The 40472-nt window shown below is 71.4% G+C and carries 31 protein-coding genes (1 of these 31 only partly in view); 16 read left to right on the plus strand and 15 right to left on the minus strand.

Annotated features, from left to right (window positions below):
* Positions 1–224, minus strand: partial view of an SAM-dependent methyltransferase gene (locus NW895_RS39080; RefSeq protein WP_289941852.1) — the 5' portion only. 601 nt of this gene lie to the left of the window's left edge; 224 of the gene's 825 nt are visible here — the first part of the coding sequence; it begins with the start codon at positions 222–224; its stop codon lies beyond the left edge, outside the window.
* A gap of 179 nt (positions 225–403) precedes the next feature.
* Complete coding sequence (locus NW895_RS39085) at positions 404–1867, minus strand: LCP family protein (RefSeq protein ID WP_289941853.1); 1464 nt, start codon at positions 1865–1867, stop codon at positions 404–406.
* 126 nt (positions 1868–1993) lie between these two features.
* Here NW895_RS39085 and NW895_RS39090 point away from each other — a divergent pair, with 126 nt between their 5' ends.
* Positions 1994–3031, plus strand: coding sequence for a glycosyltransferase family 2 protein (locus NW895_RS39090; RefSeq protein WP_289941854.1), 1038 nt, complete (start codon positions 1994–1996; stop codon positions 3029–3031).
* Positions 3032–3034: 3 nt separating this feature from the next.
* Here NW895_RS39090 and NW895_RS39095 read toward each other — a convergent pair whose 3' ends face one another.
* The 6 genes from NW895_RS39095 to NW895_RS39120 all read right to left on the minus strand — a co-directional run bounded on the left by NW895_RS39095 (position 3035) and on the right by NW895_RS39120 (position 12652).
* On the minus strand, positions 3035–4522 hold the full coding sequence (locus NW895_RS39095) for an LCP family protein (protein WP_289941893.1): 1488 nt from the start codon (positions 4520–4522) through the stop codon (positions 3035–3037).
* 223 nt (positions 4523–4745) lie between these two features.
* Positions 4746–6464, minus strand: coding sequence for an LCP family protein (locus NW895_RS39100; RefSeq protein WP_289941855.1), 1719 nt, complete (start codon positions 6462–6464; stop codon positions 4746–4748).
* A 165-nt stretch (positions 6465–6629) separates the two neighbouring features.
* Positions 6630–8279 carry an LCP family protein gene (locus tag NW895_RS39105; protein WP_289941856.1) on the minus strand — a complete coding sequence of 550 codons (1650 nt, stop codon included), beginning with the start codon at positions 8277–8279 and terminating at the stop codon, positions 6630–6632.
* 78 nt (positions 8280–8357) lie between these two features.
* The gene (locus NW895_RS39110) at positions 8358–10106 is read right to left on the minus strand and encodes an LCP family protein (RefSeq protein ID WP_289941857.1); all 1749 of its coding nucleotides are present in this window, start codon (positions 10104–10106) and stop codon (positions 8358–8360) included.
* Between the two features lie 227 nt (positions 10107–10333).
* A complete protein-coding gene (locus NW895_RS39115) occupies positions 10334–11548 on the minus strand; it encodes an LCP family protein (RefSeq protein WP_289941894.1) in 1215 nt (404 codons plus the stop codon).
* Positions 11549–11896: 348 nt separating this feature from the next.
* On the minus strand, positions 11897–12652 hold the full coding sequence (locus tag NW895_RS39120; RefSeq protein ID WP_289941858.1) for a TIGR03089 family protein: 756 nt from the start codon (positions 12650–12652) through the stop codon (positions 11897–11899).
* A gap of 128 nt (positions 12653–12780) precedes the next feature.
* On the opposite strand from NW895_RS39120, the gene NW895_RS39125 reads away from it, so the two are divergent.
* Positions 12781–14307 carry a peptidoglycan recognition protein gene (locus NW895_RS39125; RefSeq protein WP_289941859.1) on the plus strand — a complete coding sequence of 509 codons (1527 nt, stop codon included), beginning with the start codon at positions 12781–12783 and terminating at the stop codon, positions 14305–14307.
* Between the two features lie 156 nt (positions 14308–14463).
* A complete protein-coding gene (locus NW895_RS39130; RefSeq protein ID WP_289941860.1) occupies positions 14464–15546 on the plus strand; it encodes an NDP-sugar synthase in 1083 nt (360 codons plus the stop codon).
* 287 nt (positions 15547–15833) lie between these two features.
* Here NW895_RS39130 and NW895_RS39135 read toward each other — a convergent pair whose 3' ends face one another.
* From NW895_RS39135 to NW895_RS39150, 4 genes are all read right to left on the minus strand, one after another.
* On the minus strand, positions 15834–16835 hold the full coding sequence (locus NW895_RS39135) for a DNA-3-methyladenine glycosylase 2 family protein (protein WP_289941861.1): 1002 nt from the start codon (positions 16833–16835) through the stop codon (positions 15834–15836).
* 61 nt (positions 16836–16896) lie between these two features.
* Positions 16897–18207: a coenzyme F420-0:L-glutamate ligase gene (locus NW895_RS39140; RefSeq protein WP_289941862.1), complete on the minus strand. Its 1311-nt coding sequence runs from the start codon at positions 18205–18207 to the stop codon at positions 16897–16899.
* On the minus strand, positions 18204–19163 hold the full coding sequence (gene cofD / locus NW895_RS39145) for a 2-phospho-L-lactate transferase (protein WP_289941863.1): 960 nt from the start codon (positions 19161–19163) through the stop codon (positions 18204–18206). Before cofD ends, NW895_RS39140 begins: the two co-directional genes overlap by 4 nt.
* A 33-nt stretch (positions 19164–19196) precedes the next feature.
* On the minus strand, positions 19197–19703 hold the full coding sequence (locus NW895_RS39150; RefSeq protein ID WP_289941864.1) for a cysteine dioxygenase family protein: 507 nt from the start codon (positions 19701–19703) through the stop codon (positions 19197–19199).
* A gap of 714 nt (positions 19704–20417) precedes the next feature.
* Between NW895_RS39150 and NW895_RS39155 the strand changes: the two genes are divergently transcribed.
* The 3 genes from NW895_RS39155 (at position 20418) to NW895_RS39165 (ending at position 26130) form a co-directional block, all read left to right on the plus strand.
* A complete protein-coding gene (locus tag NW895_RS39155) occupies positions 20418–20681 on the plus strand; it encodes a WhiB family transcriptional regulator (protein WP_003975777.1) in 264 nt (87 codons plus the stop codon).
* Between the two features lie 224 nt (positions 20682–20905).
* On the plus strand, positions 20906–24601 hold the full coding sequence (locus tag NW895_RS39160; protein WP_289941865.1) for a glycosyltransferase family 2 protein: 3696 nt from the start codon (positions 20906–20908) through the stop codon (positions 24599–24601).
* Positions 24598–26130: a DUF5719 family protein gene (locus NW895_RS39165; RefSeq protein ID WP_289941866.1), complete on the plus strand. Its 1533-nt coding sequence runs from the start codon at positions 24598–24600 to the stop codon at positions 26128–26130. Before NW895_RS39160 ends, NW895_RS39165 begins: the two co-directional genes overlap by 4 nt.
* A 134-nt stretch (positions 26131–26264) precedes the next feature.
* On the opposite strand, the gene NW895_RS39170 is transcribed toward NW895_RS39165, so the two are convergent.
* Positions 26265–26714: a metallopeptidase family protein gene (locus tag NW895_RS39170; protein WP_289941895.1), complete on the minus strand. Its 450-nt coding sequence runs from the start codon at positions 26712–26714 to the stop codon at positions 26265–26267.
* A 291-nt stretch (positions 26715–27005) separates the two neighbouring features.
* Between NW895_RS39170 and NW895_RS39175 the strand changes: the two genes are divergently transcribed.
* The 7 genes from NW895_RS39175 (at position 27006) to NW895_RS39205 (ending at position 34816) form a co-directional block, all read left to right on the plus strand.
* The gene (locus tag NW895_RS39175; RefSeq protein ID WP_289941896.1) at positions 27006–27431 is read left to right on the plus strand and encodes a DUF3499 domain-containing protein; all 426 of its coding nucleotides are present in this window, start codon (positions 27006–27008) and stop codon (positions 27429–27431) included.
* Between the two features lie 143 nt (positions 27432–27574).
* On the plus strand, positions 27575–29191 hold the full coding sequence (locus NW895_RS39180) for an L-lactate permease (RefSeq protein WP_289941897.1): 1617 nt from the start codon (positions 27575–27577) through the stop codon (positions 29189–29191).
* A gap of 100 nt (positions 29192–29291) precedes the next feature.
* Positions 29292–30656, plus strand: coding sequence for a phosphomannomutase/phosphoglucomutase (locus NW895_RS39185; RefSeq protein WP_289941867.1), 1365 nt, complete (start codon positions 29292–29294; stop codon positions 30654–30656).
* Between the two features lie 333 nt (positions 30657–30989).
* Positions 30990–31160 (plus strand): Trm112 family protein, encoded by a 171-nt coding sequence (locus NW895_RS39190; protein WP_007382472.1) that lies wholly within the window; start codon positions 30990–30992, stop codon positions 31158–31160.
* A 189-nt stretch (positions 31161–31349) separates the two neighbouring features.
* Positions 31350–32477, plus strand: coding sequence for an SIS domain-containing protein (locus NW895_RS39195; protein ID WP_289941870.1), 1128 nt, complete (start codon positions 31350–31352; stop codon positions 32475–32477).
* 66 nt (positions 32478–32543) lie between these two features.
* Positions 32544–33695 (plus strand): mannose-6-phosphate isomerase, class I, encoded by a 1152-nt coding sequence (gene manA / locus NW895_RS39200; protein WP_289941871.1) that lies wholly within the window; start codon positions 32544–32546, stop codon positions 33693–33695.
* A 140-nt stretch (positions 33696–33835) separates the two neighbouring features.
* Positions 33836–34816, plus strand: coding sequence for a cation diffusion facilitator family transporter (locus tag NW895_RS39205; RefSeq protein WP_289941872.1), 981 nt, complete (start codon positions 33836–33838; stop codon positions 34814–34816).
* Positions 34817–35018: 202 nt separating this feature from the next.
* Here NW895_RS39205 and NW895_RS39210 read toward each other — a convergent pair whose 3' ends face one another.
* The gene (locus NW895_RS39210; protein ID WP_289941873.1) at positions 35019–35348 is read right to left on the minus strand and encodes a S26 family signal peptidase; all 330 of its coding nucleotides are present in this window, start codon (positions 35346–35348) and stop codon (positions 35019–35021) included.
* 338 nt (positions 35349–35686) lie between these two features.
* On the opposite strand from NW895_RS39210, the gene ahcY reads away from it, so the two are divergent.
* The gene (gene ahcY / locus NW895_RS39215; RefSeq protein ID WP_289941875.1) at positions 35687–37144 is read left to right on the plus strand and encodes an adenosylhomocysteinase; all 1458 of its coding nucleotides are present in this window, start codon (positions 35687–35689) and stop codon (positions 37142–37144) included.
* A gap of 144 nt (positions 37145–37288) precedes the next feature.
* Complete coding sequence (locus NW895_RS39220; protein ID WP_289941877.1) at positions 37289–37903, plus strand: hypothetical protein; 615 nt, start codon at positions 37289–37291, stop codon at positions 37901–37903.
* Between the two features lie 64 nt (positions 37904–37967).
* Here the strand turns inward: NW895_RS39220 and NW895_RS39225 are convergent, their stop codons facing one another.
* Positions 37968–38951 carry an RDD family protein gene (locus NW895_RS39225; protein ID WP_289941878.1) on the minus strand — a complete coding sequence of 328 codons (984 nt, stop codon included), beginning with the start codon at positions 38949–38951 and terminating at the stop codon, positions 37968–37970.
* A 125-nt stretch (positions 38952–39076) separates the two neighbouring features.
* On the opposite strand from NW895_RS39225, the gene NW895_RS39230 reads away from it, so the two are divergent.
* On the plus strand, positions 39077–40084 hold the full coding sequence (locus tag NW895_RS39230) for a stage II sporulation protein M (RefSeq protein WP_289941879.1): 1008 nt from the start codon (positions 39077–39079) through the stop codon (positions 40082–40084).
* Positions 40085–40472 lie beyond the last annotated feature (388 nt).

The raw sequence follows: 40472 nt of genomic DNA on the forward strand, positions 1-40472 counted from the left end.
CCCACCAGCCGTACCGCGCGGGCCAGGAACTGGCGGTCGGCGCGGGCCGAGCGGGGCAGCGCGGGCACGAAGGAGAGGATCTGGTCGCCGACCTCCTGGTCGACCGGGTAGTTGTCCTTGCCGCCCAGCCAGTAGTTCCAGATCCGGGCCGAGTGGGACACGTCGGTGCGCAGCCGGGCCACGCGGGCGACGCCTTCATCGGGGGAGGCGGTGAGGTCGGACATGGCGTCTGGTCTCCTTCGGACAGCACCGGTCGATATGTGCCACAACCTAGACACAAGTCCTGGCCCATGTCGGCCACTTGGCCAATTTCGCACGCCGCACTGCCGCCCGCACTGCCGCCCGCACCCCCGCCCGGACTGTCGCCGGACTGTGCGGTCTGTGGCCGGGTGGTCCGGACGCCTCAGCCGCACACCGCCTCGTCGCCCCGCATGACCCCGCTCTCGCTCTGCGCCGGCTCCGCCGCCCGCACCTTCCGCACCTGCCGGAAGTCGGACCCCACGATGACCTTCAGCGTGGGCCCCAGACCCTTCACCGTCCGCAGCTCACTGCCGGGCAGGGCCGCCGCGAGGGACTTGGCCGAGCGGTCCCAGCGGGGGTCGTGGGCGACGACGGTGCGCCGTACGCCGTGCTCCTTGGCGTTCACCGCCATCCCGGTCGTGCGGAATCCGGTGGCCGCCAGCTGCCGGTCCACCCGCTTGCCCAGCCCTGCCGTGTCCGTCCCGTTCTCCACCTGGACGCGGATCTGCTGCGGGTCCACCCCGACCGGCAGGCCCTTGGGCCGCGGCTGGTGCGGAGCGAGCGGCCGGTCCTCGCGCACGGCCCGGAAAAGGCGGCCGGCTTTCTTCCTGTCCCACTTCAGCGTCGATCCGACGCCCTTCACGGCGTATCCCATCTGCCCGATGGGCACGGTCGTGAACTCCGAGGAGGAGGGCGAGAAGTTCCGCATCGCCCGCCCCAGGGCCAGCAGTTCGTCCGTGCCGAACCCCTTGTCGGCCCGCACCGAGCCCAGCGCCGCCCGCGTCACGTCCCGGAACCTCATCGGGTTCAGCAGGACCCCGGAGGAGGTCGCCCGGTCGATGAGCGACGCCATGAAGCGCTGCTGCCGCTTCATCCGGCCGAGGTCGGAGGCGCCGTCGAGGTGCCGGGCCCGGACGTACTGCAGTGCCTGCCCGCCCATCAGCCGGTGCGTGCCGGCCGGCAGGTCGAGCCCGGTGTAGGTGTCCTTCAGCGGCCGGGCGGTGCAGATCCGCACGCCGCCGAGCACGTCCACCGTCTTCATGAAGCTGGTGAAGTCGATCTCCAGATAGTGGTCGATCTTCACCCGGGTCATGTGCTCGACGGTCCGCACGGTCAGCTGGGGCCCGCCCTCCGCGTACGCCGCGTTGAGCTTGATCGGGTGCCCGCCGTGCCGCCTGCCCGTGGTGCGGTCGGTGTGCGCGGGCGTCACGGCGTACGAGTCGCGCGGCAGGCTGACCACGCTGGCCCGCTCCCGGTCCGCCGAGATGTGCACGATCATGATCGTGTCGGTGCAGTGGCAGGGCGCGCCGCCCAGCCGGTACTTCCGCCGCAGCTGTTCGCTGACCTTGTCGCGTCCGTCGGTGCCGACCAGCAGCACGTTCATGCCGTGCCCCGCCTGTGGCCGGTTCTTCATGTCCTTGAAGGGGTCGACCCGCGTGATGTCCGCGTCCAGGCTGCTCATCACCGCGTGCCCGATCCCCGCCGAGGCGAGCACCACCACGGACAGCGTGGTCACCGCCCGCATGGCCAGGCGCGGCCTCTTCCGCCGTACGGGCGGCCGCGGTGCCCGGCGGGGCGGCTGCGGGCGGCGCTGTGGCGAGCCGGGGGAGCGGGGCGGCGTGGGCAAGGAGGACACCTCCGCGAGAGCCGTACGTGGGATCGTGAGCACCGTAGGCCCATACGATCTGCGGACCGGGGCAGCGGCCCCTGCGGCGCGCACCGGTGTCCCCCGTTCGCGGTAACGTGAGGACCGATGAACGCCAACTCCGACGTGCAGCTCCCCGCCGTTTCCGTGATCATGCCTGTCCTCAACGAGGAACGGCATCTGCGGGGAGCCGTCCAAGCGATCCTCGCGCAGGAGTACGCCGGCGAGATGGAGGTCGTGATCGCCCTCGGTCCGTCCACGGACCGCACGGACGAGATCGCCGCCGAACTCGTACGCGAAGACCCGCGCGTGCACACCGTGCCGAACCCCACCGGCCGTACGCCCGCCGCCCTCAACGCCGCGATCAAGGCCTCCCGCCATCCGATCGTCGTCCGCGTCGACGGGCACGGCATGCTGTCGCCGAACTACATAGCGACGGCCGTACGGCTGCTGGAGGAGACCGGCGCGCAGAACGTCGGCGGCATCATGCACGCCGAGGGCGAGAACGACTGGGAGCACGCGGTCGCCGCCGCCATGACCTCGAAGATCGGCGTCGGCAACGCGGCCTTCCACACCGGCGGCCAGGCGGGTCCCGCGGAGACGGTGTACCTCGGTGTCTTCCGGCGCGAGGCGCTGGAGCAGCAGGGCGGCTACAACGAGGAGTTCATCCGCGCCCAGGACTGGGAGCTCAACTTCCGTATCCGTGAGGCCGGCGGACTGATCTGGTTCTCGCCGGAGCTGAGGGTGTCGTACCGGCCGCGGCCCTCGGTGAAGGCGCTGGCCAAGCAGTACAAGGACTACGGCCGCTGGCGGCATGTCGTCGCCCGCTACCACGAGGGCTCGATCAATCTGCGCTACCTCGCCCCGCCGACGGCGGTGTGCGCCATCGCGGCCGGGACCGTGGTCGGCGCGGCCCTCACCCCGTGGGGCTTCGTCGTACCCGGCGGTTATCTCGCGGCGATCGTCCTCGGGTCCGTCCCTGCGGGCAGGGGGCTGCCGCTGAGGGCGCGGCTGCGGATCCCCGTGGCACTGGCGACCATGCACCTTTGCTGGGGCTGGGGTTTTCTGACCAGCCCGCGTTCGCTGGCCCGCAAGGTCATCGCGAGCCGGCGGCCCGCGGTCCGCGCGGACGCCGCCGCGGGGTGAGCGTCAGGACCAGGTGAACGCCGGGTTCACGTGCATGCAGGCCTTGTCGTCGGCGCCGTTGAGCGCCTCGGCCGACTCGGGGGTCCTGTTGTCCTCCTTGGGCGCCTTGTAGGCCTTGCCGGTACGCCAGTCGGCGCCCACGACGAGGGTGACCCCGGAGACGTTCGTGGACCGCTCCACCGAACTCAGCGGGATCCCCAGGGCCTTGGCGACCGCCTGGGCGTCGCCTTCCAGTTCGGCGCTCGGGTAGCGGACGACCGTCCTGTCCTCGCTCAGGGACGTGCTGCGGTCGGCGACCGCCTGGGTGAAGCCCTTGTCCAGCAGGATCCCGGCCACGTCGCCCGCGCGCCCGCGGGCCGCGCCGAGGGCGTCGGTGCGGGTGCCGTTGACGACCTGGACCGCGATCTCGTCGTCGCCGGCCGCCGGGTCGTCCGAGGCCTTCTCCTCGGTCTTCTTCGCGTCCTTGCCGTCCAGCGCGATGTCCTCCCGCACCAGCCGGAACAGCTTTTCGGCGTCCTCGGTGGGTTCCACACGCGCTCCCACGTACCGGTTCGGCATCGTGGTCATGGTGATGCGCTCCGGCTGCACCTCGCGCAGCTCGGTGCTGAGGTCGTAGAGCTTCTTCACGGTGTCGAGACCGGGGTCGACCGTGAGGGCCTCGGTGGCCTTCTCGACGAGTTTGCGCAGCTTGTTCGGGCTGCTCAGGGTGGCGTTCTCGCGCAGCTGACGGACCATGGAGTTCATGTACATGTGCTGCGCCTTGGCGCGGGCGAGGTCGCTGCCGTCCTCGAAGCCGTAGCGGGTGCGCAGCCACTGCAGGGCCTGCTCGCCCTTCACGGGGTGCGTGCCCTTCTTCAGCTTCAGCCCGGAGCCGTGGCCCTGGCTGTCGCGGGAGTGGATGTTGGCGTCCACGCACACCGGGACCCCGCCGATGGCGTCCGCCATGGACACCACGCCCGCGAAGTCGACCATCATGAAGTGGTCGATGTGGATGCCGGTGAGCTTTTCCCAGGTGGCCACCGTGCAGCCGGGACCGCCGTGGCCGAGGCTCTGGTTCGTCATCGTCCGCCCGTCGCTCGCCGGGTAGACCTTCCCGTCGTCCGGGTCGGTGCACTTCGGGATCCTGACGAGGGTGTCGCGCGGCATGCTGATGACCGACATGTTGGTCCGGTCGGCGGACAGGTGCAGCAGCATCTGGACGTCCGCCAGCGGTGTGGAGCCGAAGGTCTCGCGGGCGCCGCCGAGTTTCTGGTTCTCCTTGGTGTTCCGCGCGTCCGAGCCGATGAGCAGGATGTTCAGCGGGGTCTGGCCCGCGGCGTTGGGCGTCGGTTCGGCGACCTTGCTGTCGCCCAGGTTCAGCTCTTCCTGCTTGATGTTGTCGTTCAGGTGGCGGTAGTAGAGGTATCCGGCGCCGGCCGTGCCGAGTATGAGGACGGCGAGGGTGGCCGCGGACCATCGGAGCGCACGGCGTCCCCGCCGCGGCCCGCGTATGCCGTGCCGGGCGTCGCTCTCGGCCTCCCCGTCGGGGTCGCCCGGGCCGTCGTCCTGGTCGAGGTCATGACTGTGCCGTACGCGCTGAAGCGTCCCGTCCGCCCGCACACCGTTCTGCGTCACTTCCCCGCCCTCCCCGCCCTCTCGCCCTGGAACAGGCCTGTCGCTCGCCCTGTTAGACGCACGACAGGCCTGTCAGTTGCACTACGGGTTCATTACGGGTTCAGCCGGCGCACTGGACCTTGTCCGCGGTGGACTTGTCGATGTCCGGCGTCTTCGCCGAGGAGCCGTCGAGTTTCACCCCGGCGCCCTTGAAGTCCTCGCCCAGAGTGAGCGTCATCGTGGGCAGTCCCTGCGAGTTGGTCACGCTCTCGCCGGGCTTCATCGCGGAGCCGGACAGACCCAGGATGTCGGCGAGCCGGCGTGCCTGGTCGGCCTGGTCGGGGGCGTACTCCAGCGTCGTCCTGTTCAGCGTCCTGGGCGCGTTGCCGGCGTTCTCGGACTTGGTCACGCCCTCGTCGTTCTGCAGCCAGTACAGGGTCTCCTGTGCGCTGCCGGGCGGGGCGCCGCCGTTGAGGATGCGCACGCGCACCTCGGAGGCCGGGGCCTTGGTGCCTTTCAGACGGGCGGCGACGGCAGCCGCTTCCTTCTTCTTCTGCTGCTTGACCTCGGTGAACGAGATGTCGTTCTTGATCATGTCGAAGACCTGGGGAGCCGCCGACTCGTCGAGGACGACCGTCGCCTTGACCGTCTCGGCGGGGTTGTCGACGACCGGGACCGTGGTGAACGTGATGTTCTTCGTCGGCACCTTCTTCAGCTCCAGGGCGATGTCCTTGAGCGTGCCGACCTTGCCGATGGCCTTGTCCACGGTCAGCGCCTCGGTGGCGGCCTCGGCCAGCTTCAGCAGCTTCGTCGGGCTGGTGAGGGTGTCGCTGGAGGACATCTTGCGCATCAGCGAGCCCAGGAACTGCTGCTGCACCTTGATGCGGTCCAGGTCACCGCTGTTGCCGAAGCTCTTGCGGGTGCGGAGGAAGGCGAGCGCCTGCTCGCCCTCGACCGTCGACTCGCCGGCGGGCAGCTTGAGCTTGGACTGCTTGTCGTCGACGGCCTTCTCCACGCACACCTCGACGCCCTCCACCGCCGTCGTCAGGGTCTTGACCGCGTTGAAGTCGGCCATCATGAAGTGGTCGGGCGCGATGCCGGTGGCTTCCTTCACCGTGCGCATGGTGCAGCCCGCGTCCCGGCCGTTCTCGCCGAGGCTCCGGTTGAAGCGCACGCCCTGCAGCCCCGGTACGACCTTCTGAGAGCCGTCCTCCAGCGTCGTCGGGCAGTCGGGGATGTCCACGATCAGGTCCCGGGGGATGCTGAGCGCGGTCGCGTTCGAGCGGTCCTCGGCGACGTGCAGCAGGATCGTGGTGTCGGCGTGCCCGGAGCTGCCCTTGTCGCCGTAGCCCTCGTTGCCCGCGCCGGTGCGTTTGTCGGTGCCGATGATCAGGATGTTGAAGGCCTCGTCCTTGCGGAAGCTGCTCTGGCCCGCGCTGCCGACGTCCGTCGTCTTGACGTTGCCCTCAAGGTGCTTGAGATAGAAGTAGCCGGCCGTGCCGGTGGCGACCAGGACGAACGCCATGGTGCCGCCGGTCCACAGCACGACCTTCTTCGCCCTCGACTTCTGCTTCGCCGGCCGGCGGCCGCGCCGCCCCGGCAGCGGCTCCTCGGCGGCGGGACGGCGCCGGCGCTGAGGCGGGACCTCGCGGCCGGGGGCTGCCGTACGGCCCCGCCCCGCGCCGCCCGCCCGGGGGGCGGGCGGTGTGCGGGGTCCGGGAACGGACGACTGCGGTGCGGAAGAGGACAGCCGCAGCTCGTATTCACCGGTGTTCGGATTGATCACCCACTGGTCTGCGGGGTCGACGTTGTCCGCCCGCCCACGGCCTTGCGCGTCCACGATTGTCCGAATCCTCCGTCGGGGCCACGCGGCGCCAGGGCGGGCCGCGGTGTGGGGCACTGGATCGTTCACAATATCCGCCCAGTTGAGCGTCGAGTGGCGCCAGTGACAAATTGGCCGTCCCTACAACCGGGCAATACGTCCCAATTCCATGAACGGAACGGACTACCAGCGGTAGGGCGCGTAGACGTTCATGCACTTGCCGGTGTCCGAGCCGTTGAGGGCGTCGGCGTTGCCCGGCAGATCCCCCGCCTTCGGCGCCGACTGCTTCGGATAGGCCGTGCCCGTACGCCAGTCGGCGCCCACGACGACCGTGACGCCGGAGACGTCGGTCGACCGCTTCACCGAACCCGCCGGGATGCCGAGGGCCTTGGCGACCGCCTGGGCGTCGCCCTCCAGCTCGGCGCTCGGGTAGCGCACCACGGTCCGGTCCACGGCGAGCGGCGCCGAGGTGTCCTTCGTCGCCTTCGTGAAGCCCTTCGCCACGAGCGCCTGCGCGATCACGCCCGCGCGGCCGCCGACCGGGGCGAGCGTGGAGGTCTGGGTGGCGTTCTGCACCAGGACGCCGATCTCGTCGTCCGCCGCGGCGGGGTCGGCGGAGGTCTTCTCCTCGCCGCTGGTCTTCTTCTTCGCGCCCGAGTCGTCGTCCTTGCCGTTGTCGTCGAAGGGCACGTCGTCGCGGAGCATCTCCCACACCTTCTCGGCACGGGCGCCGTCCGCGACCAGGTGGTTGCGGTCCTGCGGGTCCTCGACGGTGGGCAGCGTCGTCATGGTGATGCGGTCCGTCGGCACCGTCTTGAGCTGCATGCCCAGGTGGTACAGCTTCTTGACCGTGCCGATCTCCTCCGACACCTTCAGCGACTTCGTGGCCGCCTCGGCCAGGTCCGTCAGCCGGCCGCTGTCGGTGAAGACGTTCTGCTGCCTGAGCGTGCGGATCATCGAGTTCATGTACATGTGCTGGGCCCTGGCCCGCAGCAGGTCACTGCCCCAGGCGTGGCGGGTGCGCAGCCACTGCAGCGCCTGCTCGCCCTCGACCTTCCGCGTGCCGGCCTTCATCTTCAGGCCGGAGCCGCCGGGCACACCGGGCAGCGGGCGGTCCCACACGTTCTGGTTCACGCAGACCTCGACACCGCCGATGGCGTCCGCCATCCGCACCACGCCCGCGAAGTCGATCGTCATCCAGTGGTCGATGTAGATCCCGGTGAGGTTCTCCCAGGTGGCGAGGGTGCAGCCGGCGCCGCCACGGGCCAGCGAGGCGTTGATGATGTCGTTGGTCGCCGGGTACCTCCTGTCCGTCGCCGGATCGGTGCACTCGGGGATGTCGACCCGGGTGTCGCGCGGGATGCTCACCACCGCGGCGCTCTTGCGGTCCGCTGCCAGGTGGATGAGCATCTGCACGTCGCCCCGCGGAGGGGTTCCGCGCGAGTCCCTGCTGCCGCCCAGCTTCACGTTCTCGTCGGAGTTACGGCTGTCCGACCCGATGAGCAGGATGTTCAGGGGCGTCTGCCCCGCGGCGTTCGGCTCCGCCTTCTTCGCCTTGGAGTCGCCGCTGCTGCGCTGGCCCTTCTGGATGTTGCCGTTCAGGTGCTGGTAGTAGAGGTATCCGGCGCCGGCCGTGCCGAGTATCAGCACGGCGACGGTCGTCGCGGACCACCGGAGCACCCGGTGCTTGCGTCTCGGACGCCGCCCGCGTCTGCCGCCCCCTCTGCCCCCGCCGTCCCCCTCCTGAGCGCCCCCCTCGCCCTGGTGGCCCGCACCATGACGGTGCCGGACGCGCTGAAGCGTCCCGTCCCCCTGCACACTGCTCTGCGTCATGTCCCCTGCTTCTCCCCACCCTCACGCCATCGACGGGCCCGTCCTACGCCCAGGAAGACGTACGACGGGCCCGTCAGGTCACTTGGCGCACTCGACCTTGTCGGCCGTCGACTTCTGAACCCCCTCCGGTGCCTTACCGGAAGAGCCGTTGAGTTTCACTCCGGCGCCCTTGAAGTCCTCGCCCAGGGTCAGCGTCATCGTGGGCAGACCCTGCGAGTTGGTCACGCTCTCGCCGGGCTTCATCGCGGAGCCGGACAGACCCAGGATGTCGGCGAGCCGGCGTGCCTGGTCGGCCTGGTCGGGGGCGTACTCCAGCGTCGTCCTGCTCAGCGTCCTGGGCGCGTTGCCGCCGTTCTCGGACTTGGTCACGCCCTCGTCGTTCTGCAGCCACGTGAGAGTTTCCTGTGCGCTGCCGGCCGGAGCACCGCCGTTGAGGATCCGCACCCGTACCTCGGAGGCCGCGGCCTTGGTGCCCTTCAGACGGGCGGCGACGGCGGCAGCCTCCTGTTTCTTCTTCTGCTTGACCTCGGTGAACGAGATGTCGTTCTTGATCATGTCGAAGACCTCGGGAGCCGTCGACTCGTTGAGGACGACCGTCGCCTTGACCTTCTCCGCCGGGTTGTCGATCACCGGAACCGTCGTGAACGTCAGGTTCTTGGTGTCGAGCTTGCCCAGCTCCATCCCGAGGTCCTTCAGCTTGCCGATGCTGTCCAGCTGGGAGTCGACGGTCAGCGCCTTGGTGCCCGCCTCGGCCAGCTTCAGCATCTTCGACGGGCTGGAGAGCGTGTCGTTCGACTTCAGCTTGCGCATCAGCGCGCTCAGGAACTGCTGCTGCAGCGAGATCCGGCTCAGGTCGCCGCCGAAACCGACGGCGTGCCGGGTGCGGACGAACGCCAGCGCCGTCTCGCCCGAGATGTGCTGCGTGCCCTTCTTCAGGTCCAGGTGCGAGTCCGGGTCCTTGATGTCCTTGGCGAGACAGACGTCGACCCCGCCGACCGCCGAGGTCAGCGTCTTGACCGCGTTGAAGTCGGCCACCATGAAGTTGTCGGGCTTGACCCCGGTCAGCTCCGTCACGGTCCGCATGGTGCAGCTGGGCGTACGGCCGTCCTGGCCGAGGCTCGTGTTGAAGCGGACGTCCTGCGTTCCCGGGATGACCTTCTGGCTGCCGTCCTCCTGCGTCGTCGGGCAGTCGGGGACGTCCACGATCAGGTCGCGCGGGATGCTGAGCGCGGTCGCGTTCGTACGGTCCTTCGAGACGTGCAGCAGGATCGTGGTGTCGGCGTGCCCGACGCTGCCGGAGTCGCCGTACCCCTCGTTGCCCTTGCCGGTGCGCTTGTCCGTGCCGATCAACAGTATGTTGATCGCCTTGTCCTTCTGGAAGCCACCGGTGCTCGCGCCGTCGTCGGCGACGGAGGTGATGTTGTCGTTGAGGTGCTCGATGTAGAGGTATGCGGCGCCCGCTCCGGCGACCAGGACGAACGCCATCACCCCGCCGGTCCACAGCAGGACCTTCTTGGTCTTCGCCTTCTTCGCCGGCCGGCGACCGCGCCGCCCGGGCAGCGGCTCGGGAGGCGCGCCGCGCCGCCTGCGCGGCGGCGGGACCTCACGGCCGGGCATGTCACGGCCGGGCGTGTCCCGGCCCGGGGCCGCGGTCCGGTTGTGCACCGGGCCGCGTCCCTCGGGGGCGGGCGGTCTGCGCGGACTGGGGACGGCCGACTGCGGTGCGGAAGGGCTCAGTCGCAGTTCGTATTCGCCGGTGTTCGGATTGAGTACCCACTGGTCTGCGGGGTCGATGTTGTCCGCCCGCCCACGGCCTTGCGCGTCCACGGTTGTCCGATCCTCCGTCGGGGCCACGCGGCGCCTTCCCCCTCCAAGGCGCTCGGGTCTCGGTCACAGTGCGCGACCCAGGACAGACCTCACGGTCGGGCACACCGGATCGCTCACACTAACCGCCCACTTCATCGTCCAGCAGCGTCGGTGACAAATTCCACGTCCATACAACTGGGCAATTCGCCCATTTCCATGGGCAAAAGTACGCTGCCTTGGCGGGTCCTTTACCTACAGGTGTCCTCGGCGGCCGTGTTCCCGCGGAACGTGGGCGCGGGGGAATCGGTGACGCCGGGCTCATCGGCCCGCAATTCACCGGACTTTCCGTTGTCAGAACCGTACGCGCCGTAATCGGACGGCTCGCCGTACGGCTCTTCGTGCGCGCCTTCGGAGCTGCCGGCCGCCGTATTGGGGCTTTCCGTCCCGGAATCCCGCGGAACTTCTCTCGCGACCACCACCGGCGCGTCCCGGCGCAGCCGCTCGAACAGCTTCTCCGCCTCCGGTTCCACGAGTTGGTCGCGATTGGCGTTGTAGACGTACGACTCCCGCGGAACGGTCAGGAACTGCACACGTTCCGTGGGAATCTCGCGCAGCCCGCGCACGAGGTCGTACAAGCCGCGCAGACTCGCCAGATCCGGGTCGGTCATGAGGGAAGACGTGGCCGCGTCCAGCACGGGATACAGCTTTACCGGATTCAGCAGCACGTCATTGCTCTGCACCTTGTTGACCAGAGCCCCCAGGAACCGCTGCTGCCGTTCCATCCGGTCGGTGTCGCTGCCGTCTCCCAGGGACTTGCGGGCGCGGACGTAGCCGAGGGCCTGCTCGCCGTCGAGCGTCACCCGGCCCGCGGGGAGCCGCAGCTTCGCTGCCTTGTCGTCGATCGGCTTCTTCAGGCAGACCTCGACGCCGTCGACCGCGTCGACCATCTCCTTGAATCCGTGGAAGTCGACGACGATGTGATGGTCGACGCGGATGTTCGTGAGCTTCTCGACCGTCCGGATGGTGCACGCCGAACCGCCCACCTGAAAGGCGTGGTTGAACATCGCGAACGTCGGCTCGGAGCGGGAGCCGTCCCGGCGGCGGCAGCCGGGCACGTCCACCATCAGGTCGCGGGGGATGGACACGGCGGTGGCGCTGCGCCGGCCCGCGGACAGGTGCAGCAGGATGGTGGTGTCCGACCGCTCGGTCCCCTCGTCCCGCCCGTAACGGGCGTTGCCGTCCCCCGACCGCGTGTCCGACCCGATCAGCAGGATGTTCTGCGCACCGCGGGCCAGCGTGGTGGGCCGTTCCTTCTCGTAACGGGCGAGTTCCGCCGCGGCCGCCTCGTCCGCCGTGATGTTCCCGTTCAGCTTCGTGTACAGCGCCCACCCGGCCCCCGCGGCGCCGACGGCCACGAACGCCACCACGAACCCCGAACGCCGCAGCCAGCGCCGCCGACGCATCAGCGTCCCTCCGGAGCCCGGTTCTGCGCTGTCGCTCACGTGTGCCCACCCCCTCGCGCCGTACGGGTGCCTCGTGCGTGCTGCCCTTACGACGATGCCGTGAGTGAGGGGTGGGGGGTGGGTGGAGGGGGGCCGAATGGGGGACGGGCGGAGGGGGAGGGGTGGATGGGGGCGGTCGTCCCGCGAAGCCGCGGGGGCGTGCGTGTCGCTGGGGCGGCACGGGTGGGCGGCTGGGGGTCCTCTGCTCGAAGAGCTTGGGGGAAGCACCCCGTCGTGCCGGGCTGCGCAACCCCGGCCGGGTGCCCGGCAAACGCACCCCACCCGCAGCTCAACCCACAGCCCCGCCCCTTACCTCGCCGTCGCCGTAACCCGCTCCGACTCGATCCGCTTGTCCAGCGCCGCCCCGTCCAGCCGCTCCAGATGCCGGCACAGCACCACCGACCCCCCGGTGGCCAACGGCCCGTACAACCCGGCGTTGACCCCCTCCCACGTGTCGTACGGCAACCCGGACAGAATCCGGGACCCCGGCCCCGTGAGCCCCAGCCCCGACGCCTCCGCCCGAGCCCGCTCGACCACCTCGGCCCCGGTGAACTCCCGCCCCGCCACGATCAGCGCGGGCTCCTCGGGATCGACCGGTACGTACGGCACGAACCGGTCCCCCTGCCCCGGCACCTCCACGGCATAGTCGGCGAAGCCCTCCGGCGGCTGCGGAAACCGCCCCCCGAGCGGCCGCAGCGCCAACGCCACCCGCGCCCCGGAACACGCCCGCGCCGCCTCCAGCGTGTCCGGACCGCTCACCACGAGGTCCGCCGCCCCCGGATCCCCCGCCATGTCCGCGACCACACCCACCGACGCGCACGCCAGCAGCCACACCGCCGTCTGCCAGTGCGCGGGCAACAGCAGCGCCACCCGGTCCCCGGGCTCGGCGGACAACTCGTCCTGCAGCAGGTTCGCGGTCTTGGCCACCCAATTGGCGAAGGTGGCCACGGACAGTTCGACCCGTTCACCGGTGGCGTCGTCGTAGAAGGTCACCAGGGGACGTCCGGGGTCCGCGGCGAGCGCGGAACTCAGCAGGTCGGCAGGGGTACGGTCGCTGGCGTTCACCCACGCAAGCGTACGCGGACACGTGCCCGCGCACCCACCGGCCGGGCCACCGGATCGGGCGTACGGACCCGACGGCCCGTCAACTCCCGAATGGACAGGTTTGAACGGTTATGTTCACGATCAGGGGCATGCGTGGATTCCTTGCTTCCTCAATCGGCGTAACGTGCGCGGCCGCTCTCGCCCTCCCGCTCCTCCCGCCCGCTCTCGCGGCGCACGCGAGACCGGCCCCGACCGCGGAAGCGGCCACGAAGGCGAGACCGGCGCCGCATGCGCCCGTGGCCCCGGCCGCGGGGCCGGCGGCCGAGCCCCGCGTCCCCGGCAACACCCGGTCCCTGCCCCTGCAACCCCTGGCCCGCGACCGCGCCCACGGCGCCGCCGAACAGGGCCTGCGCCCCCGCTCCGTACCGCGCTTCTCCCTCGTCGGGGTCGTCTGGAACGACCCGGACGCCGAACTGCGCGGCCGCGTCCAGGTCCGCGTCCGCGCCGCCAACACCCACACATGGTCCGGCTGGCAGGACATCGAGCCGCACAACATCGAACACGCGGCCGACCCGGGCACCCCCGAACACACCTCGGCCCGCGTACGCGGCGCCACGGCTCCCCTGTGGGTCGGCGACTCGGACGGGGTGGAGGTCCGTGTCCGCGCGGCGGCGGATCCGGGTCGGCACGCGGAGCCGAAGCCGGACTCCAGCTCGGGTTCCGATGCGGGTTCGGGCTCGGGCACCGCTTCGGACGGCGGCGGCCGTACGGAGCAGCCCCACCCGAGCCGGCCGACCCCGCCGGCCGCACCCCCGCTCCCCACCGGCATGCGCCTCGAACTCGTCGACCCGGGCGGGGACACCGCGCCGCCGGGCACCTCTACGGACGTTCCCCGCACAGGAGGCTCCCTCAGCTCCGAGTCGACCGAGGCCATCGCCGCCTCCGCCGTCAACGCCGACCTGGCACCGCTCGGCGCCACCGAGATCCGCGAGCTGAACCGCGCGGAGACCGAGAGCGAACTGTTCGTCCTGCGTGCCGGTGAACTGACGGAGCAGCAGCTGGCCAAGCCGTACATCGGCCCTCGCCCCCGCATCGTCACGCGCCGTGGCTGGGGGGCGAACGAGACGCTGCGCGAGAAGAAGTTCGCCTACACGAAGAAGGTCAAGGCGGCGTTCGTGCACCACACCGCCTCCGGCGGCACCTACGGCTGCTCCCAGGCCCCGTCGCTCATCCGCGGTATCTACCGCTACCACGTCAGGAGCATGGGCTGGCGGGACATCGGCTACAACTTCGTCGTCGACAAGTGCGGAAAGATCTACGAGGGCCGGGCCGGGGGCGTGGCGAAGCCGGTCCTGGGCGCCCACACCCGCGGGTTCAACTCCCACAGCATGGGGATCGCCGTTCTGGGCAGCTACGACGCCCGCAAACCCAGCTCCGCCGCGGTCAAGGCCGTCGCCCGGCTGAGCGCGTGGAAGCTCGGGCTCTACGGAGTGAATCCGCGCGGGAAGACATACCTGAAGTCCGGTGGTGGCAATCTCTACCGAAAAGGCAGGAAGGCGCGACTGAATGTGATCTCCGGCCACCGGGACGGATTTGCCACGAGCTGTCCCGGTGGCCAGCTCTACCGCAAACTCGGCGCGGCGCGCTCGACGGCCGCCCGATACCAGGGGCGTTGACGGGGAGGCACATTGCCGCCGTCAGGGGCGAGGGGGGCAGGGCGCCACACGGCCGTCGAACCATCGAAGGCGCCACGGAACGGTCTGGAACGGTCTGCATACACTGGCCGGTCGAAAGGCAGTTCGGCCGGTCCCGGCAGGAAGCAGAGACGACAGGTGACAGAAGCGATCCTTCTGGTCGGCGGCAAGGGCACCCGGTTGCGCCCGCTCACGGTGCACACGCCCAAGCCCATGGTCCGGGCGGCGGGGGTGCCGTTCCTCACGCACCAGCTGGCGAGAGCGAGAGCGGCGGGCGTCGAGCACATCGTCCTGGCCACCTCCTACCTCGCCGAGGTCTTCGAGCCGTACTTCGGCGACGGCTCCTCGCTCGGCCTTCATCTGGAGTACGTGACGGAGGAGGAGCCGCTGGGCACGGGCGGCGCGATACGCAACGTCGCCTCGCGGCTGCACTCGGGGCCGGACGACCCGGTGCTGGTCTTCAACGGGGACATCCTGACGGGGCTGGACATCAGGGCGCTGGTCCGCACCCACGAAGAGACCGGCGCGGACATCTCGTTGCACCTGACGAAGGTGACGGACCCTCGGGCGTACGGGCTGGTCCCCACGGACGAGTCGGGCCGGGTCCTGGCGTTCCTGGAGAAGCCGCAGACCCCGGAGGAGATGGTCACCGACCAGATCAACGCGGGGGCGTACGTGTTCCGCCGCTCGGTCATCGACACGATCCCGGCGGGCCGCCCGGTGTCGGTGGAGCGGGAGACGTTCCCGGACCTCCTCGCGGCCGGAGCCCACCTCCAGGGCATGGTCGACTCGACGTACTGGCTGGACCTCGGTACGCCGGCGGCGTTCGTCCGGGGCTCGGCGGATCTGGTCCTGGGCCGCGCCCCGTCCCCGGCGGTGCCGGGACGCTGCGGCGACCGGCTGGTCCTCCCGACGGCGACGGTCGCCCCTGACGCGAAGCTGACGGGCGGGACGGTCGTCGGGGAAGGGGCGTTCGTGGCGGAGGGCGCGCGGGTCTTCGGCAGCACGATCCTGCCGGGCGCCGTCATCGAGCCCGGCGCCGTCATCACCGACTCCCTCATCGGCACCCGCGCCCGCATCGGCGAACGCTCCGTCCTCACCGGCACGGTCATCGGTGACGGCGCGGTCATCGGCGCCGACAACGAACTGCGGGAGGGCGCCCGGGTGTGGTGCGACGCCCGGATCCCGGCGGGGGCGGTGCGGTTCTCTTCGGACCAGTAGCGCGCGGGGTGGGTGGGGGTGCGCGTTGCGCCTACGGTGCGTTGGGTGGGTCGGGGCCGCGCCGGGGGGTGTCCGTCCTCGGTCCGGCGGGGCTGTCTCCTACGGAGGTGGAGGGTGATGGACGCCGGCCGCTGCGGGCGGACACCCCCCGACACGGCCCCTTCTCGCCGTGGGCGGGTGCGGGTGGGCGGGGGTGCGCGCTCGATGCCGCGCGTGGCACCCGGGGTGCCGGTCCAACGCCGGGCACACAGGACCACGCACCCACCCCGAACCGCAGCCCCGCCGCCTCACAACCGCCCGATATCCCCCCGCGCCATCCGCGGAGCGCGCCGCGGCGGCACCCGCCCGCTCAGCAGGATCAACCGAGCCGCCCGATGCCGCTGCCCGGCATACGGCTCCAGCAACCGCAGCATGACCGAGTCGTCCGCGGACCGGTCCCCGGCCAACGCCCACCCCACGATCCCCGGCAGATGCAGGTCCCCGACGGTCACCGCATCCGGCGCCCCATGACTGCGCTGCACCACCTCCGCCGAGGTCCACGGCCCGATCCCCGGCACGACCTGCAACCGCGCCTGCGCGGCCGCCGGCTCCATCCCCACGGCCTCCTCCAGCCGCGCAGCGACCCGTACGGCCCGCAGAATCGTCGACGCCCGCTTGTTGTCGACCCCGGCCCGGTGCCACTCCCAGGAAGGGATCAGCGCCCACGTCCGCGGGGCCGGCATGACGTACATCCGCCCGGGCGCCGGCCCCGGCGCCGGGTCCCCGTACTTCCGTACGAGCAGCCGCCACGCCCGGTACGCCTCATCCGTCGTGACCTTCTGCTCCAAGATCGACGGAATCAGCGACTCCAGGACCAGACCGGTGCGCGTCAGCCGCAGGCCCGGCCGCCGGTGCCGGGTCAGCGCCAGCAACCGGTGCCGCGGCGCGAACGCCGACGGGTCGTCCGCGGCGCCCAGCAACTCCGGCAACCGCTCCAGCAGCCAGTCCGCCCCCGGCCCCCACGCCTCCCCGCGCACCTCACCGCCGCACGCGGACACCCGCAGCGTTCCCGGCCCGGCCGGCGTTCGGGTGGCCCGCCACACGGACCCGTCCGGCGTCGCCCGGAACGTCGGGTCGGCGGGGCCGCGCCTGAGCGGTCCGAGCACCAGACCGAGGTCGAGCGGACCTTCCGGCACCCACCTCCGTACCCGCGCCGGTGCCGCCGCCTGCCGCGGCACACCCGGGGGCACGGCGACATGCCCACCACGCACCGTCGTACGAGTGGGCCGAGGGGCGAAACGTCCTGCCACGAGTGAAGTCCCAGGAAGAGAAGCGGAGCCCTATGGCCGACCTGTGAAGCGTAAGCCCGTGTCAGCGCACCTCGATGAACGCCCCCGCATCCCGCTCCGGCCGCGGCCGGGGATCCTCCGCGGGGTGGCCGACCGCCACGGCCCCCATCGGGTCCCAGTCCTGCGGTAGGCCCAGCACCTCGCGCACCACGTCCCGGCAGAACATCGTCGACGACACCCATGCGGAACCGAGCCGCTCCCCGGCCAGCGCGACCAGCAGGTTCTGCACGCCCGCCCCGGCGGCGACCACGAACATCTCCCGCTCGGCCCCGTCACGCCGCGGGTCGCCGTAGGTGTGCGAACCGTCCATGACCAGGCAGGGGACCACCAGGTACGGCGCGTTGCGCAGGACGTCCCCGCGTCGTGTCCGCTTGGCGATGGAGTCCTCGCTCTTGCCGTCGCGGCGGAGGTCCGCGATCCAGGCGTCCCGCATCGCGTCCAGCAGCCGCGTCCGCGACTCCTCCGACTCCAGGAGTACGAAGCGCCAGGGGGTGGTGTGGTGCGGTGCCGGTGCTGTGACCGCTGCCGCCACCGCCCGGCGTACGGCCCCCGGATCGACCGGCTCGTCCGTGAACGCGCGGATCGTGCGGCGCTGGGTGACCGCCTGCCGTATGGCCTCCGAGGTGCCCAGCCGGAACATGTCGTCGCGCGCGCCGCGCACCATGGCCCGCGCCCCCTCTCCGTGGTCCTCCGCCACCAGGTGCGGCAGCCCGCGCACCACGGCGACGGGCAGCCCGGCGGCCTTGCCCTTCACCAGGTCACCCGCGGCGGCCAGTTCGTCCGCCGTGGCGACGACGGTGGCGCTGAGCTGATTGCCGTACGCGTCCGTGCCCCCGCGCAGATCGTCCAGCACGCGCACCCCGGCGGCGCCGATCGCGACATCCGTGAGCCCCGCGCGCCAGGGCCGCCCGAAGGTGTCAGTGACGATCACTCCGACGTTGACGCCGAGAGCGTCGCGCAGGCCGTCGCGGATCGTGCGTGCGGATGCGTCGGGGTTCTCGGGGAGCAGCAGGACCGTTCCCGACGGCGTGTTGGAGGCGTCGACGCCGGCGGCCGCCATGATCAGGCCCTGCCGGTTCTCGACGATGCGGAGGGGACCGCGGCGGGCCACGACCCGTACGGTTTCCGCGTCGATCGCGGCCTCGCGGTCGGTCGCCTCGACGACCCTTCCTTCCGCCTTGGAGACGATCTTCGACGTGACGAGCAGGACGTCCCCGTCGGCCAGCCCGGGTTCGGCGGACGCGATCAGTTTGGCCAGGTCGTCACTCGGCTGCACCTCCGGGATGCCGGACACGGCCCACACCCGGTAGCCGTCACTGGGTGCCCCTCTCATGACGCCCGGACCTCCTCCGCCAGCGTCAGCGCCTCCCTGGCCATCTGCGCGGCCGCGTCGACGTCGGTCATCATCAGCGGGACGGCCCTGCAGCGGATCCCCGCCGCCTCGATCCGTTCGACCGAGGCCGCGTCCACCGTGTCGACGAGCCAGCCGTCCAGCAGTCCCGAGCCGTAGTGCTCGGCCACCGCCGCCGCCGTGGACTCCACGCCGACCGCCGCCAGCACCTTGTCGGCCATGCCCCGCACGGGTGCGTCCCCGACGATGGGGGACAGACCGACCACCGGCACGCCGGCGTCGGCGATCGCCTCGCGGATGCCCGGCACGGCGAGGATCGTGCCGACGGAGACGACCGGGTTGGAGGGCGGGAAGAGGACGACGTCCGCCTCCGCGATCGACTCCAGGACGCCGGGCGCCGGCTTCGCCTGCTCGGCGCCCACGGGGACGACCGCCTGGGCGGGGACCGAGGCCCGCAGCCGTACCCAGTACTCCTGGAAGTGGACGGCCTTGCGCTCGCCGTCCACCTCGACGGCCACATGGGTCTCCACGCGGTCGTCGGTCATCGGGATGAGACGTACGCCGGGCTTCCAGCGGTCGCACAGCGCCTCCGTGACCGCGCTGAGGGGGTATCCGGCGCCGATCATCTGCGTCCGCACGATGTGCGTGGCGAAGTCCCGGTCGCCCAGCCCGAACCACTCGGGCCCCAGGCCGTAGGCCGCGAGCTCCTCCTTGAGGTGGAAGGTCTCGTCGGCCCGGCCCCAGCCCTGCTCCTCGTTGATGCCGCCGCCGAGCGTGTACATCACCGTGTCGAGGTCCGGGCAGACCTTCAGCCCGAAGAGGTGGATGTCGTCCCCGGTGTTGCCGATGACCGTGATGTCCGCGTCCGGCACGGCCCGCTTCAGACCGCGCAGGAACCGGGCACCACCGATGCCGCCTGCCAGAACCACAATGCGCATGAGAGCAGTCTTGCAGGCGGGTACGACAGCGCGTCAGGCAGTCACGTCGGCGGGTGCGGGCGTGCACCGGGCCGAGTGCGCCGAGTGCATCGGCATCTCGGTCAGCCCCGGGTAGTAGATGTGCAGGCTGACCGCCGGTTCCAGCGCGTCGTTGACCACCTCGTGCACGTACCCCGGCGCGAACACCCGCTGCGCGCCGGCGCCCAGGGCGCGTGTGCCCCGCTCGGTGCGCTCGGTCAGGGTGCCGTCGAGGACGGTCAGCACGCCGGAGGAGCGGCCGTGGTCGTGCAGCCCGCTGCCCTGTCCGGGCACCCAGGACAGCAGCCAGACCTCGTAGCCCGGGCCGGTGCGCAGCCGGTGGTACCAGCGCGTCGTGGCGTCGTACTGGACGAGGTGCTCCCACTGGGAGCGGTCGGCGGCGATGGAGCGGGCCAGACCGGCGAACTCGGCGACGGTGGCCGGGTGCTCGCGCGGGGCTTGGAGGAGGTGCGGGACTTCAAGGATGTCGCCGGCGATCTGCAGGTCGCTGTCGCTGTTCATGGGGTGCGGTGGTTCCTCGGCGGAAGAGTGTGGGGGATGGCTGGGTGTCGCTGGCCGTCCGCCCGGGTCGCGGGAGACGGGGGTGCCCTGGTGCGGGCGCGGGGAACAAGCAGCCGAGTCGCGTGGACTCAGGAGCAGCCGGAGCGCGTTGGGCTCAACAGCTGGGACAGCAACAGCTACAGCGAGCGCGGGCAGCACCGCGGGACCCGGCGGTGCGGGTCGTGGTGAGTGCCAAGTTCGCGAGCATGCCCACAAGGACACCGGTTCACACCTTCACTGTCAACTCGACGCCCGGTATGTGGGACATGGTTCACCTCATCCGGTTGGTCTTTTAGGTGAAAGGTTTGTGCAGCCGGTTTCCGGGACACATGGCGTGCCACCGGGCGCACGAGCGTCGTTGCGTTCCTGTGATCCGACTGTGATCCGGTTCGCTTCGGAGCGCGTGCCGCAACGAGATCGAACTGCCGGGCGTCCTTTTCCGTACAGGCTCTGTGCGGGGCCGACGGCCCTCCCGGGCCTCGTCCGTGTGTCAAGGTTTAGGGTGATTTGAACACTTTCCGCACGGGCTTGGTTCCGCAGAGTGAATAAGGGGCTCAATAGCAGATCTCGGCTTGACTCGCCCGGAGCAGCACACTTGTAATTTCACTCGTGTCGTTCAGCCGCGATCGGTAACGGCAACATCACGGGGACGCGAAAGACTGACGAGGGGCGCACATGACCGAGCTGGTGCAGCAACTGCTGGTCGACGACGCGGACGAGGAACTCGGCTGGCAGGAGCGCGCGCTGTGCGCCCAGACCGACCCCGAGTCCTTCTTTCCCGAGAAGGGCGGTTCCACCCGTGAGGCCAAGAAGGTCTGCCTTGCCTGTGAAGTCCGCTCCGAGTGCCTTGAGTACGCCCTCGCCAACGACGAGCGCTTCGGCATCTGGGGCGGCCTGTCCGAGCGGGAACGCCGCCGGCTGAAGAAGGCCGCCGTCTGAACGTCCGAAACCGAACGGCACGACGGACGTCGGCACGGACCGACGTCGGCACGGGCTGACGAGGCACGGACTGACGCGCGTACGGCCCGTCGCCGGTGGTTGTCCACAGGCGGCGGGCCGCCGTGTTGGGCAGCCGATAGTGTGGTCGCTCGTCCGAGACGCCCCGCTGCCCCCCGCGGGCACAGGCGTCCACCACAGTCCACCGAACCGGGGCCCGTACCTCGATGTCCGTGCACAGCCACACGGCAGCCCATCACGACACAGCTGCCACACCTGAGTTCCCGCGTCATGTGGTGACCGCGGTCCTCGTCTCCCACGACGGCGCCCGCTGGCTGCCCGACGCGCTCGCCGGGCTGCTCGGCCAGGAGCGCCCCGTTCAGTACGTCATGGCGGCCGACACCGGCAGCGCGGACGACTCCGCCCGGCTGGTCACCGAAGCCCTCGGCGACGACCGCGTGCTGCACCTGGCCCGGCGCACCGGCTTCGGCCAGGCCGTCGAGGAGGCCAACCGCACCGCCCCGGTCCTCACCCCGGACGAGCTGCCGTACCTGAAGCGCCCGAGCGGCTGGGACCCCGTCACGCGCACGTGGCGCGACGACGCCTACGACATGCCCGAGCTCCCGCACGGGGAGCCGGTGCAGTGGTTGTGGCTGCTGCACGACGACAGCGCCCCCGAACCCGACGCCCTCGCCCAGCTGCTGCGTGTCGTCGAGAATGAGTACGAGCTGGGGCGTGACGACGTGGCCGCCGTCGGCCCCAAGCTCCGCGGCTGGTACGACCGCCGGCAGCTGCTGGAGGTCGGCGTCACCATCGCCAACTCCGGCCGCCGCTGGACCGGCCTGGACCGCCGCGAACAGGACCAGGGCCAGCACGACCACGTCCGGCCGGTGCTCTCGGTGTCCACCGCCGGCATGCTGGTCCGGCGCGACGTCTTCGAACAGCTCGGCGGCTTCGACCGGCGACTGCCCCTGATGCGGGACGACGTCGACCTGTGCTGGCGCGCGCACGCCGCCGGGTACCGCGTCCTCGCCGCCCCCGAAGCGGTCGTACGCCACGCCGAGGCGGCCTCCCGTGAGCGCCGCACCGTCGACTGCGCGGGCCGCACCACCGCCTCCCCGCACAAGGTCGACAAGGCCGGCGCCGTCTACACCCTGCTCGTCAACACGCGTACGGCCGTGCTGCCCTGGGTGCTGCTGCGGATCGTGCTCGGCACGCTGCTGAGGACCCTCGCCTACCTCGTCGGCAAGGTCCCCGGACAGGCCGTCGACGAGATCCGGGGCCTGCTGAGCGTGCTGCTGCGGCCCGAGCGGATCATCGCGGGGCGGCGCAGCCGGGGCCGCCCGCAGATCGACAAGGGCGAACTGCGGGCGCTGTTCCCGCCGCCCGGCGCGACCATCCGCGTCACCGTCGAACAGGTCGCGAGCAACCTCGTCGGCCGCTCCGACCCCGAAGTGGCCTCCGGTGCGGGACGGCACGGCGGCGCGGTCGAGTCCGGGCCCGGCGGCGACGACGCGGACTTCCTGGAGATCGAGCAGTTCGCCCGCCTCAAGCGCATCGCCCGCAAGCCCGGCCCGGTGCTCTTCCTGGTGCTCCTGCTCGTCTCCCTGGTCGCCTGCCGCGGGCTCCTCGGCGGCGGCGCGCTCGCGGGCGGCGCCCTGCTGCCCGCCCCGGCCGACGCCGGTGACCTGTGGTCGCGCTATCTGGACTCCTGGCACGCCGTGGGGGCCGGGGGCACCGCCTCCGCCCCGCCGTACCTCGCGATCGTGGCCATGCTGGCCTCCCTGCTGCTCGGCTCGACCGGGCTCGCCGTCACGGTCCTGCTGGTCTGCTCGGTGCCGCTGGCCGGCTTCACCGCGTACTTCGCCTCCCGCCCGCTGGTCACCTCCCGCCTCCTGCGCGCGTGGGCGGCCGTCGTCTACGCCTTCCTGCCCGCCGCCACCGGCGCGCTCGCCGGCGGCCGTATCGGCACCGCCGTGCTGGCCGTGCTGCTGCCGCTCCTCGCCCGCGCGGGCATCGCGGCAAGCGGACTCGCGACCGCCTCGGGCGCGCGCGGCAGTTGGCGTGCCACCTGGGCCTATGCGCTGCTGCTGACGATCACCACCGCGTTCACGCCGATCGTGTGGCCCGTCGCACTGGTCCTGGGGATCGGGGTGCTGGCCCTGCGCCGCGCCGACATCACCGCCTACGGCCTGCGCTTCCTGGCCCAGCTGGGCACGCCGCTGCTGATCCTGGCGCCCTGGTCGCTCACGCTGCTCCCGTTCGGCTTCTTCGACGAGGCCGGGCTGGCGTACGGCTCCTCGGCCGCCTCCGCCCTCGACCTGCTCGGCGCGAGCCCCGGCGGCCCCGGGACGGTCAGCGGGCTGATGCTCATCGGCATCGTGCTGGCCGCGCTCGCCGCCCTGCTGCGCTCCGATCGGCAGACGGAGATCTGGACGGCCTGGGCGGTGACCCTGGTGGGCCTCGTCTTCGCCGTCCTGTCCAACAACTCGACCTGGGCCGGGCCCGCGACCCTCGTCTACGGCATCGCCCTGCTGTGCGCCGCCGCCCTCGGCGCCGACGGGGCACGCGCGCGCGTGGCCGAGCAGAGCTTCGGCTGGCGCCAGCCGGTGGCCGCGCTGATCGCCTTCTCCTCGGCCGCGGGCCCGCTGCTCGTCGCCGCGGGCTGGATGATCCGTGGCGCCGACGGGCCGCTGGAGCGCCGCGACCCGACCCAGGTGCCCGCCTTCGTCGCCGAGGAGAGCGGCACCCAGGACCAGGCCCGCACGCTCGTCCTCGACAGCGACTCCACCGCCCATGTCGGCTACATGCTGGTGCGCGGCTCCGGGGCGCGGATGGGGGACGGTGAACTCGCCGCGGTGGACGGCGAGAACGCCAAGCTCGACAAGGTGGTCGCCAACCTCGTCGCCGGCTCCGGCGCCGACCAGGCCGACCAGCTCGGCGGCTTCGCCGTGCGCTATGTCCTCGTCCACAAGGGCGCGCCCCGCCAGGTGACCCGGGTTCTGGACGCCACGCCCGGACTGAGCCGGCTCAGCCAGCAGGACGGCAGCGCGTTGTGGCGGGTGGACCAGGAGGTCGCCCGGGCGACCATTGTGGCGGGTTCGGATTCCGCTTCCGGTTCGGCTTCGAGGACCGGCTCCGGGGCTGGTGAGCCGCAGGCCGTCGCCGCCGGGCCCGTCGAGATCCACACCACGATCCCCGCCGGCTCCGATGGGCGCGTGCTGCGCCTTGCCGACTCCGCCGCCGAGGGCTGGACGGCCACCCTGGACGGCAAGCCGCTCACCCCCACCACGGTCGACGGCTGGGCCCAGGGCTTCGAACTGCCCGCCAGCGGCGGGAAACTGGACGTCACCTACGACGACCCGGTCGGTCACACCGTCTGGCTGTGGGCGCAGGGCTTCCTCGCCGTCGTCCTCGTCGTGCTCGCCCTGCCCGGCCGGCGCCGCGACATCGACGACGACCTGCCCGAGGAGCCGGCGGTTCCGGCGCAGGCCGTCGCCGGGGAGGGCCGCAGGGCCCGCCGTCTGCGGGCGCAGGCGGAGGCCGAAGAGGCGGCGCGGGCCGAGGAGTCCCCGGCCCCTGTGCAGGAGGAGACGCCGGTGGCGGTGCCGCAGCAGGGCTACGGAGACTGGGAGGCGGCGGGTTACGCGGGTGCGGAGTACGGCGGCTACGGCGGCGAGCCGTACCAGGGCGCCGGCCAGCAGTATCCGGCGGGCGCGTACGGGCAGCCCTATCAGGCGGATCCGTACCAGGCGGACCCTTATCAGGGCGGCCGGTACGACCCGTATGCCTACGGCGGCCAGTCCCAGCCGGGGACGTACGACCAGACGTACCAGCAGGGGCAGCAGGGGTACGACGGCACGTACGACCCGGAGCAGCCGCCCCCGCACGGCAGTGAGCGTCCCGACGGGAGTCAGCAGTGAACCGCACCACCCTGTCCCTCATCGCGGGCGCGACCGCGCTCGCCGCCGTCACCGGGTTCGCGGCGCTCAGCACGCCGGACGCCCCCGGTGTGTCCGGGGCCAAGGCCGCCGCCCAGCTGCCCGTGGAGCGCACGAGCCTGCTGTGCCCGTCGCCGAGCACCTCCGACCTCGCCGAGACCTCGTACACATCGTTCACGCCTGTCGTGAAGGGAACGGGGAGCGGTGGCAAGGCCGAACTCCAGTCCGCGGTGGAGCAGTCGGCGGACGGGGCGGGGGACGCGTCGGGTGACGGGAAGGGCGACGGGAAGGGCGACGGGAAAGGCGAGAAGCAGAACGACAAGCCCGCCCTGGAGCCCAAGGAGCCCGGCACCCCGGTCACCGGGGACAGCTCCGGGGGCGACGCGCCCGCGCTGATCGGTACGGCGGAGGGGCGGTTCGCGCCCGGCTGGACCGTCCAGGAGACCACGGAGGTCGCCGCTGGGACCGGTCGGGGACTGCAGGGCGTCAACTGCACCGCGCCGGACACGGAGTTCTGGTTCCCGGGAGCGAGTACGGCGGCCGACCGCACGGACTATGTGCATCTGACGAACCCCGATGACTCCGCCGCCGTGGTGGACATCGAGCTGTACGGCAAGGACGGCGCTGTGAAGTCCACGGTGGGGGAGGGCATCACGGTGCAGCCGCACGCCAGTGAGCCGGTCCTGCTGTCCACGCTGACCGACGAGCAGCAGGACAACCTCACCGTGCACGTCAGCGTCCGCAGCGGACGGGTCGGGGCCTCGGTGCAGGCCCTGGACGACAAGCTCGGCGGCGACTGGCTGGCCGCCTCCACGGACCCGGCGAGCAGTCTGGTGCTGCCGGGCATCCCCAAGGACGCCACGGCCGTGCGGCTCGTGCTGTTCACGCCGGGTGACGCCGACGCGGATCTGAAGGTGCGGCTCGCTTCGCCGTCGGGTCTGATCACGCCCGCCGGGCACGAGACGGTGCATGTGAAGGCGGGCATGACGACCGCCGTCGACCTCGGCGACCTCACGCGCGGTGAGGCGGGGTCCCTGGTGCTGACGCCTACGGACCAGGCCGTGCCGGTCGTCGCCGCGCTGCGGGTGGTGCGGGGCAAGGGTGCCAAGCAGGAGACGGCGTTCATCCCGGCCACCAGCCCGGTCCGGGCGCGGGCGACGTCGGCCGACAACAGCGGCAAGGGCTCGACCCTGTCCCTGGCCGCCGTCGGCCGCACCGCGAAGGTCAAGGTCACGGCCTCGGCGGGCAGCGAGGGCGGTTCGGCGGTGTCGAAGACGTACACGATCAGGAGCGGTACGACCCAGGACGTCGACGCACCGGTCCCCAGCGGCCTGAAGGGCACGTACGCGCTGACGGTGGAGCCCCTGTCGGGCGGGCCGGTGTACGCGGCCCGCACGCTGGCGGCGACGGAGGACGGCATACCGGGCTTCACCGTGCAGACGCTGCCGGACGACCGGGGGACGGTGGCTGTGCCGGAGGCGGAGGAGGACTTGTCGGTGCTGCAGAAGTAGGCCGGCGCCCGGGGCCGGGTGCGTCCGGCCGCGGGCTTGCGTGCCGCGCACCGCAACGCCGGGCGCCTCGCGAACCCCGCAGCGCACACGCGCCCCGAGCCGCAGCACCCGGCGTTCACCGGTAGCCCGTCGGCTCAGTCCTCCCCGTACCGCGGATCCACCGTCTCCGGTGTCAGCCCCAGCAACTCGGCGACCTGCTCGACGACGACCTCGTGCACGAGCGCAGCCCGCTCATCGCGCCCCTTGGTACGGATCTCGACCGGCCGCCGGTAGACGACCACCCGCGCGGGACGGCCCTCACGCGCCGGAACCGTGCCGCCCAGCGGAACCGCCTCGTCGTTCCAGACCCGCCCGGGCCCGTCCAACCGCGGCACCTCAAGCACGAGGAAGTCGATGTCGGCCAGCTGCGGCCACCGTCGCTCCAGCCGCTCCACGGAGTCCTGCACCAGGTCCGCGAACGCGTCGGCGCGGCTCGCGGCGAGCGGTACCTGGGGCGGTGCGATCGGGCCGCGCATGCCCCGGCCGTGGCGATCACGGCGGCGGGGCCCGGGGGCGGTGGCACGGGGCGTCACGGGATCGTCCATCACTGGTGAAGGGTAGTCCCCGCCGGTTCCGCGCGCCCGGCTCCACGCGGCATATCGGACAGCATGGGGCCGACCGGCACGGCATGTCGTGAGATGACCATTCCAGCCAAGGTTGGGCTCGATTCCGTACCTCTCCAGGAGCGTGGATCTCAAGGCAAATGACGGCTTTGTGTTGGATCGTGACCGGATCGGGGATCGTTCGGTATCTCGGCAAGCGATGTCCGCCCAGGTCAGCAGAGCGTGGCCGGAGAGGTGTGTGGGGCGTTTCACAGCACGACACGGTGGAGTGACCTGAGGGAGAGTCGTCGCGGCCCGCTCAAGAGTGCGGTACCGTCCAACATCGTGAGCCCTGTACGTCGCTGTTCGCGCACCGCCTGCGGCCGTCCCGCCGTCGCGACGCTGACGTACGTCTATGCCGACTCGACCGCGGTCCTCGGCCCGCTCGCCACCTACGCCGAACCCCACTGCTACGACCTGTGCGCCGAGCACTCCGAGCGCCTCACCGCCCCGCGCGGCTGGGAGGTCGTCCGGCTCCTCGACGGCTCGGCTCCCGCGCAGCCCAGCGGTGACGATCTGGAAGCGCTTGCCAACGCGGTGCGTGAAGCGGCCCGGCCCCAGGAGCGTGCCGCGGGAGCCGGTGGCGGGGGGCGTGCGGCCGACCCGATGGAGGTCGCGCGGCGCGGGCATCTGCGGGTGCTGCGCTCGCCCGACAACTGACGGATCATTTCTTCTCCTTCCGCTGATGCACGTCTTCTCCTCCCGCTGATGCACGGCCATTGACGGCTCCTTGGCGCGGACACGACCATTCCGGTACGGCTGCGAGAAGTCGCTTTCGCATGGCGGAATCCGGGGAGGCGCCCGTGTACGTCCAGGAACTGGAACCCGTCGCCGGCTCGCTCGGCCTGTCCGCCCTCGTGGCGGCCCTGCCCCTCGTGATCGTCCTGGTTCTGCTGGGCGGCGTGCGGGTCAAGGCGCATCTGGCGGGACTCACGGGCCTGCTGGCGGCCGTTCTCGTCGCCTGGCTCGCGTACCGCATGCCCTTGGAGCAGACGCTCTCCAGCGCCGCCCAGGGAGCCGTTTTCGGTCTCTTCCCGATCCTGTGGATCGTCGTCAACGCCCTGTGGGTGTACCGCATGACCGTCCGCACGCGGCACTTCGACATCCTGCGCCGGTCCTTCGGGCGGCTGTCCGACGACCCGCGCATCCAGGCGCTCGTCGTCGCCTTCTGCTTCGGGGCCCTGCTGGAGGCCCTCGCCGGGTTCGGGGCCCCCGTCGCGATCTGCTCGGTCATGCTCGTCGCGCTCGGCTTCGAGCCGGTGCGCGCCGCCGTCGTCGCGCTGGTCGCCAACACCGCGCCGGTCGCCTTCGGGGCGATGGGCACGCCGGTCGTGACGCTCGCCCAGGTGACCGGGCTGCCCCTGGACTCCGTGGCCTCCTTCGTGGGGCGTCAGACGCCGCTGCTCGCCCTCGTCGTGCCCCTGGTGCTGGTCGGGCTGGTGGACGGGCGGCGAGGACTGCGCGAGACCTGGGTGCCCGCACTGGTGTGCGGAGCCGCTTTCGCCGCCGCCCAGTTCGCCGCCTCGAACTACGTCTCCGCGCAACTCGCCGACATCGGAGCCGCCCTGGCCGGTGCGGGCGCCCTGGTCGCCGTACCGCACGCGCGGGTGCCCGCTGCCGAGTCCGTACGCGCCGCCGTGCTGACCGGCGTACGGAGCGAGGAATTGGACGATGCCGACCCGCGCGGTGAGGTGGTACGCGCCTACGCCCCCTACGCACTGATCGTCGCGATCTTCTCCGTCGCGCAGATCCCGGCCGTCAAGGACTGGCTGGCCGGAGCGACCCGGACGTACGACTGGCCCTTCCTGGACGTGGCCGGTCCGGACGGGGAGCCGGTCGGCGGCAACCTCTTCACCTGGCCCATCGTGTCCACCGGCGGCACGCTCGTGCTGCTCGCCGGAGTGTGCACGGCGGCCGTGATCGGGGTGCACGCGCGCGTGGCGGTCAGGGAATGGGCCGCGACCGTGCACGAGCTGAGGTTCGCGATCCTGACGGTGACCTCCGTACTGGCGCTCGCCTACGTCATGAACCTCTCCGGGCAGGCGGCGACCATCGGCCACTTCGTGGCGGCGGCCGGCGCGGGGCTCGCCTTCCTGTCCCCGGTGCTGGGCTGGTTCGGCGTCGCCGTCACCGGGTCGGACACCTCCGCCAACGCGCTCTTCGGAGCCCTTCAGGTGACCGCCGCCCGCGAGTCGGGGCTGTCACCGGAGCTTCTCGCCGCGGCGAACAGTTCGGGCGGTGTCCTCGGCAAGATGATCTCCCCGCAGAACCTCACCATCGCCTGCGCGGCCGTCGGCCTCGCGGGCCGCGAGGGGGACCTGCTGCGCAAGGTGCTGCCCTGGAGCGTGGGCCTGCTGCTGGTGATGTGCCTGATCGTGGTCGGTCAGAGTTCGCCGGCGCTGGACTGGATGCTGCCCTGACCTGAGGGCACGACTGGGGGTCCGCTCGGGTCCGCGCGGCCCGCTGTCAGCGGGTGCGGGTAGTTTGGGGCGACCGACAGTACTTTCAGGAGGGTTGGCCGTGGCTGCTGATCTGTCGCAGATCGTCAAGGCGTACGACGTGCGCGGCGTGGTCCCGGATCAGTGGGACGAGCCGCTGGCCGAGCTCCTCGGAGCGGCCTTCGCCCAGGTCACCGACGCGAGCGCCATCGTGATCGGGTACGACATGAGGCCCTCGTCACCCGGCCTGTCGCGGGCCTTCGCGCGCGGCGCGGCGGCGCGGGGCGTCGACGTGACCGAGATCGGCCTGTGCTCCACCGACCAGCTCTACTACGCCTCGGGCGCGCTGGGCCTGCCGGGCGCCATGTTCACGGCCTCGCACAACCCCGCCCAGTACAACGGCATCAAGCTGTGCCGCGCGGGAGCCGCCCCGGTCGGCCAGGACTCGGGCCTGGCCGAGATCCGCTCCCTCGTCGAGCAGTGGACCGCATCGGGCGCCCCGGAGCCCACGGCGACCCCGGGGTCGATCACCCAGCGGGACACCTTGGACGACTACGCGGCTCATCTCCGCTCCCTCGTCGACCTGACCTCCATCCGCCCCCTGAAGGTCGTCGTCGACGCGGGCAACGGCATGGGCGGGCACACCGTCCCCACGGTCTTCGCCGGCCTGCCGCTGACCGTGGTGCCGATGTACTTCGAACTGGACGGCACGTTCCCCAACCACGAGGCCAACCCGCTCGACCCGGCCAACATCGTCGACCTGCAGAAGCGCGTCCGCGAGGAGGGCGCCGACCTCGGCCTGGCCTTCGACGGCGACGCCGACCGCTGCTTCGTCGTCGACGAGCAGGGCGACCCCGTCTCCCCGTCGGCGATCACCGCCCTGGTGGCCTCCCGCGAACTCGCCAAGCACGGCGGCAAGGGCACGGTCATCCACAACCTGATCACCTCCTGGTCGGTCCCCGAGGTGGTGAGGGAGAACGGCGGCACACCGGTACGCACGCGCGTGGGCCACTCCTTCATCAAGGCCGAGATGGCCAGAACCGGCGCGATCTTCGGCGGCGAGCACTCCGCGCACTACTACTTCCGCGACTTCTGGAACGCCGACACGGGCATGCTGGCCGCGCTCCACGTCCTGGCGGCCCTCGGCGGCCAGGAACACCCGCTGTCCGCCCTCGTCGCCCAGTACGACCGCTACGCCGGCTCCGGCGAGATCAACTCCACCGTCGCCGACCAGGCCGCCCGCCTCGCCGCGATCCGCTCCGCGTACGAGGGCCGCGAGGGCATCGACCTGGACGAACTCGACGGCCTGACCGTCACCGCCGCCGACTGGTGGTTCAACGTCCGCCCGTCCAACACGGAGCCGCTCCTGCGCCTGAACGCGGAAGCGCGCGACGAGGCGACGATGACCAAGATCAGGGACGAGGCCCTGGCCATCATCCGAGCCTGACCCCTCCACGCCCCGCTGAAGGACCTCACCACCAGCGCCCGAACACCCCGCGCGACCGACAGCGAGACGCTGGGCGCGGCTTTGCGGGGTCGGGCCGCGGGGCTGCACCTCGCGAGGGCCCGGGGGCGCAGCCCCCGGCGGTGTCGAAGGGGCGGAGCCCCTGGGGACGGGAACGGGTAAGGGCGGCGGGGGCCACCCCCTCCACGGCACCCCAACCCCGCACAGCCACCAACCGGCCCCGCCCAACCCCCCGCACACCACCCCCACCGGCGGTACCCTGACCAGGCACATCCGCACACGAACGCACACGCCCCACCCCGAAGGGACCCCCCAATGCCGCTCGAAGCCGGCCTCCTGGAGATCCTCGCCTGCCCGGCCTGCCATGCCCCCCTCAAGGAGCAGGACACCGAGCTGATCTGCACCGGCCAGGACTGCGGCCTGGCGTACCCCGTCCGAGACGGCATCCCCGTCCTGCTCGTCGACGAGGCCCGCCGCCCCGCGTAACCGACGCCGTAGCCCCGCCCGGCGACGCACACCACGACGATCGATGCGGCGACCCGCGCACCGACCACGCGGCGAGCCACGCACGCACAGACGTCCCGCCGGCCCACGCAACGACGACGTGGCGCCCCGCACACACACCAGGCGACCCACGACCACGCAACACGCCCCGGCGACCGGAGGCTGCCGCCCATGCTCGACGAATCGCTGCTCGACTCCCCGGAGGGCCTGGCCGAGGCCGACCACCGCGGCCTCCTCCGCGGCGCCGCCGAGGCCGGCGCCCGCGTCCGCACCGCCGCCCGGCACTCCGCCGAGGCCGGCATCAACGACCTCAAACCCGACGGCCGCCCCCGCGCCGTCCTCATCGCCGGCCCCGGCGCCGCCGCCACCCACGCCGCCGACCTCCTCGGCACGCTCGCCGGCGCCGGCAGCCCCGTCACCCGCCTGGCCCCCACCGGCGTCGCCCCCGCCGCGGGCGCCCTGCGCTGGGAACTGCCCGGCTGGGTCGGCTCCGTCGACCTGCTGCTGATCGCCACCCCCGACGGCAGCGAGCCGGGCCTGTCCCTGCTCGCCGAGCAGGCCTACCGCCGCGGCTGCACCGTCGTCGCAGTGGCCCCCGCCCGCTCCCCGATCGCCAACGCGGTCAACGGCGCCCACGGCCTGTTCGTCCCGATGGCCATCGCCCCCTACGACCAGGACGAACCCCTCGCGGCATCCGCCCCCGGAGTCCTGTGGGCACTGCTCACGCCGTTCCTCGCGCTCCTGGACCGCACCGGCCTGCTCACCGCCCCGCCCGACGCCCTCGAGAAGGTCGCCGACCGCCTCGACCGGATCGCCGAAGTCTGCGGCCCCGCCATCGCGACGTACAGCAACCCCGCCAAGACCCTCGCCGCCGAACTCGCCGACGCACTGCCGGTGGTCTGGACGGAGGGCACCTCGGCCGGCCCGGCAGGCCGCCGTTTCGCCGCCGCCCTCGCCGAGCTCTCCGGTATCCCCGCGGTCGTCGCGGAACTCCCCGAAGCGCTCGCCGCACACAGCGCCCTGCTCGCCGGCCCGCTCGCCGCCGGCGCCGACCCCGATGACTTCTTCCGCGACCGCGTAGAGGAACCACCCGCCCTGCACGCGCGCGTGGTGCTGCTCCGCGACCGCCCGATCGGCGACCTCACCGCCGCCCCCGCCGCCCGCGACCTGGCCCTCAGCCACGACACGCCGATCAGCGAGCTGGAGCCGGAGCCCGGCGGCGAAGTGGAGACCCTCGCGGAACTGATCGCCATGACGGATTTCGCCGCCGTTTACCTCGCGCTCGCCTCAAGGGCCTGATCTTGCCCAGGACGCCCTGACCCTCGTACGCGGAGCAAGCCCGCGTCGTACGCAGAGAGAACCACCATGGACCGCCTCGACAACACCATCCGCCCCTACGCCTGGGGTTCCCCCACCGCCATCCCCGACCTGCTCGGCGTCGAGCCGACCGGCGAACCCCAGGCCGAGATGTGGATGGGAGCCCACCCCGGCGCACCTTCGCGCACCGGCCGGGGAACGCTCGTCGAGGTCATCGACGCGGACCCCGAGAAGGAACTCGGCCCGGCGTCGGTCGCCAAGTTCGGCCCCCGCCTGCCCTTCCTCCTCAAGATCCTCGCCGCCGGCGCCCCGCTCTCCCTCCAGGTGCACCCCAACCTGGAGCAGGCGGAGCAGGGTTACGAGGACGAGGAGCACCGCGGCATCCCCGTGGACGCCCCGCACCGCAACTACAAGGACGCCAACCACAAGCCCGAACTGATCTGCGCCCTCACCGCGTTCGACGGCCTGTGCGGCTTCCGCGACCCCCTCCAGGCCGCCGACCTGCTCGACGGCCTCGGCGTCGACTCCCTCAAGCCGTACGTCGACCTGCTGCACGCCCACCCCGAGGACGCGGCCCTGCGCGAGGTCCTGACCGCGATCCTCACCGCCGACCCCGAGGAGATGACCCGCACGGTCACCGCGGTCGCGGCCGCCTGCACCCGCCTCGGCGGCGCCTACGCCCCCTACGCCGACATCGCCCACCACTACCCGGGCGACCCCGGCGTCCTCGCCGCCATACTCCTCAACCACGTCCGCCTGCAGCCCGGCGAGGCCCTCTTCCTCGGCGCCGGTATCCCGCACGCGTACCTGAACGGCCTCGGCGTCGAGATCATGGCCAACTCCGACAACGTCCTGCGCTGCGGCCTGACCCCCAAGCACGTCGACGTCCCCGAGCTCCTGCGCATCGTCCGCTTCGAGCCCACCGACCCCGGCGTCCTGCGCCCGGAGGCGTCCCCGGAGGGCGAGGAGATCTACGAGACCCCCATCGACGAGTTCCGCCTGTCCCGGTACGTCCTGCCCGAGAGCTCCGCCGCCCACGACCTCACGCTCGCCACCCCGCAGATCCTGCTGTGCACGGCGGGCTCCGTCCGGGCGGGCGAGCACCAGCTGTCCCCGGGGCAGTCCGTCTTCGTACCGGCGGGCGAAAAGGCCGAAGTGTCCGGGACCGGCACGGTCTTCCGGGCCACCGTGGCCGCCTGATCCGGGCCTGCGGGCGACCGGGCACGCCACTGTCGGACCGGGCTGCAACAATGGCCCACCGGCAAAGGACGGGCAAAGCCACCCACAGGCCAAGCCCCCGGGACGGCGTACGTACGAAGGCGAAGGGAACACGCGGACACATGAGCGCGTCAGGCGGCACCAAGGCGATCGTGGCGGCACTCGGCGCCAACCTAGCGATCGCGGCATCGAAGTTCGTGGCGTTCGCGTTCAGCGGCTCTTCGTCGATGCTCGCCGAGGGCGTGCACTCGCTCGCCGACTCCGGCAACCAGTTCCTGCTGCTGATCGGCGGCAAGCGCGCCCAGCGCGAAGCCACCCCCCAGCACCCCTTCGGCTACGGCCGCGAGCGCTACATCTACGCCTTCCTCGTCTCCATCGTGCTCTTCTCGGTCGGCGGCATGTTCGCCCTCTACGAGGGCTACGAGAAGATCAAGCACCCGCACGAACTGAGTCACTGGTACTGGCCGGTGGGCGTCCTCGTCTTCGCGATCATCGCCGAGGGATTCTCCTTCCGTACGGCGATCAAGGAGTCCAACGCCCTGCGCGGCAAGCTCTCCTGGAAGGACTTCGTCCGCCGCGCCAAGGCCCCCGAGCTGCCGGTCGTCCTCCTGGAGGACCTCGGCGCGCTCGTCGGCCTGGTCCTCGCCCTCGGCGGCGTCGGCCTCGCCCTGCTCACCGGCGACGCCGTCTGGGACGGCATCGGAACTCTCTGCATCGGCGCGCTGCTCATCCTCATCGCGCTGGTCCTCGCCGTCGAGACCAAGTCCCTGCTGCTCGGCGAGGCCGCGGGAGTCGAGGAGGTCCAGAAGATCGAGGCCGCGATCGTCGACGGCCACACGGTCACCCGCATCATCCACATGCGCACGCTCCACCTCGGCCCCGAGGAACTGCTGGTCGCCGCCAAGATCGCCGTCCAGCACGACGACACGGCCACCGAGGTCGCCTCCGCCATCAACGCCGCCGAGGCCCGCATCCGCGAGGCCGTCCCGATCGCCCGCGTGATCTACCTGGAGCCGGACATCTACAGCGAGGCCGAGGCCGCCAAGGGCCCGGACCGTGAGGCGAGCCCCGGCGGCCCGGCACCGCACCCCGCCGGACACTGACCTCCTCCACTCCTACGGGGCCCGCCGAGCCTTCTCCGGCGGGCCCCGCCGCCTTCCGTCACACCTGCACGGGCCAGGGCGGCGCGGGCATCGCCCTCCTCTGCCGCCGTACGACGAACGCGGCGATCGCGAAACCAGACCGGCGAGAGCGACGACCAGCCCGAACAGCGCCAGCACCGCGAGCAGCACCGGCAGCGTCCAGTCATCCGTCAGCCGGCCCCGCACGACGCCGACCGGCACCGTCCCGTCGTGGTCGCTCGCGAAGAACCGCGACGCGCTGCATGACCCCGGAGCCGAACCGGAAGCGCTCCGGCGCCGTGTAGAGCACCACATCACCTCGCCGGATCTCGCCACCGCCGACTCCCTCGAAAATCACCCGGTCCCCGACGGCGTACGTGGGCGACATGCTCTCGCTCGGCACCGTCGCCCCCTGGAACCCCGACCGCAGCCACCAGACGGCCCCGATCACCAGCACCAGTCCCAACGGCCCCAACACCCATGCCGTGACCGCCAGTTTCCGCACCGTACCCATGACCCGCCCTGTCCACGTGCACCTTCTGGCGGCGGCAGAGCGTAACGGCCGTATACGAACTCCCTGTGCAGCACCTCACGTTTCGTGATCGGCCGGATGTGTTCCGGAGGCGGGCTGGGGACGGCAGGGGCCATCGGTGTAGCTTGGGACGGAGCCAGACGTCGCTGCTGATGGCGGTCGGGCGGTCCCGACGCGGACCGACCGAGGGAGAGAGGGCCTCCGACGGACTGCGCTGCGCGCACGCGGGCATGCCTGTGCCCTCTTCGGGCACCCCTGTGTCCGCCGCCGCGCAGGTCAGCCGTACCCACCCTCGACCAAACCCCGAGGAGCAGCTCGTAATGACGACTGTCGACCCGCGACAGGACTTCAAGGTCGCCGACCTCTCCCTGGCCGAATTCGGCCGCAAGGAGATCACCCTCGCCGAGCACGAGATGCCGGGCCTGATGGCGATCCGCAAGGAGTACGCCGAGGCCCAGCCCCTCGCCGGCGCCCGCATCACCGGCTCCCTGCACATGACCGTGCAGACCGCCGTGCTCATCGAGACCCTCGCCGCCCTGGGCGCGCAGGTCCGCTGGGCCTCCTGCAACATCTTCTCCACCCAGGACCACGCCGCTGCCGCCATCGCCGTCGGCCCGAACGGCACGCCCGAGAACCCGCAGGGCATCCCGGTCTTCGCCTGGAAGGGCGAGACCCTGGAGGAGTACTGGTGGTGCACCGAGCAGGCCCTGACCTGGCCTGACAGCCCCACCGGCGGCCCGAACATGATCCTCGACGACGGCGGTGACGCCACCCTCCTCGTCCACAAGGGCGTCGAGTACGAGAAGGACGGCAAGGTCCCCTCGCCCGACACCGCCGAGTCCGAGGAACACCGCGTCATCCTCGAACTGCTGACCCGCACCCTGGGCGAGAACCCCCAGAAGTGGACCCAGCTGTCCTCGGAGATCCGCGGCGTCACCGAGGAGACCACCACCGGTGTCCACCGCCTGTACGAGATGCAGCGCGAAGGCACCCTCCTGTTCCCGGCGATCAACGTCAACGACGCCGTCACCAAGTCGAAGTTCGACAACAAGTACGGCTGCCGCCACTCCCTGATCGACGGCATCAACCGCGCCACCGACGTCCTCATCGGCGGCAAGACCGCGGTCGTCTGCGGCTACGGCGACGTGGGCAAGGGCTGCGCGGAGTCCCTGCGCGGACAGGGCGCCCGCGTGATCGTCACCGAGATCGACCCGATCTGCGCCCTGCAGGCCGCGATGGACGGCTACCAGGTCACGACCCTCGACGAGGTCATCGACAAGGCCGACATCTTCATCACCACGACCGGCAACAAGGACATCATCATGGCCTCGGACATGGCCAAGATGAAGCACCAGGCGATCGTGGGCAACATCGGCCACTTCGACAACGAGATCGACATGGCTGGCCTCGCCAAGATCCCCGGCATCGTCAAGGACGAGGTCAAGCCGCAGGTCCACACCTGGACCTTCCCCGACGGCAAGGTGATCATCGTCCTGTCCGAGGGCCGTCTGCTGAACCTGGGCAACGCCACCGGTCACCCGTCGTTCGTGATGTCCAACTCCTTCGCGGACCAGACCCTGGCCCAGATCGAGCTGTTCACCAAGCCCGACGAGTACCCGACCGGCGTCTACGTGCTGCCCAAGCACCTCGACGAGAAGGTCGCCCGGCTCCACCTCGACGCGCTCGGCGTGAAGCTGACCACGCTCCGCCCCGAGCAGGCCGAGTACATCGGCGTGAAGGTCGAGGGCCCGTACAAGCCGGACCACTACCGCTACTGAGCCACACTGTGGTGAGCGCGTCCGTGCACTGACGCGCTCCTCAGCAGCAGATCCTCCGAGGCAGGCCCCCGCACCCCCGTGCCGGGGGCCTGCCCCGTTGGCCCGACCAGCGGCCGGACCAGCCCGTCACGACCCAGGACCCCCATGCCCCGCGGCCGTTATTCGCTCCACGATCCGCACGATCACACCCCCCTCGCAGAAGAGCACTTCCACTGCGCCGTCGGCCCCTCCGGCTGGCGCTATGTCTCCCAGCTCACCACCCCGTCCGGCGAGCACCACGGCTCCGTCGACCTCACCCTCGACGAACTCGGCCGCCCCATCCGCCTGGAACTCCACGCCGCCGACTGGCAGGTCCGCGGCGCCGCCCTCGACGGCGTCACCTGGGTCCGCACCGACCCCACCGGGGCTCACGCCACGGAGGGCAACGTGCGCGCCCATGCCTTCACCGGCGCATCCCCGGCATTCCTCGTCGCCACCACTCGTCTCCTGCGCCTCACCCCCTCCGGCTCTCCGACTCGCGTACGCCTCGTCGCCTTCACGGACCCGGTCCTCGCCCCGCGCACCGTGGACCAGTCCTGGGCACTGGTGAACAGAGAAGCACACGCCACTGACAACGCCCCCCTGACCGTGGACGAATACCAGGTCACAGCCTTGGACACGGGCGAGCAGCACACCGTCCACATCGCCGGCGACGTGGTGCTCGCAGCACCCGGCATCGAACTGGAGGACCTCGAAACCCCGCCGTCCGTGTTTCCGTGAGCCGAGCCGCCCTGGCCGCGGCCGGACAGACCGCTGATCTTGTACGCGGCGCCGGTCCTGAGGACTACGCAGGCGGCACGAAACCGGTGGCGGGACGACCCTCCGACGGCGAATCCCGCGGCACCGCGGGCCGGGCCTCCGCGGCCGGGGCCTCGGGCCGCCCCCCATCCGAAGCCGCCCCGCCGACGTGCGCGGCGGCCGAGGGAGAGACCGCCGAGGCCTGTGCGGCAGACGGCTCGTACGCGCTCGGCGTGGCAGCCACCGCCCCGGCACCGCCCGGTGCCCCGCCCGCAGCCGCGTCGTTCCCGAAAGCCCGCCGGGCCTCCCGGGCCTGTCGTTCCTGCATCACCGCCGCCAGATACGCCGCCGGCGGAACACCCTGCGGCGCCGGAGCGCCCGTACGAGCCGCGAGATCGCCGGCGAGCCGCTCCGCCATGGCCCAGCCGACCTGCGGGTCCAGCTGCCGCATCCGCGTCAGGTACTGACGAACGGCCAGCCAGAGATCATCCGGAACCGCCGACAGATCCAGCCCGGAGAACCGCCCGGCCAGCCACGGCGGAGGCGGAGGCACGAAGCCTGCCCGCGCGACAGGCACCCGCTCCCGGACGACCAGAGTCCCCGCGAACACATCCCCGATCCGCCGCCCACGTGCCGACACGAGCGAGGCGATACAGGCCACGACCCCGAACGTCATCAGGATCTCGATCACTCCGATCAAACCCCGCACCAACGCATGCCGGAACCGGATCGGCCCTCCGTCGTCCCGCACCACCCGCAGCCCGCAGGCCATCTTCCCGAGCGAGCGCCCGTGGCTGAGCGTCTCGACCGCGATGGGCCCGCCCACCAGCAGAAGTACGAACGTCGCGATCGACAGCGCGGTCTGCGCGGCATCGTCCAGGGAAGCCGTGGACGCCACCAGAGCGATGGACACGGCGACATAGGCCGCCACGACCACCACAAGATCCAGCAGCACGGACAGCGCCCTGCTGGGCAGCCTCGCGGGACGCAGTTCAAGCGCCACCGCCTCGCCCGTCACCAGCTCACTCACGCCTGCCGCCCTTCCCCTGACCTGCCCTGAACACGGCCAGTCTGCCAAGCTGAGGACGCATCGCGCTGCGGTACGACAAGCTGATCCACACCGAGCCCCCGAGACAGCCGAGGAGCAGGCAACCGATGGACCTCGACGTCTTCGTCTCCGCCCACCGTGCGGAGTGGGACCGCCTGGACGCACTGCTCCGGCGCCAGCGCCGCCTGACCGGCGCCGAAAGCGACGAGCTCGTCGCCCTCTACCAGCGCACCGCCACCCACCTCTCCCTGATCCAGTCCAGCGCCCCCGACCCACAGCTGACCGGACGTCTCAGCCAACTGGTGGCACGCGCGCGTAGCGCCGTGACGGGCACCCGACGCGCTTCGTGGGGCGATGTCACCCGCTTCCTCGTTGAGGGTTTCCCCGCCGCTGTCTACAGGTCACGCCACTGGTGGGTGCCCACCGCACTCCTGTCCACCGTCGTAGCGGCTCTTCTCGGCTGGTGGATCGGCACCCACCCCGAAGTACAGGCCTCCATAGCGGCCCCCAGCGAACTCCGCGAGCTCACCCGCCCCGGCGGCCAGTACGAGACGTACTACTCAAGCCATCCCGCGGCTTCCTTCGCCGCCCAGGTGTGGACGAACAACGCCTGGGCCGCGGCACTGTGCCTGATCCTGGGCGTCTTCCTGGGCCTGCCGGTCATATGGATCCTCTTCCAGAACATGCTCAACCTCGGCGTGGGCTTCGGACTGATGTCTTCGGCCGGCCGGCTCGACACCTTTCTCGGCCTCGTCCTCCCACACGGTCTACTGGAACTGACCGCCGTGTTCGTGGCCGCCGGCACCGGCCTGCGCCTTGGCTGGACCCTCATAGACCCGGGCCCGCGCAGCCGACGCACAGCGCTCGCCGAGGAGGGCCGAGCCGCCATCGGCATGGCGATCGGCCTCGCCCTGGTCCTCTTCGTCTCCGGCGCCATCGAAGGCTTCGTCACCCCGTCGGGGCTGCCCACCTGGGCCCGCATAGGCATCGGAGTCGTCGCCGAGTCGGTCTTCCTCGTGTACGTCTATGTCCTGGGCGGCCGCGCGGCCCGCGCCGGAGACACAGGTGACGTCCTGGCCGCCGAGCGCAGCGCCACCGTGCCGACGGCGGCCTGATGTGCGTGCACGCCTACGAAGCTGCTAGTCTCCTCTTCGCCCCACAAGAGCCGTTGACACGGAGCCTGTGGGGAGGTAGATTCACACAGTTGCCTGTAGATGGGGTCAACCCGCAGGGTGACAGTGAGTGTCTGTCGGCTTCACGGAACGTCGATTCCGAAGAAGCCTCCCGATGAATCGGAAATGGATGGCCGGTAAGAACGGCCTGACACCTCTGATAAAGTGGGAACCGCCGGAAAGGGAAAGCGCGAGAGCGTGAACTCCGGAAGGCGCCGAGGAAATCGGATCGAGAAAAGATCTGATAGAGTCGGAAACACCGAAGGGAAGCGCCCGGAGGAAAGCCCGAGAGGGTGAGTACAAAGGAAGCGACCGTTCCTTGAGAACTCAA

It is taken from the genome of Streptomyces sp. S.PNR 29, assembly GCF_030386795.1.
Classification (GTDB): Bacteria; Actinomycetota; Actinomycetes; order Streptomycetales; family Streptomycetaceae; genus Streptomyces.

What these genes read in the sequence shown, in the direction of transcription:
- NW895_RS39090 (WP_289941854.1), top strand. Translation starts at nt 1,994, where the DNA reads ATGAACGCCAACTCCGACGTGCAGCTCCCCGCCGTTTCCGTGATCATG.
- NW895_RS39105 (WP_289941856.1), bottom strand. Translation starts at nt 8,279, where the DNA reads ATGACGCAGAGCAGTGTGCAGGGGGACGGGACGCTTCAGCGCGTCCGG.
- NW895_RS39115 (WP_289941894.1), bottom strand. Translation starts at nt 11,548, where the DNA reads ATGCGTCGGCGGCGCTGGCTGCGGCGTTCGGGGTTCGTGGTGGCGTTC.
- NW895_RS39125 (WP_289941859.1), top strand. Translation starts at nt 12,781, where the DNA reads ATGCGTGGATTCCTTGCTTCCTCAATCGGCGTAACGTGCGCGGCCGCT.
- NW895_RS39140 (WP_289941862.1), bottom strand. Translation starts at nt 18,207, where the DNA reads ATGAGAGGGGCACCCAGTGACGGCTACCGGGTGTGGGCCGTGTCCGGC.
- cofD (WP_289941863.1), bottom strand. Translation starts at nt 19,163, where the DNA reads ATGCGCATTGTGGTTCTGGCAGGCGGCATCGGTGGTGCCCGGTTCCTG.
- NW895_RS39150 (WP_289941864.1), bottom strand. Translation starts at nt 19,703, where the DNA reads ATGAACAGCGACAGCGACCTGCAGATCGCCGGCGACATCCTTGAAGTC.
- NW895_RS39155 (WP_003975777.1), top strand. Translation starts at nt 20,418, where the DNA reads ATGACCGAGCTGGTGCAGCAACTGCTGGTCGACGACGCGGACGAGGAA.
- NW895_RS39160 (WP_289941865.1), top strand. Translation starts at nt 20,906, where the DNA reads ATGTCCGTGCACAGCCACACGGCAGCCCATCACGACACAGCTGCCACA.
- NW895_RS39170 (WP_289941895.1), bottom strand. Translation starts at nt 26,714, where the DNA reads ATGGACGATCCCGTGACGCCCCGTGCCACCGCCCCCGGGCCCCGCCGC.
- NW895_RS39190 (WP_007382472.1), top strand. Translation starts at nt 30,990, where the DNA reads ATGCCGCTCGAAGCCGGCCTCCTGGAGATCCTCGCCTGCCCGGCCTGC.
- NW895_RS39195 (WP_289941870.1), top strand. Translation starts at nt 31,350, where the DNA reads ATGCTCGACGAATCGCTGCTCGACTCCCCGGAGGGCCTGGCCGAGGCC.
- manA (WP_289941871.1), top strand. Translation starts at nt 32,544, where the DNA reads ATGGACCGCCTCGACAACACCATCCGCCCCTACGCCTGGGGTTCCCCC.
- NW895_RS39205 (WP_289941872.1), top strand. Translation starts at nt 33,836, where the DNA reads ATGAGCGCGTCAGGCGGCACCAAGGCGATCGTGGCGGCACTCGGCGCC.
- NW895_RS39210 (WP_289941873.1), bottom strand. Translation starts at nt 35,348, where the DNA reads ATGGGTACGGTGCGGAAACTGGCGGTCACGGCATGGGTGTTGGGGCCG.
- ahcY (WP_289941875.1), top strand. Translation starts at nt 35,687, where the DNA reads ATGACGACTGTCGACCCGCGACAGGACTTCAAGGTCGCCGACCTCTCC.
- NW895_RS39220 (WP_289941877.1), top strand. Translation starts at nt 37,289, where the DNA reads ATGCCCCGCGGCCGTTATTCGCTCCACGATCCGCACGATCACACCCCC.
- NW895_RS39230 (WP_289941879.1), top strand. Translation starts at nt 39,077, where the DNA reads ATGGACCTCGACGTCTTCGTCTCCGCCCACCGTGCGGAGTGGGACCGC.